50 protein-coding genes (2 of these 50 running past the window's edge) are annotated in these 57225 nt (G+C 64.2%); 21 read left to right on the top strand and 29 right to left on the bottom strand.

Going from position 1 to position 57225, the window contains the following annotated elements; genetic code table 11:
- The 3 genes in view from uvrA to P9A16_RS07465 are tightly spaced (at most 35 nt apart) and all read left to right on the top strand, a layout consistent with a single transcriptional unit that may run on beyond the window.
- On the top strand, positions 1–2559 hold the 3' portion of the coding sequence (uvrA, locus tag P9A16_RS07475) for an excinuclease ABC subunit UvrA (protein WP_023514615.1). The gene continues 360 nt to the left of window position 1, outside the view; only the last 2559 of its 2919 coding nucleotides appear in the window; its start codon lies beyond the left edge, outside the window; it ends in the stop codon at positions 2557–2559.
- 4 nt (positions 2560–2563) lie between these two features.
- A complete protein-coding gene (locus tag P9A16_RS07470) occupies positions 2564–3187 on the top strand; it encodes a glutathione S-transferase family protein (protein ID WP_023514616.1) in 624 nt (207 codons plus the stop codon).
- 35 nt (positions 3188–3222) lie between these two features.
- Positions 3223–4026 (top strand): DUF72 domain-containing protein, encoded by an 804-nt coding sequence (locus P9A16_RS07465; RefSeq protein WP_023514617.1) that lies wholly within the window; start codon positions 3223–3225, stop codon positions 4024–4026.
- Between the two features lie 39 nt (positions 4027–4065).
- On the opposite strand, the gene P9A16_RS07460 is transcribed toward P9A16_RS07465, so the two are convergent.
- Positions 4066–4794 carry a 3-keto-5-aminohexanoate cleavage protein gene (locus P9A16_RS07460; RefSeq protein ID WP_023514618.1) on the bottom strand — a complete coding sequence of 243 codons (729 nt, stop codon included), beginning with the start codon at positions 4792–4794 and terminating at the stop codon, positions 4066–4068.
- A gap of 54 nt (positions 4795–4848) precedes the next feature.
- Positions 4849–6330 carry a bifunctional ADP-dependent NAD(P)H-hydrate dehydratase/NAD(P)H-hydrate epimerase gene (locus tag P9A16_RS07455; RefSeq protein WP_023514619.1) on the bottom strand — a complete coding sequence of 494 codons (1482 nt, stop codon included), beginning with the start codon at positions 6328–6330 and terminating at the stop codon, positions 4849–4851.
- 364 nt (positions 6331–6694) lie between these two features.
- Here P9A16_RS07455 and P9A16_RS07450 point away from each other — a divergent pair, with 364 nt between their 5' ends.
- On the top strand, positions 6695–7033 hold the full coding sequence (locus P9A16_RS07450) for a P-II family nitrogen regulator (RefSeq protein WP_003515720.1): 339 nt from the start codon (positions 6695–6697) through the stop codon (positions 7031–7033).
- Positions 7034–7093: 60 nt separating this feature from the next.
- Positions 7094–8503: a type I glutamate--ammonia ligase gene (glnA, locus tag P9A16_RS07445; RefSeq protein WP_023512422.1), complete on the top strand. Its 1410-nt coding sequence runs from the start codon at positions 7094–7096 to the stop codon at positions 8501–8503.
- Positions 8504–8590: 87 nt separating this feature from the next.
- Here the strand turns inward: glnA and P9A16_RS07440 are convergent, their stop codons facing one another.
- Positions 8591–9622, bottom strand: a complete 1032-nt coding sequence (locus P9A16_RS07440; protein ID WP_023512421.1) for a TAXI family TRAP transporter solute-binding subunit — start codon at positions 9620–9622, stop codon at positions 8591–8593.
- A gap of 38 nt (positions 9623–9660) precedes the next feature.
- The gene (locus tag P9A16_RS07435; protein WP_023512420.1) at positions 9661–10704 is read right to left on the bottom strand and encodes a hypothetical protein; all 1044 of its coding nucleotides are present in this window, start codon (positions 10702–10704) and stop codon (positions 9661–9663) included.
- Between the two features lie 154 nt (positions 10705–10858).
- On the opposite strand from P9A16_RS07435, the gene hspQ reads away from it, so the two are divergent.
- Complete coding sequence (hspQ, locus tag P9A16_RS07430; RefSeq protein WP_023512419.1) at positions 10859–11191, top strand: heat shock protein HspQ; 333 nt, start codon at positions 10859–10861, stop codon at positions 11189–11191.
- A 91-nt stretch (positions 11192–11282) separates the two neighbouring features.
- On the opposite strand, the gene P9A16_RS07425 is transcribed toward hspQ, so the two are convergent.
- Positions 11283–11912 (bottom strand): invasion associated locus B family protein, encoded by a 630-nt coding sequence (locus P9A16_RS07425; RefSeq protein ID WP_023512418.1) that lies wholly within the window; start codon positions 11910–11912, stop codon positions 11283–11285.
- 289 nt (positions 11913–12201) lie between these two features.
- Between P9A16_RS07425 and P9A16_RS07420 the strand changes: the two genes are divergently transcribed.
- Both P9A16_RS07420 and P9A16_RS07415 read left to right on the top strand, forming a co-directional pair.
- The gene (locus tag P9A16_RS07420) at positions 12202–14001 is read left to right on the top strand and encodes an extracellular solute-binding protein (RefSeq protein ID WP_245290418.1); all 1800 of its coding nucleotides are present in this window, start codon (positions 12202–12204) and stop codon (positions 13999–14001) included.
- Between the two features lie 196 nt (positions 14002–14197).
- Complete coding sequence (locus tag P9A16_RS07415; protein WP_023512416.1) at positions 14198–14869, top strand: DsbA family oxidoreductase; 672 nt, start codon at positions 14198–14200, stop codon at positions 14867–14869.
- Positions 14870–14889: 20 nt separating this feature from the next.
- On the opposite strand, the gene P9A16_RS07410 is transcribed toward P9A16_RS07415, so the two are convergent.
- From P9A16_RS07410 to P9A16_RS07395, 4 genes are all read right to left on the bottom strand, one after another.
- Complete coding sequence (locus tag P9A16_RS07410) at positions 14890–15663, bottom strand: class I SAM-dependent methyltransferase (RefSeq protein ID WP_245290415.1); 774 nt, start codon at positions 15661–15663, stop codon at positions 14890–14892.
- A gap of 90 nt (positions 15664–15753) precedes the next feature.
- The gene (locus P9A16_RS07405) at positions 15754–16392 is read right to left on the bottom strand and encodes a glutathione S-transferase family protein (RefSeq protein ID WP_245290416.1); all 639 of its coding nucleotides are present in this window, start codon (positions 16390–16392) and stop codon (positions 15754–15756) included.
- A 22-nt stretch (positions 16393–16414) separates the two neighbouring features.
- On the bottom strand, positions 16415–19921 hold the full coding sequence (gene mfd / locus P9A16_RS07400) for a transcription-repair coupling factor (protein ID WP_024271059.1): 3507 nt from the start codon (positions 19919–19921) through the stop codon (positions 16415–16417).
- On the bottom strand, positions 19918–20226 hold the full coding sequence (locus P9A16_RS07395; protein WP_037408428.1) for an FAD assembly factor SdhE: 309 nt from the start codon (positions 20224–20226) through the stop codon (positions 19918–19920). Before P9A16_RS07395 ends, mfd begins: the two co-directional genes overlap by 4 nt.
- Before the next feature lie 107 nt (positions 20227–20333).
- On the opposite strand from P9A16_RS07395, the gene recG reads away from it, so the two are divergent.
- Both recG and P9A16_RS07385 read left to right on the top strand, forming a co-directional pair.
- Complete coding sequence (gene recG, locus P9A16_RS07390; RefSeq protein ID WP_023512651.1) at positions 20334–22439, top strand: ATP-dependent DNA helicase RecG; 2106 nt, start codon at positions 20334–20336, stop codon at positions 22437–22439.
- Positions 22440–22548: 109 nt separating this feature from the next.
- The gene (locus tag P9A16_RS07385) at positions 22549–22764 is read left to right on the top strand and encodes a hypothetical protein (RefSeq protein ID WP_023512650.1); all 216 of its coding nucleotides are present in this window, start codon (positions 22549–22551) and stop codon (positions 22762–22764) included.
- A 176-nt stretch (positions 22765–22940) separates the two neighbouring features.
- Here the strand turns inward: P9A16_RS07385 and P9A16_RS07380 are convergent, their stop codons facing one another.
- The 5 genes from P9A16_RS07380 to P9A16_RS07360 all read right to left on the bottom strand — a co-directional run bounded on the left by P9A16_RS07380 (position 22941) and on the right by P9A16_RS07360 (position 29272).
- Entirely contained in the window at positions 22941–23642 is a 702-nt protein-coding gene (locus P9A16_RS07380; RefSeq protein WP_023512649.1) for a DUF502 domain-containing protein, read from the bottom strand.
- Positions 23643–23677: 35 nt separating this feature from the next.
- Positions 23678–24172 carry a GNAT family N-acetyltransferase gene (locus P9A16_RS07375; RefSeq protein ID WP_197032935.1) on the bottom strand — a complete coding sequence of 165 codons (495 nt, stop codon included), beginning with the start codon at positions 24170–24172 and terminating at the stop codon, positions 23678–23680.
- Positions 24172–25998, bottom strand: a complete 1827-nt coding sequence (gene glmS / locus P9A16_RS07370) for a glutamine--fructose-6-phosphate transaminase (isomerizing) (RefSeq protein ID WP_023512647.1) — start codon at positions 25996–25998, stop codon at positions 24172–24174. Before glmS ends, P9A16_RS07375 begins: the two co-directional genes overlap by 1 nt.
- Before the next feature lie 113 nt (positions 25999–26111).
- Positions 26112–27485, bottom strand: coding sequence for a bifunctional UDP-N-acetylglucosamine diphosphorylase/glucosamine-1-phosphate N-acetyltransferase GlmU (gene glmU, locus P9A16_RS07365; protein WP_023512646.1), 1374 nt, complete (start codon positions 27483–27485; stop codon positions 26112–26114).
- Positions 27486–27619: 134 nt separating this feature from the next.
- Positions 27620–29272, bottom strand: coding sequence for a Na/Pi cotransporter family protein (locus tag P9A16_RS07360; RefSeq protein ID WP_037408432.1), 1653 nt, complete (start codon positions 29270–29272; stop codon positions 27620–27622).
- Between the two features lie 281 nt (positions 29273–29553).
- Between P9A16_RS07360 and P9A16_RS07355 the strand changes: the two genes are divergently transcribed.
- From P9A16_RS07355 to lexA, 6 genes are all read left to right on the top strand, one after another.
- Entirely contained in the window at positions 29554–31443 is a 1890-nt protein-coding gene (locus P9A16_RS07355) for a peptidylprolyl isomerase (protein ID WP_023512644.1), read from the top strand.
- Positions 31444–31458: 15 nt separating this feature from the next.
- On the top strand, positions 31459–32481 hold the full coding sequence (trpD, locus tag P9A16_RS07350; protein WP_023512643.1) for an anthranilate phosphoribosyltransferase: 1023 nt from the start codon (positions 31459–31461) through the stop codon (positions 32479–32481).
- A gap of 8 nt (positions 32482–32489) precedes the next feature.
- Positions 32490–33305 carry an indole-3-glycerol phosphate synthase TrpC gene (gene trpC / locus P9A16_RS07345; protein ID WP_023512642.1) on the top strand — a complete coding sequence of 272 codons (816 nt, stop codon included), beginning with the start codon at positions 32490–32492 and terminating at the stop codon, positions 33303–33305.
- A 13-nt stretch (positions 33306–33318) separates the two neighbouring features.
- Entirely contained in the window at positions 33319–33816 is a 498-nt protein-coding gene (moaC, locus tag P9A16_RS07340) for a cyclic pyranopterin monophosphate synthase MoaC (RefSeq protein ID WP_023512641.1), read from the top strand.
- On the top strand, positions 33816–35039 hold the full coding sequence (locus P9A16_RS07335; protein WP_023512640.1) for a molybdopterin molybdotransferase MoeA: 1224 nt from the start codon (positions 33816–33818) through the stop codon (positions 35037–35039). The genes moaC and P9A16_RS07335 overlap by 1 nt, the downstream gene beginning before the upstream one ends.
- Positions 35040–35137: 98 nt before the next feature.
- On the top strand, positions 35138–35863 hold the full coding sequence (lexA, locus tag P9A16_RS07330; protein WP_023512639.1) for a transcriptional repressor LexA: 726 nt from the start codon (positions 35138–35140) through the stop codon (positions 35861–35863).
- Here lexA and P9A16_RS07325 read toward each other — a convergent pair.
- Complete coding sequence (locus P9A16_RS07325) at positions 35857–38313, bottom strand: ComEC/Rec2 family competence protein (protein WP_278025615.1); 2457 nt, start codon at positions 38311–38313, stop codon at positions 35857–35859. The two genes, lexA and P9A16_RS07325, sit on opposite strands and share 7 nt — an antisense overlap.
- Before the next feature lie 308 nt (positions 38314–38621).
- Here P9A16_RS07325 and gltA point away from each other — a divergent pair, with 308 nt between their 5' ends.
- A complete protein-coding gene (gltA, locus tag P9A16_RS07320; RefSeq protein WP_023516370.1) occupies positions 38622–39911 on the top strand; it encodes a citrate synthase in 1290 nt (429 codons plus the stop codon).
- 31 nt (positions 39912–39942) lie between these two features.
- On the opposite strand, the gene lpxB is transcribed toward gltA, so the two are convergent.
- The 14 genes from lpxB to P9A16_RS07250 all read right to left on the bottom strand — a co-directional run bounded on the left by lpxB (position 39943) and on the right by P9A16_RS07250 (position 54375).
- Entirely contained in the window at positions 39943–41121 is a 1179-nt protein-coding gene (gene lpxB / locus P9A16_RS07315; protein ID WP_023516369.1) for a lipid-A-disaccharide synthase, read from the bottom strand.
- Positions 41118–41996 (bottom strand): LpxI family protein, encoded by an 879-nt coding sequence (locus P9A16_RS07310; RefSeq protein ID WP_023516368.1) that lies wholly within the window; start codon positions 41994–41996, stop codon positions 41118–41120. Before P9A16_RS07310 ends, lpxB begins: the two co-directional genes overlap by 4 nt.
- A 5-nt stretch (positions 41997–42001) precedes the next feature.
- Positions 42002–42811 carry an acyl-ACP--UDP-N-acetylglucosamine O-acyltransferase gene (lpxA, locus tag P9A16_RS07305; protein WP_023516367.1) on the bottom strand — a complete coding sequence of 270 codons (810 nt, stop codon included), beginning with the start codon at positions 42809–42811 and terminating at the stop codon, positions 42002–42004.
- Between the two features lie 2 nt (positions 42812–42813).
- Positions 42814–43281, bottom strand: a complete 468-nt coding sequence (gene fabZ, locus P9A16_RS07300) for a 3-hydroxyacyl-ACP dehydratase FabZ (protein WP_023516366.1) — start codon at positions 43279–43281, stop codon at positions 42814–42816.
- Positions 43274–44341, bottom strand: coding sequence for a UDP-3-O-(3-hydroxymyristoyl)glucosamine N-acyltransferase (gene lpxD, locus P9A16_RS07295; RefSeq protein WP_023516365.1), 1068 nt, complete (start codon positions 44339–44341; stop codon positions 43274–43276). Before lpxD ends, fabZ begins: the two co-directional genes overlap by 8 nt.
- Positions 44342–44390: 49 nt before the next feature.
- Entirely contained in the window at positions 44391–46721 is a 2331-nt protein-coding gene (bamA, locus tag P9A16_RS07290) for an outer membrane protein assembly factor BamA (protein ID WP_023516364.1), read from the bottom strand.
- 240 nt (positions 46722–46961) lie between these two features.
- The gene (rseP, locus tag P9A16_RS07285; protein WP_371260060.1) at positions 46962–48089 is read right to left on the bottom strand and encodes an RIP metalloprotease RseP; all 1128 of its coding nucleotides are present in this window, start codon (positions 48087–48089) and stop codon (positions 46962–46964) included.
- A 33-nt stretch (positions 48090–48122) separates the two neighbouring features.
- Positions 48123–48956, bottom strand: a complete 834-nt coding sequence (locus P9A16_RS07280; protein WP_023515955.1) for a phosphatidate cytidylyltransferase — start codon at positions 48954–48956, stop codon at positions 48123–48125.
- On the bottom strand, positions 48956–49702 hold the full coding sequence (locus P9A16_RS07275) for an isoprenyl transferase (protein ID WP_023515956.1): 747 nt from the start codon (positions 49700–49702) through the stop codon (positions 48956–48958). Before P9A16_RS07275 ends, P9A16_RS07280 begins: the two co-directional genes overlap by 1 nt.
- Before the next feature lie 42 nt (positions 49703–49744).
- On the bottom strand, positions 49745–50305 hold the full coding sequence (frr, locus tag P9A16_RS07270; protein WP_023515957.1) for a ribosome recycling factor: 561 nt from the start codon (positions 50303–50305) through the stop codon (positions 49745–49747).
- A gap of 57 nt (positions 50306–50362) precedes the next feature.
- Complete coding sequence (pyrH, locus tag P9A16_RS07265; protein ID WP_023515958.1) at positions 50363–51085, bottom strand: UMP kinase; 723 nt, start codon at positions 51083–51085, stop codon at positions 50363–50365.
- A 187-nt stretch (positions 51086–51272) separates the two neighbouring features.
- Positions 51273–52199: a translation elongation factor Ts gene (gene tsf, locus P9A16_RS07260; protein WP_023515959.1), complete on the bottom strand. Its 927-nt coding sequence runs from the start codon at positions 52197–52199 to the stop codon at positions 51273–51275.
- A 243-nt stretch (positions 52200–52442) separates the two neighbouring features.
- Complete coding sequence (gene rpsB / locus P9A16_RS07255; RefSeq protein WP_023515960.1) at positions 52443–53204, bottom strand: 30S ribosomal protein S2; 762 nt, start codon at positions 53202–53204, stop codon at positions 52443–52445.
- A gap of 343 nt (positions 53205–53547) precedes the next feature.
- Positions 53548–54375 carry a cell envelope integrity EipB family protein gene (locus P9A16_RS07250; protein WP_024271062.1) on the bottom strand — a complete coding sequence of 276 codons (828 nt, stop codon included), beginning with the start codon at positions 54373–54375 and terminating at the stop codon, positions 53548–53550.
- Between the two features lie 179 nt (positions 54376–54554).
- Between P9A16_RS07250 and P9A16_RS07245 the strand changes: the two genes are divergently transcribed.
- The 4 genes in view from P9A16_RS07245 to P9A16_RS07230 are tightly spaced (at most 17 nt apart) and all read left to right on the top strand, a layout consistent with a single transcriptional unit that may run on beyond the window.
- Positions 54555–55019, top strand: coding sequence for a RidA family protein (locus P9A16_RS07245; protein ID WP_023515324.1), 465 nt, complete (start codon positions 54555–54557; stop codon positions 55017–55019).
- Positions 55019–55744, top strand: a complete 726-nt coding sequence (locus P9A16_RS07240; RefSeq protein ID WP_023515323.1) for a glycerophosphodiester phosphodiesterase — start codon at positions 55019–55021, stop codon at positions 55742–55744. The genes P9A16_RS07245 and P9A16_RS07240 overlap by 1 nt, the downstream gene beginning before the upstream one ends.
- Before the next feature lies 1 nt (position 55745).
- A complete protein-coding gene (locus P9A16_RS07235; protein WP_023515322.1) occupies positions 55746–56939 on the top strand; it encodes a GNAT family N-acetyltransferase in 1194 nt (397 codons plus the stop codon).
- A 17-nt stretch (positions 56940–56956) separates the two neighbouring features.
- A protein-coding gene (locus P9A16_RS07230; RefSeq protein WP_050744019.1) for an HIT family protein crosses the window boundary here: on the top strand, positions 56957–57225 show its 5' portion. 157 nt of this gene lie beyond the right edge of the window; the window shows 269 of its 426 coding nt (coding positions 1–269); its start codon is at positions 56957–56959; the stop codon falls past the right edge of the window.

The raw sequence follows: 57225 nt of genomic DNA, 5'->3' as shown, positions 1-57225 counted from the left end.
CCCTATTCGCCGGCGACGGGTCTGCCGATCGAAAGCCAGACGGTCAGCCAGATGGTCGACCGTGTCGTGGATTTCGGCGAAGGCACGCGCCTCTACATCCTCGCGCCCGTCGTGCGCGGCCGCAAGGGCGAGTACAAGAAGGAACTCGCCGAGCTGATGAAAAAGGGCTTTCAGCGCGTCAAGGTCGACGGCCAGTTCTACGAGATCGCCGACGTGCCCGCGCTCGACAAGAAGTACAAACACGACATCGACGTGGTGGTCGACCGCGTCGTCGTGCGCGCCGACCTTTCCTCGCGCCTTGCAGACAGTCTCGAGACCAGCCTGAAGCTCGCCGATGGCCTGGCGATCGCAGAATTTGCCGACAAGCCGCTGCCCGTGGAAGAGACGGCTGCCGGCGGCTCGGCCAACAAATCGCTGAACGAAACGCACGAGCGCGTGCTGTTCTCCGAAAAGTTCGCCTGCCCTGTCTCCGGCTTCACCATTCCGGAAATCGAGCCCCGGCTCTTCTCGTTCAACAACCCCTTCGGCGCCTGCCCGACCTGTGACGGCCTCGGCAGCCAGCAGAAGATCGACGCCGACCTCATCGTGCCCGAGGTGGAGCGCACGCTGCGCGACGGCGCCATCGCGCCCTGGGCCAAGTCCTCCTCGCCCTACTACAACCAGACGCTGGAAGCGCTCGGCGCCGTCTACGGCTTCAAGCTGTCGAACCGCTGGTCCGAACTGTCGGCGGCGGCGCAGGGCGCGATCCTCAACGGCACGCAGGAAAAGATCGAGTTCAACTACAAGGACGGCGCGCGTTCCTACAAGACGGTCAAAACCTTCGAGGGCATCGTGCCGAACCTCGAACGCCGCTGGAAGGAAACGGACAGCGCCTGGTCGCGCGAGGAAATCGAACGCTACATGTCGGCGGCCCCCTGCCCGGCCTGCAACGGCTTCCGTCTGAAGCCCGAGGCGCTGGCCGTCAAGATCAACAAGCTGCATATCGGCGAAGCGACGGCCATGTCGATCCGCGTCGCGCGCGACTGGTTCGAGGCGCTGCCGGAGCATCTCAACAGCAAGCAGAACGAGATTGCCGTCCGAATCCTCAAGGAAATCCGCGAGCGCCTGCGCTTCCTCAACGATGTCGGCCTCGAATATCTCTCGCTGTCGCGCAATTCGGGAACGCTTTCAGGCGGCGAGAGCCAGCGCATCCGCCTCGCCTCGCAGATCGGTTCGGGCCTGACGGGCGTGCTCTACGTGCTGGACGAGCCCTCCATCGGTCTGCACCAGCGCGACAATGCGCGCCTGCTCGACACGCTCCGGCACCTGCGCGACATCGGCAACACGGTCATCGTCGTCGAGCATGACGAGGATGCAATCCTGACGGCGGACTATGTGGTCGATATCGGCCCCGCCGCCGGTATCCATGGCGGCGAGGTGATCGCGCAGGGCACGCCCGGCGAGGTGATCGCCAATCCGGCGTCGCTGACCGGAAAATACCTTTCCGGCGAACTTTCCGTGGCTATCCCCGGGGAGCGCCGCAAGCCGAAGAAAAAGAAGGAAATCAAGGTCGTCGGCGCGAAAGCGAACAACCTGAAGAATGTTACCGCATCGATCCCGCTCGGCGTCTTCACCGCAGTGACCGGGGTTTCCGGCGGCGGCAAGTCGACCTTCCTGATCGAAACGCTCTACAAGTCGGCCGCCCGCCGCATCATGGGCGCACGGGAAATCCCTGCCGAACACGAGCGCATCGACGGGTTCGAATATATCGACAAGGTCATCGACATCGACCAGTCGCCGATCGGCCGCACGCCGCGCTCGAACCCGGCGACCTATACCGGCGCCTTCACGCCGATCCGCGACTGGTTCGCCGGCCTGCCGGAAGCGAAGGCGCGCGGCTACCAGCCCGGCCGCTTCTCCTTCAACGTCAAGGGCGGGCGCTGCGAGGCCTGCCAGGGCGACGGCGTCATCAAGATCGAGATGCACTTCCTGCCCGACGTCTACGTCACCTGCGACGTCTGCCACGGCAAGCGCTACAACCGCGAAACCCTCGACGTCACCTTCAAGGGCAAGTCGATCGCCGACGTGCTCGACATGACCGTGGAGGAAGGCGTCGAGTTCTTTGCCGCCGTGCCGGCCGTGCGCGACAAGCTGGTGACGCTGAACCAGGTTGGCCTCGGTTACATCAAGGTCGGCCAGCAGGCGAACACCCTGTCGGGCGGCGAGGCGCAGCGCGTCAAGCTCGCCAAGGAGCTGTCGAAGCGCTCGACCGGCCGCACGCTCTACATCCTCGACGAGCCGACGACGGGCCTGCACTTCCACGACGTGGCAAAGCTGCTCGAAGTGCTGCACGAGCTCGTCAACCAGGGCAATTCGGTCGTCGTCATCGAACACAATCTGGAGGTCATCAAGACCGCGGACTGGATCATCGACTTCGGCCCCGAGGGCGGCGATGGCGGCGGCGAGGTGATCGCCGAGGGAACACCCGAGGATGTCGTGAAGGTGGAACGCTCCTATACCGGCCATTTCCTGAGGGAGCTGCTGGAGCGGCGGCCGATGAAGACGATCGCGGCGGAATAGCGCCATGATCCTGATCGGCCAGTATGATTCGTCCTATGTGCGCCGTGTCGGCATCGCGCTGAAACTCTATGGTCTCCCCTTCGAGCACCGGCCCTGGTCGGTGTTCAGCGAGGGCGACAGGGTGCAGGCGGTCAACCCGCTGATGCGGGTGCCGACGCTCGTGCTCGATGATGGCGACGTGGTGGCCGACAGCCATTCCATCCTCGACTACCTTGATGGCCTTGTCCCGCCGGAGAGCCGCCTTCTTCCGCAGGCCGAACCCGAGCGACGGCAGGCCCTGAAGGTGATGACCTTCGCAACCGGTTTCGCCGACAAGGGCGTCAGCCTGTTCTATGAACTGCACCTGCACGAGGCGCCGTCGACCTATTTCGTCGAACGCTGCCGCGCGCAGATCCTGACCGTGCTGGCGGCGCTGGACGCCGAGCGCGCGGCGCGGCCGGGAGAGCACTGGTTCGGCCGGCTGACCCATGCGGATATTGCCGTCGCCTGCGCCTGGCGGCATGTCAGCGAGGCCCATCCCGGCCTGGTCGATCCGGCGCGCTACCCCGCCCTGGCCGCCCATTGCGCCGGCATGGAAGCCTTGCCGGTGTTTCAGGAGATTTCCCAGCCCTTCATCGCGCCCGCTTGAAAGGCGCCGCCATCTGTCTGTCGAGGAGAACTGACATGAGCACATCCGGCACCATCAGAACCGGCATCGGTGGCTGGACCTTCGATCCCTGGGAAGGCACGTTCTATCCCGAAAAACTGCCGAAGAAGCGCCAGCTCGAATTCGCCAGCCGCGAATTGACCTCGATCGAGGTCAACGGCACCTATTACGGCTCACAGAAGCCGGAAACTTTTGCCAAATGGGCCTCCGAAGTGCCTGACGGCTTCATCTTCTCGCTGAAGGCGAGCCGCTTCACGACGAACCGCAAGGCTCTCGCCGATGGCGGCGAATCCGTCGAAAAGTTCCTGACGCAGGGGCTCACCGAGCTCGGCGACCATCTCGGCCCGATCCTCTGGCAGTTCCCGCCGACGAAAAAGTTCGAGCCGGAGGACTTCGAGGGCTTCCTGAAGCTCCTGCCGGAGAAGCTGGACGGCCTCGCGCTGAAACACGCGCTGGAGGTGCGCAACCAAACGTTCCTCGTGCCCGAATTCGCGGCGCTTGCCCGCAAATACAACGCGGCGATCGTCTACGCCCAGCATATGGACTATCCCGAGATCGCCGACGTCACGGCGGATTTCGTCTATGCCCGCCTGCAGAAGGGCTCCGACGACGTTGAGACCTGCTATCCATCGGAAGCGCTCGACGAATGGGCGGAGCGGCTCAAGGCCTGGTCCGGCGGCGGCGAACCGACCGATCTGCCGAAGATCGACCCGGCGACCAAGCTGGCGAAGAAACCCCGCGACGTTTTCGCCTTCTTCATCACCTCAGGCAAGGTGAACGCACCGAACGGTGCACGCGAACTGCAGCGGCGTACCGGCTGAGACGGCCCGCCGCCGCCCGTGCCCTCTTCGGCACGGGCGTCAGCCCGGAACCGCCGAGCGGAAAAGCCGGACGGCATCGGAAACCATGTCGGCGTTTCCAGCGGCTCTCTCGCCGTCGAGGCGCAGGCAGCCGTCTTCCAGGCCGACCCGCGTGGACCAGCGTTCCCGGTGTGCGCGCCGGACGAAATGCCAGACAGTCAAATCTGCTCCGTGCAGGAGGATCGGCCGGCGGACACCGGCCTTTGCGAGAACCCGGGCGATCCCGTCCACGATGGCGTCCGCGCTTCGAAAATCCTGGTCCTGATCAATCTCGATGAGGACGCGCAGTGCGCGCCGGCACGCCGGCAGGGCGACGAACCGTTCCGCATCCGCGACGCGCGCCAGCCCCGCCTCGACGCCGACGCCTGTCCGGTGCAGCAGGTCGATGACCGCGGGCGCGTCCGGTTCGGAGAGATTGACCGAGGCGTAGTCGGGACGTTCCTGCCATGCCGCAATGAGGCTGCGTGTGCGCGCGGGGTCACCTTCGATCCAGGCGCCCGTCGACACCCCGATGAATGTGCCGGGGCATCGTTCACGCACGGCGCGCACCGTCTCGTCGACCGCCGCCAGGCTCTCGCGCCCGTCCGGGCCGCGCGGATGGATGTGGAGCTCCGCCGCGCCGGCGGCAATGCAGGCCGCGGCATCGATCGCCATCGCCTCCGCCGTCAGCGGCAGGCACGGATGGTAGTCCGCGGGGCGGGCACCGTTGATGCAGGCCTGGACGATCATGCCGGTCTCCCTCATTCCCGGTTCCGTTCAAGACATAGGCAGCCGGCAGGGTCGTTATGCTGGCCAGGGCGGAATGGCGTCCGGCAGATCCTCCGCCGTCAGCCCCTCACCCACCACGCGACCCGCTTCGCCATGGCGCCAGACGGCGCTGGCGGCCGCTTCGAAAGCGGGCATGCCCTGGGCAAGATGCGCACCGACGATGCCGGCAAGCACATCGCCGGAACCGGCCGTCGCCAGCCAGGGCGGCGCGTTTTCGTTGACGAGGACCCGGCCATCCGGCGCGGCGATCACGGTGTCTGCCCCCTTGAGGATCACGATGCCATTGCTGCGCGCGGCGGCTTTGCGCGCACGGTCGATTTTCGAAAGGGCCTCGTCCATCGCAAGGTCCGGAAAGAGGCGCGCGAACTCGCCGTCGTGCGGCGTCAGCACCAGCCGCGGGGCGCCGGTGGAGAAGCGTGAAAAGAGCATCGCCGGATCCTCGCGGAAGGCGCTGATGCCGTCGGCGTCGAGCACCAGGCGCCGGCCGTTGTCGGCGATGAGGCGCACATAGCCCCTCGCCCGCGCGCCGTCGCCGAAGCCGGGACCGAGCACGAAGGTCTGCAGCCGTGCGTCGTCGATGAGGGCTAAGAGGTCGTCGTCGCTATCGACGGGCTTCAGCATCGCCGCGGTCAGCTGTGCGGCATTGACGGAAAGCGCTTCCTGCGAGGAAAGCAGCGTGACAAGGCCGGCGCCGGCGCGAAGGCCGGCCGCAACGGAGAGGCGTGCGGCGCCCGTGGCCAAGGCCGGGCCGGAAAAGACGGCAAGATGGCCACGTTCGTATTTGTGGATACCGCTGCCCTGCAAGGGCAGCGCGAGACGCCAGATTGCCGGCGTATTCACGCGCATATGCTCCGCATGCCGGGCCAAAAAGCGCGCGGGGATGCCGATGTCGAAGACTTCGAGTTCGCCCGCGAGGCTGCGGCCGGGCAAAAGCAGATGGCCCGGCTTGCGGCACATGAAGGTGACTGTCGCGGTCGCCGCGAAGGCCGTGCCCCGCACCCGCCCGGTCCGGCCGTCGACGCCTGACGGAAGATCCACCGCCAGAACCGGAATGGTGCTGCGACAAACGGCGTCGATCGTCTCTGCGACCGCCTGGGGCACATCCCGCGAAAGCCCCGCGCCGAACAGCGCATCGATGACGACGTCGCCTGCGGTGGGCCTGTAGGCTGCCAGGGGCAGGACGGAGCCGGAAAATCGGGCGAAGGCGCTTGCGGCATCCCCTGCCAGGGCCGAGGGCTCCCCGAGCGCATGCACGGCGACGCAGGCCCCCGCCTCCAGCAGGGCGCTGGCCGCGACATATCCGTCGCCGCCATTGTTGCCCGGCCCGCAGAGCACGACAAAGCGCAGCGCGCCCGGAAAGCGGCGCAAGGCGGCGGCGGCAACTGCCTGCCCTGCCCGTTCCATAAGACCGTAGCTAGAGAGGCTGAGGGCTGCGGCCCGGTCGATCCGGCCCATATCCTCGGGCGTGACGATGAGTGTGTCCATGTCCTTGTGCATGTCGCCACCATGCGCGCAAAACCATAATGGAAACAAGCCCGGGGATCGGCCCGACATAAAGCCTGTTTTTTATGCATTTGCATATTCGATATGCTCAAAATTGCAGCTTTACGCGGCAGGTCCGTCGGCTTCGCGCCTCGCTGCAGTCCACGATGGCGGAAAGTGACAATTTTTAGGCAGATTCCGCTGGCCCTTTCGCCCGGAAAGCCGCATCATCCACGGCGTGAGGACGGGCAGGAACACACCGGACACGGATTTCATCCGATCCGGCATAGGTTTTGCTCAAGTTGGCATGATACGTGCATTTGATTGTGCAGCGGGCGCACACCGCGCGCAAACGGGAGAAGCGGAGAGACATTTTCTCATGAAAAAGATCGAAGCGATCATCAAGCCCTTCAAGCTCGATGAGGTGAAGGAAGCCCTTCAGGAAGTTGGCCTGCAGGGTATCACCGTCACCGAGGCGAAGGGCTTTGGACGCCAAAAGGGCCATACGGAACTCTACCGTGGCGCCGAATACGTTGTCGACTTCCTGCCCAAGGTTAAGGTCGAGGTCGTTCTGGCGGACGAAAATGCGGAGGCGGTCATCGAGGCGATCCGCAACGCGGCCCAGACCGGCCGCATCGGCGATGGCAAGATCTTTGTCTCCAACGTCGAAGAAGTCATCCGCATCCGCACCGGCGAAACCGGCGTCGACGCCATCTAATCCCGCCCGGCCATCCGGCTGCGGCTTTCATCTCGTCATCTCACACAGGAACGCGACACAATGACGACTGCCAATGAAATCCTCAAGCAGATCAAGGAAAACGACGTCAAGTTCGTCGATCTGCGCTTCACCGACCCGAAGGGCAAGCTGCATCACGTCACGATGGACGTCGGCTGCGTCGACGAGGACATGTTCGCCGACGGCGTCATGTTCGACGGCTCCTCGATCGGCGGCTGGAAGGCGATCAACGAGTCCGACATGGTGCTGATGCCCGACCCGGCGACCGTGCACATGGATCCGTTCTTCGCGCAGTCCACCATGGTCATCATGTGCGATATCCTCGATCCGGTCTCCGGCGAGAGCTACAACCGCGATCCGCGCGGCACGGCCAAGAAGGCGGAAGCCTATCTCAAGGCCTCGGGCATCGGCGACACCGTCTATGCCGGCCCGGAACCGGAATTCTTCGTCTTCGACGACGTCAAGTACAAGGCCGACCCGTACAACACCGGCTTCAAGCTGGACAGTTCCGAGCTGCCGTCCAACGATGACACCGACTACGAGACCGGCAACCTCGGCCATCGCCCGCGCGTCAAGGGCGGCTACTTCCCGGTTCCGCCGGTCGACAGCTGCCAGGACATGCGCTCCGAAATGCTGACGGTCCTTACCGAGATGGGCGTCACCGTCGAGAAGCAGCACCACGAAGTGGCCGCCGCCCAGCACGAACTCGGCGTCAAGTTCGACACGCTGGTGCGCAGCGCCGACAAGGTGCAGATCTACAAGTACGTCGTGCATCAGGTCGCCAATGCCTATGGCAAGACGGCCACCTTCATGCCGAAGCCGATTTTCGGCGACAACGGCTCGGGCATGCACGTCCACCTGTCGATCTGGAAGGATTCGAAGCCGCAGTTCGCCGGCGACGAATATGCCGGTCTGTCGGAATCGTGCCTCTACTTCATCGGCGGCATCATCAAGCATGCCAAGTCGATCAACGCCTTCACCAACCCGACGACGAACTCCTACAAGCGTCTCGTCCCGGGCTATGAGGCGCCGGTCCTGCTCGCCTATTCGGCCCGCAACCGCTCGGCCTCGTGCCGCATTCCGTTCGGCACCGGTCCGAAGTCCAAGCGCGTCGAAATCCGCTTCCCCGACCCGCTCGGCAACCCCTATCTCGGCTTCGCCGCCATGCTGATGGCCGGCCTCGACGGCATCAAGAACAAGATCCATCCCGGCAAGGCCATGGACAAGGATCTCTACGACCTGCCGCCGAAGGAACTGAAGAAGATCCCGACCGTCTGCGGCTCGCTGCGCGAAGCGCTGGAAAGCCTCGACAAGGACCGCAAGTACCTGACCGCCGGCGGCGTCTTCGACGACGACCAGATCGACAGCTACATCGAGCTGAAGATGGTGGAAGTCATGCGCTTCGAAATGACCCCGCACCCGGTCGAGTTCGACATGTACTACTCCGCCTGATCGGCAGTGACCCACGACGAAAAACCCGGCCTCTGGCCGGGTTTTTTGTTTATCGCGGAGCGTTGTGGCGGCGCGGGAATGCCCTGCCTACGGCTGGAGCCGCTGCTTCAGCAGGTTGAGATATTCCTCGTTGCTGTCGTCCGTCGCGCTGGTGGCAGCCGCAGCGGGCTTGCAGGCGGGCTTGTAGTCGAGCGCCATGCCGGCCTTCACGCAGACGCCGACCTGCCAGCCCGGTGGCAGCGCGGTGAGATCCACCGTCTTCCACTTCGGATGGCCCGTCGCCTTCAGCTTGTCGAGGCCGGTGACGATGAGGTTTGAGAAGTCCGCCACCGTCTTGCAGCTGTCGCGGTGATAGGCGTTGCGCTTCGCGTCGTAGTCGTAGGTCATCATCACCGCCTTGACGGCGATGAGATCCACCGGCTTGTCCTGGAAGGAATAGGTGCCGGGCTCGATGCGCGAGGGCGTATAGGTGGCCAGCAGCGGTGCCTCGGTGATCGGCACGAGGTGGAATTTCGTCTTGTCGATGGCGTTGCCGGTAAAGAGCGAGGCGGGCGCGCCGGCAACGTAGAAGAAGGCGTCGATCTCGCCGGAGACAAGCTTCGGCAGCGCCTCGTCCGGGTTGATGTCCATGCGCTCGCCGGCCTTGACCTGAAGGATGTCCATGATGAGCGTGGCGGTGAGGAAGGTGCCCGAATCCTTCTTGCCGACAGCCACCTTCTTGCCGGCGAGATCCTTCAGGCTGCCAATGTCGGTGCGCGCGAGGACGTGGATCTCCTCGTTGTAGAGCGGGAACATGATGCGCACGCCCTTGACGGCCTTCTGCACCTCCGGATCGTTCTTCTCGAAGGTCTTCAGATATTCGAGCACGTCGCTCTGGACGATGCCGAACTGGGTGTTGCGGCGATTGCGCACGCCGACGAAATTCTCCAGCGATCCCGCACTTTCCAGCACATTGAGCGCCTGGCCGCATTCGGCCCCGAGCGCGGCGATATCGCGGCCGATCTTGATATAGGTGCCCTGCGGGCCGCCGGTCATGATGTTGCGCTCGAAATCCGCGGCGAAAGTGCCCGCGGTGGAAAGCGCCAGTCCGAGCACGGCCAAAAGAACAGATCGCTTCATTCCTGGTCTCCCTTAGAGGATACGTTCAAGGTTACGGCTCAGCAGTCACTGTCGAGGTCGCGCATCAGGTTTCGCAGCGCAAGAACCGGGATGCGGCGGAAGACGCCACCAAGCGCGCTCGTCACGCATTCGCCGGCCGCAAGCGAGCGTTCGAGCTGGTCGCGCTGTACGCTGGTCAGGGCATCGAGACCGGGCGTTTCGCGCATCGCTTCGGCCACGCGTGCGCCGTTGCGCGGGTTGAGGGTCGGGATGACGGCATCCCGGGCGGCCTCGCCGGTCGCCTCCTTCTCCGGCACCGCCTTGCGGCCATTGTCGTTCGGTTCCTTCGGCAGCGCCATGCAGCTCGCTGCCTCGAGTGCTTCGACCTGCCCCGTCAGCGCCCTGGTGCGCTCGCCGAGGGCCGCGATTTCCGCGTCCTTGCGCTTGATCTCGTCTCCCAGCGCCGGGAGGTTCTTCGTGCGCAGCGCCTCTTCGGCCTTGCGAACCTTGTCCAGCTCCTCACGCAGGCTGGCGGTCTCGGCCTTCAGCGTTTCGGCCTCAGCGCCGCGCGCGGCAGCCTGCTGGGTGCAGGTCTTTTCAAGACCGGCGATCTTGTCGGTCTGGAGCGAAAGGCGCCGCTCGCGGTCCTTGACGGCCTCCTCGGCCTTCTTCCGCTGCGCCTCGGCATCCGCGACGCGCTGGCCGAGCAGTTCGATCTCGTTCTCGAGCGCGGGCACGACCTCCTGCGCAAGCTTGGTGCGTTCGGCGGCGATCGTCGCCACATCCGAATCCGATGCATTCGCATCCTTGCGCAGGGCCTCGACCTGGCGTTTGAGCTTGCCGCTCTCCTCGGTCAGCGCCTGTGCCTTCTGGGTACTTTCCTCGACCTGGGCGGCGCGGGCGTCGAGTTCGCGCGCAAGGTCGGCAATGCGCGTGTCGCGCGCGTCGATCTCGCTGCGCGGAATGGCGTCGTCCATCAGCCGGAAGGCGCCGTAGCCGCCGGCAGCCCCAAGCGCCAGACACACCACGGAGGCGAAGAGGATGCCCCCGATGCCGCTGCTTGCCGCCGGTCCGTTACCGCTCCTGCCCCATTGATTGTTCATGCCACCCGATCCACGCGAGACGCCCCCTTTCGAGGTACGCCGAAACCACCGGTGGCGCAAGCGCCCCACCCCCTTGGATAAAGACGTGTCAGACGGCTGAACTATTGATGTTTCGGCGTATTTACCCAAATATAAGTGGAAAGGTAGGTACGCCATGAAGATGCGTAACGCAAAATTTGCCATTGGCGACATCGTCCGCCATCGGGTTTTCCCCTTCCGTGGCGTGATCTTTGACGTCGACCCGGAATTCGCCAACACGGAGGAGTGGTGGAATGCCATTCCCGCCGAAATCCGGCCATCGAAGGATCAACCGTTCTATCATCTCTTCGCGGAGAACGACGACACGGAATATGTCGCCTATGTCTCGGAACAGAATCTCGTGCCCGACGAGAGCGGCAAGCCGATCCGCCATCCGCAGGTCCGCGCCCTGATGGATGTGGACAAGGGGCATTATCGCTGGAAGGAGCAGAGCGGCATCTTTCACTGAAGCCGCGCGCTTCGGCCAACCGCCCCTGCTTCGCCCAACAAAAAACCCGGCCGATGGCCGGGTTTTTCACAAGTCTTGCGAAGCGTCTCGCTTACTGGCTCTTGGCAGCCTTCTGGGCTTCCTCGAGCTTCTTGCGGGCTTCTTCCGCCTTCTTCTGCATTTCTTCCTGCAGCAGACGCTGGCGCTCTTCGAGCTGCGACTGCTCGATCGGCTCGCCGTCGAACACGCCGGTGAAGCCTTCAAGCGAAATCTTGATCGGGTTCGGCGCGCGCTGGAAGTTGACCGAGGTCAGGACGAGTTCGCCGCCCTTCTTGAGGCTGGCGAGCATCTGGTCGGTCAGCGGCACTTCGGCGACGCACTTGTCGGGCATGCAGATGGCGTAGTCGAGCTTCTGGGCCTTGCCACCGTCGATCTGCATCTGAACGCCCGGCGGGATCAGACGGGCGCTCGGCACCGAGACCTGCATGATCTTGCGGTTGGTCTTGCCGGCAACGGTGATGAGGCCGACTGCGGTGATGAGCTGGCCGCTATTGGCCGTCAGCAGGTTCTGCACGATGCAGACGTCGTTGTCTTCCTGCTTGGTGCAGACCTTGAACCAGCCCTTCGGCGGAACAGCTGCCTGCTGCTGTGCCAGCGAAGCGGAAGGAGCAGCCGCCAGGGCAACGGAAGCAGCAAAGGCGGAAAGCACGGTCCGCTTGATGAGGTGCGATGTGAAGATCATAACGATTTCGGTCTCCTGAAAATCCGGTGCCGGAGCGACAGCGCCCCCTTTGGGTCCCTTTCGGGCGATTTGGTCAGCCGTGCGCTCTCCTGTCGGCGAAATGAGGCATTTGCATGACCCGCTTCGGGGAACCCTGTTACAATGGGCCGCGCCGGATATCCAGCCTTTCTTGATGAAATTCCCGCGTGTATTCGATTTCCCTCACCTGCCACGCTGCCGTCCCGTTTCAAGCGCGTATAATGGGAAAGAATCATCCGGACCCCACGAGGAGACACAATTGCGCCCCTTCCTGACGGCCCTTGCCGCCTGCCTTCTCGGCCTGCCCGCGACCTTAGCCCATGCCGCCCCGGTTCACGGCATCGCCATGCACGGCGAGCCGGCCCTGCCGGCGGACTACAAGCATTTCAGCTACGTCGATCCGGACGTGAAGAAGGGCGGGCGCATCTCCTACGGCGTCGTCGGCACTTTCGATAGCCTCAATCCCTTCATTCTCAAGAGCATGCGCACCACGGCGCGCGGCATGTGGGACCCCGAATTCGGCAATCTCGTCTACGAATCGCTGATGGTGCGCTCGCGCGACGAGGCCTTCACCATGTACGGCCTTCTGGCCGAAAGCGTGGAGTGGGACGACGATCGCAGCTTCGTCGAGTTCCACCTCAACCCGAAGGCACGCTGGGCGGACGGCAAGCCGGTGACGCCCGAGGACGTCATCTTCACCTTCGAGCTGATGCGGGACAAGGGCCGCGCGCCCTTCAGCATCCGCCTGAACAGCGTGGAAAAACTCGAAAAGACCGGCGACAACAGCGTCCGCTTCACCTTCAACGACAAGGGTGACCGCGAGGCACCGCTCCTGATCGCACTCTCGCCGATCCTGCCGAAGCACGCCACCGATGTGGAGACGTTCGACCGGTCGTCGCTCGCCCTGCCGCTCGGCTCCGGCCCCTACAAGGTCAAGCTGGTGAAACCCGGCGAGCGCATCGTCTACGAGCGCGATCAGAACTATTGGGGCAAGGACATCCCCTCCAAGGTCGGTTTCGACAATTACGACGAAATCTCGGTGGAGTACTTCCTGCAGGACAACTCGCTGTTCGAGGCCTTCAAGAAGGGCGCGGTCGACATCTACCAGGAAGGCAATCCGACCAAATGGGCGCGCGGCTACGATTTCCCCGCTGTCCAGTCCGGTACGGTCATCAAGGATGCCGTGAAATCGAAGCTGCCGCCCGTCATGTTCGGCTTCGTCTTCAACACAAGGCGTCCGATGTTCCAGAACGCGGAACTGCGCAAGGCGCTGCTCTATGCCTTCGACTTCGAATGGGTCAACCGCAGCCTGTTTGAAAACGCCTATACCCGCACGGAAAGCTTTTGGCAGAACACCGCGCTGTCCGCGCTCAGCGCACCGATCGACGCACGGGAGCGCGAGATCCTCGGCGATGCGGCGAGCCGGATCGATCCGGCCATCCTCGACGGCACCTACCGTCTACCGGTAACCGATGGTTCGGGCCGCGACCGCAAGGTGCTGCGCGAGGCGATGAACCATTTCAAAGCTGCCGGCTATTCCATCAAGGACGGCCGCATGGTCGATGCCTCGGGCAAGCCGCTCGCCTTCGAGATCATGACGCAGAATGCCGATCAGGAAAAACTCGCCCTCGCCTACCAGCGCTTCCTGGGCGCGCTCGGCATTCGCATCACGCTCAGGACCGTCGATGATTCGCAGTACCAGAGCCGGAGCCAGACTTTCGACTACGACGTCATCATGAAGGCCTTCCTCTCCTCCCTGTCGCCGGGCCTCGAACAGGTGCGGCGCTGGGGATCGCAGGCACGCGACACGGAAGGCAGCGAAAGCTTTGCGGGCGTTGCCGATCCCGACCTCGACCGCGTCATGGCTGCCATCCTTTCCGCCCGCACGGCAGAGGATTTTGGCTCGGCCGTGCGGGCCCAGGACAGGATGCTGCTGTCCGGCAACTATGTCGTGCCGCTCTATCATCTCGGCGAGCAATGGATCGCGCGCAACAAGAACATCGGCCGCCCGGACATGACGCCGCTCTGGGGCTTTCAGCTTCCCGTCTGGTGGGATGAACGGGTGCAATAAAAAGAGGCTATCCCCAGAATTGGGGTTACCTCCAGGTAACCTGTTGAAAGCGGCGGCAAGCCGGCCTATCTCGGCAGTAAGAGCACGGCGCGCCCTATCGGGCCGCCGCCGTCGCAGATGTTTGACACTGCCACGCAGACCGAGCATGCGGCTGCGCGGTGGCCGGGATTGTCCGGCGCCTTGAAAGGAAATGCAGATGGAAGCCATTACGATCGATGTCGTCTCCGACGTCGTCTGCCCATGGTGCTATCTCGGCAAGAAGCGTCTCGAACAGGCGATCGAGGCGGTCAAGGACGATCTCGCGGTCGCCGTGACGTTCCGCCCCTACCAGCTCAATCCCGACATGCCGGCCGAAGGGGTCGACCACAAGAAGCACCTGGCTGAAAAACTGGGTGGCGAGGAGGCGGTAGCGCGCGCGCACGAAATGCTGGCGGGGCTCGGCCAGGAAGCCGGCATCGACTTCGACTTTCCTGCCGTGAAGATCAGCCCGAACACGCTCGACGCCCACCGCCTGCTGCGCTGGGCGATGATCGAAGGCCCCGAGGTGCAGAGCCGCGTCGCGGTTGCGCTCTTCAAGGCCTATTTCGAGGAGGGCCGCAATGTCGGCGATCGTGCCGTCTTGCTCGACATAGCCGAGGCCTGCGGCATGGACCGCGCCGTCGTCACTGCGCTCTTTTCGGCCGGCGCGGATGTCGATTCGGTCAAGGAGGAGATCGGTATGGCCCGCGACATGGGCGTGACTGGCGTTCCCTGCTTCATCATCGACAACAAATATGCCGTGATGGGTGCGCAGTCGGTGGACGTGCTGACCAATGCCTTCCGTGAGATCGCGGCCCTGAAGGCGCAGGAGCGCATCGGGAAGAACTGAGCAGGAGGGGCGCGGCACCTCTATCCGCCGCGCCGTGCCTCGAACGTCATGGTTCCGGTGTTCTTTCCAGGTGCCTGGCCGAAGACATAGTCGCTGGACACGATGACATCGGAAAACCCGGTCGCCTCCAGGGCAAGCCTGAGTTCCTGCATGCCCCACCAGCGCAGCGTGAACAGGTCGAGCTCGCTTTCGAGCAGTGCTCCTCTCGACCACCGTTCATAACGCAGGTACGCCGATGTCGTCTGGGACACATAGTCCGGCTCGGCGCGATGATCGAGCAGGGTGAGGAGATCGCCTTCTGCGGTTTTCCAGCTGCGCGCCGGCGCCGCCGAGCCGAAAAGGCCATCGATCCCGCCTATGTCGATGATGAGCCTCCCGCCGGGCAGAAGGTGATCGTGAAGGCGCCGGAGGAAGGCAAGCGCATCGTTCCCATCGGTGATGAGCTGAAAGGATCCGGCGGGAATGATGGCCGCCGCGAACCGCCTGTCGTAATGAAATGTCTCGAAGGTCTGCTGCGAAAGGCTGGCGACGATGCCGCGGGCTTGACACGCCTCCCGGCCATAGGCCAGCATCTCCTCGGAAGCATCGAACCCGTCTATGTCTATGCCCGCCTCGCGAAGCGGTACATAGACGCGCCCATTGCCCACTGCCGGTTCGAGGACGGGCCCACCGCATTCCTGGAGTCGTGCACGGTAATATTCGACATCACCGAACGAGCGGCCCACGGGTTTGTCCAGATTGTAAACAAGTGACGCTAAAGCACTGTATCTATTATTCATATCTATATTCTCCACGAGAAAAATCTCGCATGCTCAAATTTCCAGTCCCGCGAGATCCAGGAACCGGCAAAGCTGCAGGTTTGAAAAGTTTCCCGAGCTTTGGATTCACGCCCCCGTCGCTGCCACGGAAGAGCGCGCCCTGATCCCCTCCCACCAGGCCCGGATTTGCGCAAACTCCGCGAGAAGCGCAGCGCCTTCCGGTGCCTGCTCGAACAGGGCAAACATCGGTACCGCATGAAAATCGGCGAGCGAGGGTTCCGATCCGGCCAGCCAGGGCCCCTCGCCGAGCAGGCCCGAAAGCGCCGCAAGGAAGGTGCGAGCCTTTTCCAGTCCGGCAGCGATGAGCGCCTCATCCGCCGGCTCGGTCTCCATGCGCTGGACATAGACGTCCCAGACCATCGGCCGATAGGCATAGTTGTCCAGCATGGCGACGATCTGGTTCATCCGCGCCCGTTCACGGACATCGCGGGGCTGGAGCGACGGGCCGAAGAAGGCCTCATCCACATAGCGGGTGATGGCGCTCGTCTCGTAGAGGCTGAAACCGTCGTGCTCGAAAGCGGGAATGCGGCCGAAGGGATGGCGCGCCTGGTAGTCCGCCGGCAATCCCTGCTCGGCGAACACGTCGATCGGCACGAGATCATAGGACACGCCCTTTTCGTGAAGGGCGATCCGAACGATGCGGACATAGACGCTGTAGGTGGCGCCGTAGACAGTGGCGGACGTATTGGCGGTCGTCATCTTCATCCTCCATCCAGGCGCAACGCACCTACTGTTTCGCAAGCCCTGCAAGCTGCGTCATCACCTGCGCCGCACCCGTCAGCCGCTTTTCCGGCGTCGGGTAGTCGCGGGCGAGGAACAGGCTCTGGTCGGGCCGGATCTTGGCCATCGTGCCCTGCTTGGCAATGTAGCCGACCAGCGCCGCCGGGTTCGGAAACTCCTTGTGGCGGAACTGCACGACGACGCCCTTCGGCCCGGCATCGAGCTTCTCGACATTGGCCACGCGGCAGAGCGACTTGATGTAGACGATCTTGAGGAGGTGCTGCACCTCGATCGGCAGCGGCCCGAAGCGGTCGATGAGTTCGGCGCCGAAGGCGTCGATATCGCGCAGTTCGGTGATCTCGCCGAGGCGGCGGTAGAGGCCGAGGCGCAGATGCAGGTCCGGCACGTAGTCGTCGGGGATCATCACCGGCGTGCCGACGGAAATCTGCGGCGACCACCCGCTATCGGCGACCTCCTCGTCACCCTTGATTTCGGCAACCGCCTCCTCGAGCATCTGCTGGTAGAGTTCGAAACCGACCTCCTTGATATGGCCGGACTGCTCTTCGCCAAGCAGGTTGCCGGCGCCGCGGATGTCGAGGTCGTGGCTGGCAAGCTGGAAGCCCGCGCCGAGCGTATCGAGCGATTGCAGCACCTTCAGGCGGCGCTCGGCCGTGCCCGTCAACGTGCGGTTGACCGGCAGCGTCAGGAGCGCGAAGGCGCGCACCTTCGACCGGCCGACGCGGCCGCGCAGCTGATAGAGCTGGGCAAGGCCGAACATGTCGGCCCGGTGGATGATCATCGTGTTCGCCGTCGGCACATCAAGGCCGGATTCGACGATGGTCGTCGAAAGCAGCACGTCGTAGCGGCCTTCGTAGAAGGCATTCATGATGTCTTCAAGTTCGGTGGCCGGCATCTGGCCATGCGCGACGGCGACCTTTAGCTCCGGCACGTCCTGGCGCAGGAAATCATGGATTTCCGAGAGGTCGCTGAGCCGCGGGCAGACGTAGAAACTCTGGCCGCCGCGATAGTGCTCGCGCATCAGGGTTTCGCGAATGACGAGCGGATCGAAAGGCGAGATGAAGGTGCGCACGGCCATGCGGTCGACCGGCGGCGTGGTGATCAGCGAGAGTTCGCGCACGCCCGTCATGGCAAGCTGCAGGGTACGCGGGATCGGTGTCGCCGAGAGCGTGAGCACATGCACGTCGCTCTTCAGCTCCTTCAGCCGCTCCTTATGCTTAACGCCGAAATGCTGCTCCTCGTCGATGACCAGCAGGCCGAGATTGGCGAACTTGATCGACGAACCGAGCAGCGCGTGGGTGCCGACGACGATATCCGTCTTGCCTTCGGACAACTCCTTTTTGGTGAGCGCGAGTTCTTTCGCGCCGACGAGGCGGGAAGCCTGTTGCACGCGGATCGGCAGGCCCCGGAACCGGTCGGAAAAGGTCTTGAAATGCTGGCGGGCGAGCAGCGTCGTCGGCACGACGACGGCGACCTGCACACCGTTCATCGCGGCGATGAAGGCCGCCCGCAGCGCCACCTCGGTCTTGCCGAAGCCGACGTCGCCGCAAACAAGGCGGTCCATCGGCCGGCCGGCACCAAGGTCTTCGCGCACGGCATGGATGGCATTCGCCTGGTCGTCGGTCTCGTCATACGGGAAGCGGGCCGCGAACTCGTCGTAGATGCCCTCCGGCGAGGCGAGCACCGGCGCGTGGCGCACCAGCCGCGCGGCGGCGATCTGGATGAGGCCGCCGGCCATGTCGAGCAGGCGTTTCTTCAGCTTGGCCTTGCGCGCCTGCCAGGCGACGCCGCCGAGCTTGTCGAGCAATGCATCCGTGCCCTCGCCGCCGTAGCGCGTGAGCAGGTCGATGTTTTCGACAGGCAGGAAGAGTTTCGCATCGTCCGCATAGACGAGTTCGAGGCAGGCATGCGGCGCGCCGGCCGCCTCGATGGTGCGCAGGCCGACGAAGCGGCCGATGCCGTGCTCGGCATGCACGACGATCGAGCCCTCATCGAGCCCGGCGACCTCGGTAAGGAAATCCGCGCCACGCTTGCGCCGCTTCGAGCGCCGCACCATGCGGTCGCCCAGAATGTCCTGCTCGCCGACGACGACGATGTCGCCAGCCTCGAAACCGCTTTCGAGGCTGAGCACAGCCGACCCGGCCTCACCCGGCTTCAGCTTGCGGATATCGGAGAATTTCTCGACGGGAACGACATTGCCGAGACCATGTTCGGCGAGCACCTGCAACAGACGGTCGAGCGATCCTTCCGACCAGCCCGTCACCAGCACCTTGGCACCGGACGCCCGCTTGTCGGCAATGTGCTTTACCGCCTGGTCGAAGACGTTGATGCGGGCGCTGTCCGCATCTTCGCTGCCGGCAGGCCGGGCCCAGCGCATGCCGGGCCGTGCCGCGATGGTTTCGACATGCCGCGTCTCGCCCTCATGCTCGTTGAAGGGGGAGAGGCGGATGGCAGCACGTTCGTCGAGCTCGCGGCCGAACCGCTCGGCATCGAGATAGATGAGGCCCGGCGGCACCGGTTTGTAGGGCGTCGCCTGTGCCACCTGGCCCTTGCCGGGCGTCGCCGAGGCCACGCGGGCGTCGTAGTAGTCGCGTACGAGACGGGAGCGCTCGACGGCCGCCTCACGCACCGTATGGTCCGTAACGATACGGAAGCCGGCGAGATAGTCGAAGGCGGTTTCCAGGCCGTCGTAGAAAAGCGGCAGCCAGTGCTCCATGCCGGCATAACGCCGACCTTCGGAAACGGCCTGGTAGAGCACGTCGTCACGCGTCGCAGCACCGAAGGAAGAAAGGTAGTGCTTGCGGAAATGCGAGATCGTCTCCGGTGTCAGCGTCACCTCGCTCATCGGATTGAGGTCGAGGGAGCGCGCCTGACCGGTCGTGCGCTGGCTGGCGGGATCGAAGGAACGGATGCTCTCCAGCGTGTCGCCGAAGAAATCGAGGCGCACCGGCTCGCCGCTGCCGGGCACGAAAACGTCAAGGATGCCACCGCGTACCGCGTATTCGCCGACCTCGCGCACCGTCGCCACGCGTTCGAAGCCGTTGCGCTCCAGCCGGGCGGCAATGTCGTCCATGCGCACCTGGTTGCCGGGCTTGGCGGAGAAGGCTAGGCCCTCGATGATGTCGCGCGGTGCCGTCTTCTGCAGCATGGCGTTGACAGTGACGAGCACAATGGCCGCATGCGGCTTCTTCTGGTGGGCGATCAGCGCGGAAAGGGCGGAAAGGCGGCGTGCCGACACTTCCGCGCTCGGCGAGACGCGGTCATAGGGCAAACAGTCCCAGCCCGGCAGCGTCAGCACCGGAATATCCGGCGCGACGAAGCCGAGCATCTGCTCAAGATCGGGGATGCGCTGGCCGTCCGACAGCACGTAGGCAAGCGGGCCGGAAGAGCGGGCAAGCTCGGCGAGAATCAATGGCTCGACACCGGATGGTACGGCGCCGATGGTCATCGGCCGGCCGGCGGCCGCGATATGTTCAGGAGAAAATCCGGGGATCATGCGCGGTCATCTTTGAAGAGCGGCGAGAAATCGGGCCGATAGGCGGCGATGCGCGGGAAGAGGCCGTCGCGGAATGTCTCCGGCACCGGCTTTTCCCCCGTCACCCACTTGATGAGGTCGTTGTCCTCTTCCGCCATGATGCGCTCGAGTTCGTCGAGCTCGATGTCGGAAAGCGTTTCGATCTCCGCATCGGCGAACGCACCGAGCACCAGATCCATCTCGCGGATGCCGCGATGCCAGCAACGGAAGAGGATGCGCTTGCGGCGCGGGTCGATGTCGGCGCTGGAGCGTGTCGTACCCGTCATGATCGTGCTCGCTTTCTGCCAGTTCATGCAATTCCGCGTTTCTATAGACCGGCAAAAGCCGCTTGTCAGCCTTGCCAAAGCGTCCTCGTCCGGCGATTTTGGCCGCCATGAGACCTGCATTGCTCGATCCGCTCTTCGCTCCCCTCTCCTCGCTTCCGGGCATCGGCCCAAAGCTCGGCGATCTCTTCGCGCGCCTGCTCGGTCAGGAGAGCATCGAGGACTGCCGGGTCATCGACCTCGTCTTCCATTTCCCGCATTCGATCGTCGACCGGCGCAACCAGCCGGGTGTTGCCCATGCGCCCCAGGGCGTCATCGTTACCATTACCGGCCGCATCGACCGCCACCAGCCACCGCCACCGGGCAAATCGAGCCAGCCCTACCGCGTTTTCCTGCATGACGAGACCGGGGAGCTGGCGCTCACCTTCTTCCGCGTCAAGGGCAACTGGCTGGAAAAAGCGCTGCCGATCGACGAGACGGTGGTGGTGAGCGGCAAGGTCGACTGGTTCAACGGCCGCCCGTCGATGGTGCACCCCGATTACATGGCGCGGCTCGGCGAGGCCGACAATGTGCCGCTGGTCGAGCCGGTACACGGCCTTACCGCAGGCCTCACGTCACGCGTGCTGCGCAAGTCGGTGGAAGCGGCCGTCGCCCGCGTACCGCAGCTGCCGGAATGGATCGAGCCGACATTGTTGCAGCGGCAAGGCTTTTCCTCCGCCTTCGACGCCATCCACCGCCTGCACGACCCGCGCGACGAGACGGATCTCGACCCGCAGGCACCCGCCCGCCGCCGGCTCGCCTATGACGAATTCCTGGCAGGCCAGATCTCGCTCGCTTTGGTGCGCCAGCGCCTGCGCAAGGTCGCGGGCCGCCCGGTGATGGCGACGGGCGTGCTGAGCCGTCCGGTGATCGATGCCCTGCCCTTCTCGCTGACGAACAGCCAGCAGACGGCCATTGCGGAGGTGCTGAAGGACATGGCAGGCGAGCAGCGCATGCTGCGGCTGTTGCAGGGCGATGTCGGCGCAGGAAAAACCGCGGTGGCGCTGATGGCGATGCTGGCCGCGGTCGAATCGGGCGGCCAGGCGGTGCTGATGGCTCCGACGGAAATCCTGGCGCGCCAGCATTTCGCAACGCTCTCGCGCATGGCGGCGCCTGCCGGTGTCACCATCGACGTCCTGACGGGCCGCACCAAGGGCCGCGAGCGCGACGCCATTCTCAAACGCATCGCCTCCGGCGAGACGCAGGTCGTCATCGGCACCCATGCGCTCTTCCAGGACAATGTCGCCTACAGGGACCTCGTGCTCGCCGTGGTGGACGAACAGCACCGCTTCGGCGTGCACCAGCGCCTGCGGCTGACCGCGAAGGGCATCTCGCCCCACATGCTCGTCATGACCGCGACGCCCATCCCGCGCACGCTCGTGCTGGCCGCCTTCGGCGACATGGACGTGTCCAAGCTCACGGAAAAACCCGCCGGCCGCAAGCCGATCCAGACAGTCGTCATGCCGCTGGAGCGCATCGGCGATATCGTCGACCGCCTGCGCACCGCGCTTTCCGAGGGCAAGAAGGCCTACTGGATCTGCCCGCTGGTGGAGGAGACGGAGGAGAGCGAACTCATGTCCGTCGAGGAGCGGCATGCGACACTCGCCAGCATCTTCGGCGATGCGGCGGGGCTCGTGCACGGACGGATGAGTGGACCGGAGAAAGACGCCGCCATGCTCGCCTTCAAGAACGGCGAGACGCGGTTGCTCGTCGCGACGACCGTGGTGGAGGTTGGCGTCGATGTACCGGATGCCTCCATCATGGTGATCGAGCATGCCGAGCGCTTCGGCCTTGCCCAGCTCCACCAGCTGCGCGGCCGCGTCGGACGGGGCGAGGAGGCGTCGAGCTGCATCCTCCTCTACAAGGGGCCGCTCAGCGAGAACGGCCGGGCACGGCTTTCGATCCTGCGCGAGACGGAGGACGGTTTCCGCATCGCCGAGGAGGATTTGAAGCTGCGCGGCGAAGGCGAGCTTCTGGGCACCCGCCAGTCCGGCACGCCCGGCTTTCTGGTGGCAAGCCTCGAAGCCCATGGCGACCTTCTCGAAATCGCCCGCAAGGACGCCGTCTATGTGCTGGAGCGCGATGCGGACCTGACGAGCGAACGCGGCGAAGCGATCCGCACGCTGCTCTATCTCTACCGCCGCGACGAGGCGATCCGCTTCCTGCGTGCCGGATGAAGCGCAGGAGGGTTTCGCACAGGAGCGCTTTCGCCACAAAAACGTGATTTCGCCGATGTCCGGCGTGAAGGCATACTTTCCATCGCCTCAGCGAAGAAGGAGAAATGCCATGAAGACAGTTCTCGTAGTCGCAGCAACGCTCGGCCTTTCGGCATCCGCCGCCTTTGCGGAATGCGCCTGGCACAACAAGGTCAATGCGGAAGCCAAGGTCGACAAGACCATCACCACCGCAAGCGTCACCACAACCGGAAAGCAGTCCCGCCTGCCCGCCGAGGAGGGCAAGGTCATCCTGGAAGAGCAGACGGACGCAGTGGTTGCCGAATAGCCTTTTCCGGCCGCCCCTTCACGGGGCGGCTCGAAGGCTGAACGCCGACATCACCCGTAAACCTTCCCTCCGTCATCCTCGGGCTTGACCCGAAGATCCATGCCCCAAGCAGGGCCGTGCCGTGACGCATGGATCCTCGGGTCAAGCCCGGGGACGACGTCGAGGGTTCGGTTCCCTCAGCTCTTCTTCTTGCCCTTCGCCTTGCGCTGAGCCTCGCTCTCGACGAGCTGGAGCGGCTTGTCCGGCGGCGTGACGAGGCCGACGGAGATGATGAGCTTGGCGGCGTCCTCCGCGCTCATGTCGAGCGGCACCAGCTTTTCGCGCGGCACATAGACAAGGAAACCGGCGGTCGGAAAGGGCGTCGGCGGCAGGAAGCAGGCAACCATGTCCTTGCCCATCGCACGGAACTTCGTCGCGATCTCGCCGCGCGCATCCGTGGCCACGAAAACGATCGCCCACAGGCCGGGGCTCGGATATTCGATCATCGCCGCCTTGTTGAACGAGGTACCCTTGTCCTTCAGCACCGTCTCGAAGATCTGCTTCAGGCTCTTGTGTACCGTGCGCACCAGCGGCGTACGGTTGAACAGCCCGTCGCCGAACTCGACGATGGTGCGGCCGATGAGGTTCTTGCCCAGAAACCCGACAAGCGTGATCAGCACCAGCGCCGTCAGGAGCCCGAAGCCGGGAATGGCGAACTGCAGATAGTTTTCCGGATTGTACTGTGCCGGAATATAGGGTTTCACCCAGCTGTCGGCCCAGCGGATGAAGGTCCAGGTCAGCCATATGGTGATGGCGATCGGCGCACAGATGACGAGGCCGGTCAGAAAATTGTTGCGCAGCCGCATGGCGAGCGACTGTCTCGGAACGAGGTCGGTCATCGGATATCCAGCATCTGGCGAGCGTGGGAGGTCACTCAGCCGTAGAAACCCGGATGATAGGAAACCGTTCCCCCGCCGTAAACCGGAGAAAACGCCACGCGCATGAAATACTCCGGTGGCACGCCGTCGAGCGTCAGCTTCGGATCGGCCACAAAGCCGAACCGGCTGTAATAGGCGGGATCGCCGAGCAGAACGCAGCCGGTCGCGCCCAGGGCCTTGAGGCGCTGCAGCCCTTCCCCGATCAGCCGGCCGCCGATGCCCTCGCCCTGGCGGGCCGGGTCGACGGAGATCGGGCCGAGGCCATACCAGTCCGTACTTCCATCGGACACCGTGACCGGTGAAAAGGCGACGTGGCCCACAATGGCGCCGTCCGCCTCCATCACCAGCGAAAGCGTCAGGGCACCCGCGGCGCGAAGACGGTCGATGATGATATGCTCCGTACCATCGGCATGGGGCGCGGTCTTGAAGGCCGTTTCCGTCAGCGTGCGGATGGCATCCACGTCCTCGGGTCGTTCCGGGCGCAAGAAGATCATTCGACGGTCACGGACTTGGCGAGGTTGCGCGGCTGATCGACGTCCGTGCCCATGAAGACCGCCGTGTGGTAGGCGAGAAGCTGGATGGGCAGCGAATAGATCATGGGCGCGATGATCTCGTCGACATTCGGCAGCACGATCGTCGCCATGGTCTCAAGCTTCGAGGCCGCAGCGCCCTTCTCGTCGGTGATGAAGATGATCCGGCCGCCACGGGCTGCGACTTCCTGCATGTTGGAAACGGTCTTTTCAAAGAACCGGTCATGCGGGGCGATGACGATGACGGGCATGTTCTCGTCGATCAGCGCGATCGGGCCGTGCTTGAGTTCACCGGCAGCGTAGCCTTCGGCGTGGATGTAGGAGATTTCCTTGAGCTTGAGCGCTCCTTCCATGGCCAGCGGATAGCTGGTGCCACGGCCGAGATAGAGCACGTCCTTGCACTTGGAGAGGTCGCGCGAGAGCTGCTCGATCGACGGCTGGATGGTGTTGAGCACGCCGGCCATGATGCGCGGCATTTCGGCGAGGTTGCGCACCAGCGCCTTTTCTTCCGCCTCGTTGATCGTGCCGCGCGCCCGGCCCGCTCCCACGGCGAGTGCCGCCAGGACGGCGAGCTGGCAGGTAAAGGCTTTGGTGGAGGCGACACCGATTTCCGGGCCGGCAAGGATCGGGAAGACGGCGTCCGATTCGCGGGCGATGGTCGATTCGCGCGTGTTGACGACCGCGCCGATCTTCAGGCCGTTCTCCTTGCAATACCGCAGCGAGGCGAGCGTGTCTGCCGTCTCGCCGGACTGCGAGATGAAGAGCGCGGCGGAGGCCGGATTCAGCGGGATTTCGCGGTAGCGGAATTCCGAGGCGACATCGATCTCGACCGGAAGGCGGGCATACCGCTCGAACCAGTACTTTCCGACGAGGCCGGCGAGATAAGCCGTGCCGCAGGCGGAAATGGCCAGGCTCGGCACCTTGGAAAAATCGATCTCGGACGCGATCGGGCGCACCGTATGGGCGAGAAAATCGACATAGTGGCTGAGCGCATGGGAAATCGCCTCGGGCTGCTCATGGATTTCCTTTTCCATGAAATGCCGGTGATTGCCTTTGTCGACGAGATAGGCGGCAGCGGACGAGAACTGGCGCGGCCGCTCCACACGGTTGCCGTCGATGTCGAAGACGAAGGCGCCGTCGCGGCCGATCACCGCCCAGTCGCCATCGACGAGATAGGTGATCTCGTTGGTGAAGGGGGCGAGCGCAATGGCATCGGAGCCGAGGAACATTTCGCCGCGACCGTGGCCGATCGCAAGCGGCGGGCCGCTGCGCGCGGCCATGATGGTCGACGGATCGTCCTCGAAGACCACCGCGAGCGCATAGGCGCCGGTGACGCGGCGCAGCATGGCATGCATCGCCTCGCGCCGGCCAAGGCCGTCGCGACGGTGCTTTGCGACGAGCTGGGCGACGACCTCGGTGTCGGTCTGCGTCGTGAAGGTGGCGCCACCGGCGATCAGCTCGTCCTTCAGCTCGGAAAAGTTCTCGATGATGCCGTTGTGCACGACGGCAACGCCATCGACGAAATGCGGATGGGCATTGGCCTCGGTCGGCGCGCCATGCGTCGCCCAGCGTGTGTGGGCGATGCCGATCGTGCCGGCGAGCGGTTCTTCGGCGAGGCGCTTTTCGAGATTGAACAGCTTGCCTTCGGCGCGGCGGCGCACCAGCTTGCCGTCGACGATGGTGGCAACGCCGGCGGAATCATAGCCGCGGTATTCAAGGCGCTTCAGGGCATCGACGAGGCGGCCGGCAACAGGCTGGTTTCCGACGATACCGACAATTCCGCACATGGACCGCTCCGCAGGTTCATTTCGTTCTACTGCATTCGTTTCGTAGAGGTTTTTCGCCGCGGCGCAACACGACGACACTCACTTTCGATTGCAAGCGTTAACGCGGGCAGCGGCTATCCGGCAGCCTTCTTCCTGGCATCCTTGATCGCCTGGTTGCGCTCGCGGATCAGAACGGCCCTGCCCTCCTTGTTCTCCTGCCGGGCCCGGCCGAAGGCGACCGCATCGTCGGGCACGTCCTCGGTGATGACGCTGCCGGATGCGATATAGGCGCCATCGCCGATCGAAACGGGGGCGACGAGCGACGTGTTGGAGCCGATGAAGGCGTGGCCGCCGATGCGGGTCAGGTGCTTGTTGATGCCATCATAGTTACACGTGATGGTGCCCGCGCCGATATTCGTCTTTTCGCCGATGATGGCGTCGCCGATATAGGTAAGATGGTTGACCTTGGCGCCCGCACCGATCTCCGCCTTCTTTACCTCGCAGAAATTGCCGACCTTGGAATGCGGGCCGAGATTGGCGCCCGGCCGCAGGCGGGCATAGGGGCCGATCTCCGCATCCTCGGCGATATGCGCCCCCTCGATATGCGAAAAGGAATGGATGAGCGCGCCGCTTTCCACGGTGACACCGGGTCCGAAAAAGACGTTCGGCTCGATGGTCACGTCAGGCGCGATCTTCGTATCATAGGCAAGGAACACGGTCTCCGGTGCAATCATCGAGACGCCGTCCAGCATCATCCGGTGGCGGCGGCGCTGCTGCCAGAGCCGCTCGATGACCGCAAGTTCGGCACGTGTGTTGCAGCCGGTCAGCTCCTCCTCCGGGGCCTCGACGGCAATGGCCCGGCCGCTGGCTCCGCGCACCACCTCGACGATGTCGGTGAGATAGTACTCACCCTTGGCATTGGCGTTGCCAATCCGGCCGATGAGGTCGAGCGCCTTGCGCCCGTCGATCGCCATCAGGCCGCCATTGCAATAGGTGATCGCGCGTTCGGCCTCGCTTGCATCTTTCTGTTCACGGATCGCCAGCAATTCGCCGTTCTCCACGATCAGCCGGCCGTAACCGGTCGGGTCCGCCGTCTCGAAACCGATGACGACGACATCCGCACCTCCGGCAAGGCCCGCGCGGGCGGCCGTCAGCGGCGCATCGGTGACGAGCGGCGTGTCGCCGAAGATGACGAGCACGTCGTCATAGCCCCGGGCGATGGCGTCGCGCGCGGCCAGCACGGCATGGGCGGTGCCCAGCCGCTCGGTCTGGATGTGCACGGAGCTGGTGACCGCCGGGTTCGCCGCCGCCGCCTCCACCTTGTCCGCATCGCGGCCAAGCACCAGCGCGACATCGGAAATGCCGGCACCGACCAGTGCATCGACCACATGGGCGATCATCGGCCGGCCGGCGACGGGATGCAGCACCTTCGAACGGGAGGATTTCATCCGCGTGCTTTCGCCGGCAGCCAGAATGACGGCCAGGCAGGTGCGCTTCGTTGCAGTCATGGGAATCCTCGTTCACCCGAAATCGACGCCGTTCCTTAGCAAAAACGGAACGGAGGAGACAAAGGGATATTTCTCGGGCGGTCCGCGCAAGCCGCCCGATCCTTCTGTTGGCTCAGCCCCGGACCGCGGGCACCTCAGCTCGCGCTGCTGCTGCGCAGGCGGCTCTCCGTCAGAAGCCCGCTCTCGTCGAGGATAGGATAGGCGACCGAGACGAGATGAGCGTTGACGCGCTTCAAGTCGCGCAGCATGTCGAGATGCAGCGAGCTCGTCTGGAGGCTGTCGAGCCGGCCGTCGCGTAGGCGTGCCAGATGACGTTCCGAGGACTGCTTCTCCATCCGTCGCACATCCACCTTCACCTCGACCAGCTGACGGGCAAGCCCGGCGTCCCGCGTGACGAAGATCGTCTGGGCGATGCGCAGATTCTCGATCGTCAGGTTGAAGAGGTTGGCCAGTTCCTTGTAGCCGTCGTCGGAAAATTTCAGGCCATTGGCGATCTTCTTGCGCACCTGCTCCTGCAGGCCCTTCTCGATGATGTCGCCGACATGTTCGAGATTGATCGCATAGTCGATGATGACGATGGAACGCGCAGCGCTCTCGCCGGTGATGCCCTGGCGACCAAGGCGCGACAGGTAGATCTTCACCTCCTGCTGCAAGGCGTCGACCTGCCGTTCCAGTTCGCCGACATCCTTCAGCGGCGCAAGATTGTTGTCGTTGAAGGCCCGCATGGTGCGGATCAGCATCGATTCGATGATGTCCCCGACGCGCAGCACCTCGCGTGTCGCGCCAGACAGCGCGACAACCGGGTTCGAGAGCGCGGAATCGTCGAGATATTTCGGCCCCGTCTCCGGCTGCTTTTCTTCCGGAACGAGCTTTTCCATCAGCTTTGAGAGCGGCCCCGACAGCGGCCAGAGGATCAGCGCGACCACGAGGTTGAACGCCAGATGCACATCGACGGGAAGTTTTGCGGCGGGGATCGGCAGAAGCGCCAGAAGCTCGGCGACCTGCCCGGCAAAGGGTAGCACCGCAAGGCAGCCGACCCCGCGCACGATGAGATTGCCGAGCGTGACGCGCCGGGCCGAAGCCGCCGCCTTCATTGTGGCGATGACAGGCGGCACGGCGCCGCCGAGATTTGCGCCAAGCACGAGGATGACCGTCAGCGCCGGCGACAGGATGCCCATCGCCGTCAGCGAGATGATGAGCACGACGACCGCGAGGCTGGAGGACGAAATGATGGCGAGAACCGTCGAGAAGGCAAGCGCGACCGGCCAGGCCCCGTCGAGCAGCGTCAGGAAGGCGCCGAGCGCGGGCGACTGGCGCATCGGCTCGGTCGCAAGGCTGAGCAGGTGCAGCGACAGGAGCATAAGGCCAATGCCGACCAGAGCAGAGCCGAGACCCTGCCGGGCGGTGGAGCTGCTCGACTTGTAGAAGACGATGCCGATGAGGATGACCAGCGGGGAAACCGATTCGATGCCCGTCGCCACCAGCCAGGCCGTGACGGCCGTGCCGACATTGGCGCCGAGCAGCACGATCTGCGCCATGCGCGCCCTGACGAGGTTGCGCTCGACGAAAGAGGCGATCATCAGCGCCGTCGCCGTCGAACTCTGCAGCGCGACGGTGGCGACGAAACCGGCGAAGAAGGAGCGGAACGGCCCGCGCGTGCCGAGCGCCAGGCCGGAACGCAGGCGGACGCCGAAAGCGCGGGTCATGCCGTCCTTCACCTGCGCGAGGCCGAACAGCAGCAGCGCGACCGCGCCAAAAAGATTGATCATGACAATCGTGGATTCCACGGTTTTGCCCCCTTCCTCCCGGTGAAAACAGGACTCACCGGCCTGATCGCGCATCCGAACACGAAGTTTCGCATCGTGATAGGCCATTTTGGCGGTATTCCGTCAATAATTTCAAAAAACTTTTGTTTGCCGGCAAAATAAATCGACACTGCCTGACACATTTGCGTCAGGCCCTGTTTTCCCGAACATTGCGTAACCCGGGCGGACTTCAATTCCCGCGAACTTTCCGTTAAGAGACGATTTCCGGCCGCACGGCCGCTGAGATTGAGGAAATTTAGACGATGCTCGAAGCCCTGAGACGCGCCTCCCAGACCTGGGTGGCAAAAGCCCTGCTGATCGTTCTGGTCGGTTCCTTCGCTGTCTGGGGCGTTTCGAGCTCTCTCGTGACCGGCACGGCCAATTCCGTGGTCACGGTCGGCGATGTCAGCGTTTCGCCGACAGACTTTCGTCTTGCCTATGAGCGCCAGGTCGCGACCATGTCGCAGCGCTTCGGCATGCGGCTGAATGCCGAGCAGGCCCGTGCCTTCGGCATCGAGAATCAGGTTTTCGCCGAGCTCGTCGCCGGCGCTGCGCTCGACCAGCTTTCGCGCGACATGAATCTCGGCCTTTCCGAAGGCCGCCTCGCCCAGCTGATCGCCGACGACCCGGCCTTCCGCGGTGTCAACGGCCAGTTCGACCGCATGGCCTTCTCCTCCGTCCTGCGCAATGCCGGCCTCCGGGAGAACGACTACATCAACAACCGCAGCCAGGTGGCGATCCGCGCCCAGGTCGTCGAGGCCGTTTCCGACGGCTACAAGGCGCCCGACGTGCTGACCGCGGCCCTGCGCCAGTACCGCAGCGAAGCCCGCACCATCGACTATCTCATCCTGAGCAACGCCAATATCGACCCGGTCAAGGCACCGGGCGACGACGTGCTCGCCCCCTGGTTTGAAGAGAACAAGGCCAAGTACCGCGCGCCGGAATATCGCAAGGTCGTCTATGTCTCGCTCGAGCCGAAGGACATCGTCGATACGGCCGCGATTACCGACGAGGCACTCCAGGCCGACTATGAGAAGAACAAGGACAAGTACCGCACGCCGGCCACCCGCACGATCGAGCAGCTGACGTTTGCCGACCGTGCGAGCGCTGACGCGGCTGTCGCCAAGCTTGCATCCGGCACGACCTTCGACGCCATCGTCGCCGAGCAGGGCAAGACGGCCGCCGACGTGCTGCTCGGTGATTTCACCGAAGCGAACGTGCCGGACCAGAAGTTCGCCGCGCCCGCCTTCGCCGTCGCTGAAAACGGCGGCACGACCCCGGTCATCGACGGCACATTCGGCCCGATCATCCTGCGCGTGACGAACATCCGCCCGGAAAACACCAAGACCTTCGACGAGGTGAAGGAGGATCTGCGCAACGAGCTGGCGCTAAGCGAGGCCGCCGATGGCATTCTCGCCGTACACGACCGGCTGGAAGATGCGCGCGCCGAAGGCCTCAGCCTTGCCGAAGCCGCGGCCAAGAACAACCTGAAGGCCGTGACGATCGACGCCGTCGATGCGCAGGGCAACGACCAGAAGGGTGAAGAGATCACCGGCCTGCCCGAAAAGGCCGCCCTTCTCGGCGAGGTCTTCAAGACGGATGTCGGCACGGAAACGCAGCCGATCAATGTCGGCCGCGAGGGTTATGCCTGGTTCGAGGTGCTCGACGTGATCCCGGACCGCGACCGCACGCTGGACGAGGTGCGCGAGCGCGTGGTCGCCGACTGGACCGCCGAGCAGCAGCGCCAGACACTCGCCAAGAAGGCCGAGGAGCTGGCCGAGCGCGTGCGCAAGGGTGGCGACATCGCCACCATTGCCGGCGAACTCGGCATGGCCGTCGAGAACAAGGCGGGCCTCAATCGCGGCGCCCAGGATCCGGTGCTGAGCCCGGTGGCCGTCGCTGCCGCCTTCGCAGGTCCGCTCGGCCACGTCGCCAATACGCCCGGTGTCGACGGTGAAGGCCAGATCCTCCTGAAGGTGACGGAAGTGAACGCCGAGACCGCCACCGACGCGCTCTCCGGCGACGAGCAGCAGATCGCCGCCGTCGCCCGTGCCAGCGGCGACGACATCCTCGACCAGATGGTGAGCGCCCTGCAGACGTCCTACGGCGTTTCGATCAACCGCACGCTCGCCGAACAGAGCATCGCGCGATAGGGAGACGGCAACCGCATGTCCGACCTGAAACCCTATATCGCCAAGGTTGCCGGGGGCGCGATGCTGGACCGCGAGGACGCCCGCGGCGCCTTCGAGATCATCATGTCCGGCGCCGCCACGCCCTCGCAGATCGGCGGCTTCCTGATGGCGCTGCGCGTGCGCGGTGAGACCGTCGACGAGATCTACGGCGCCGTCGGCTCGATGCGCGCCCGCATGCTGCCGGTCAATGTTCCCGCCGATGCGGTGGACATCGTCGGCACGGGCGGCGACGGCGCCGGCACCTACAACATCTCGACGCTCGCGGCGATCATCGTCGCGGGCGCCGGCGTTCCGGTCGCAAAGCACGGCAACCGGGCGCTCAGCTCGAAGTCGGGCACGGCGGACGCCCTCTCCTGCCTCGGCGTAAAGCTGGACATCGGCCCCGCGGAGATCGCACGCTGCGTGCACGATGCCGGCCTCGGCTTCATGTTCGCGCAGCTGCACCATCCTGCCATGAAGCATGTCGGCCCGTCGCGCGTCGAACTCGGCACGCGCACGATCTTCAACCTGCTCGGCCCGCTTTCGAACCCCGGCAGCGTCAAACGCCAGCTGCTCGGCGTCTTCTCGCCGCACTGGTTGCTGCCGATCGCCGAAGTGATGCGCGATCTCGGCTCGGAGAGCATCTGGGTTGTGCATGGCGAAGGCCTCGACGAGATCACCACGACGGGCACGACGAAGGTCGCCGCGCTCGAAGATGGCAAGATCCGCACCTTCGAACTGACGCCCGCCGATTTCGGCCTTCCCCAGGTGGCACTGGACGACTTGCGCGGTGGAGACGGCGCGCACAATGCCGCCGCCCTCCTGTCCGTGCTCGGGGGCGCGCACATGCCTTACCGGGACATTTCGCTCGCCAATGCCGCGGCCTCGCTGGTCGTCGCCGGCAAGGCGGAAACGCTCAGGGACGGCATGCGCCTCGCCACCGAAGCGCTGGAAAGCGGGCGTGCGCGCACCGTTCTGGAACGCCTTGTCGCAGTTTCCAACGAAGGCCAGGCGGAGTAGGATTGTCCATGACCGATATCCTGAAGAAGATCGAAGCCTACAAGCTGGAGGAAATCGCCGCCGCCAAGGCGCGTGTTTCCCCTGCCGAGCTTCGCGCGCGCATCCGCGACCAGGAGCCGCCGCGGGGCTTCTTTGCGGGCCTCAAGGCGAAAAAGGCGGAAGGCCGCTTCGGCCTCATCGCCGAGATCAAGAAGGCAAGCCCCTCCAAGGGCCTCATCCGGCCGGATTTCGATCCGCCGGCGCTGGCGAAGGCCTATGAGGCCGGCGGAGCCGCCTGCCTTTCCGTTCTCACGGACACACCGAGCTTCCAGGGTGCGCCGGAATTCCTGACAGCGGCGCGGGCGGCCTGCACCCTGCCGGCGCTGCGCAAGGACTTCATGTTCGACGGCTACCAGGTGCTGGAAGCCCGTGCCTGGGGTGCGGACTGCATCCTTCTCATCATGGCCTCGCTCAGCGACGACGATGCGAAGATGCTGGAAGACGCCGCCTTCGCGCTCGGCATGGATGTGCTCATCGAGGTGCATGATGCGCCTGAAATGGAACGCGCGCTGAAGCTCAAGTCCAAGCTCGTCGGCATCAACAACCGCAATCTGCGCACGTTCGACGTAGATCTTGCCGTTTCCGAAAAGCTCGCAAGCATGGTGCCGGATGACCGCCTGCTCGTTGGCGAGAGCGGCATCTTCACCCATGCGGATTGCGAACGCCTCGGCAAGGTCGGCATCTCCACCTTCCTCGTCGGCGAAAGCCTGATGCGCAAGGATGACGTGGCGGCCGCCACTCGCGAGCTCCTTACCGGCTCGGCCGGCATGCTGGCAGCGGAATGATGGCGGTCTCGAAATGACGGGCGAGGCCCGCACGCTCACGCATATCGGCGCGTCCGGCGAAGCCAACATGGTGGATGTCGGCGGCAAGGCCGAGACGGTGCGCATCGCGGTTGCCGAAGGGTTCATCCGCATGGCGCCGGCAACGCTGGACCTCATCCTCAAGGGCGACGCCAAGAAGGGCGACGTGATCGGTACGGCGCGGCTTGCCGGCATCATGGCCGCCAAGCAGACCGCCAGCCTCATCCCGCTCTGCCATCCCCTGATGCTGAGCAAGGTCGCGGTCGACATCCGCGAGGACCGCAGCCTTCCGGGACTGCGGATCGAGGCAATGGCCAAGCTGACCGGCCGCACCGGCGTGGAGATGGAGGCGCTCACCGCCGTCAGCGTCGCCTGCCTCACCATCTACGACATGGCGAAAGCCGCAGACCGCGAGATGGAGATCGGCGGCATCCGCCTCGTCGAAAAATCCGGCGGACGCTCCGGCGACTACCGGCGCGGAGACGCAGGCTGATGTCGCTGCTGCCTGTCGAAGACGCCCTCCATCGCCTGCTTTCGGCCGCCCGGCCGACACAGCAGACAGAGCTGGTCCGGCTGCACGAGGCGGATGGCCGCGTGCTTGCCGAGGATGTCGCTGCCAAGTTGACGCAGCCGCCCTTCGACAATTCCGCGATGGACGGTTATGCCGTGCGCCACGCGGATATAGCCACGCTCGGCTCGATCCTGAGCGTTGCGGGCATGTCGTCCGCTGGCCACGCCTTCCAGGGCACCGCAGGCCCCGGCGAGGCCGTGCGTATCTTCACCGGCGCCCCGCTGCCGGCCTTCGCCGATACCGTGCTCCTGCAGGAAGATGCCGAGGTCCTGGAAGACGGTCGCATCCGCACCACCTTCCTCACACCGAAGGGCCGCCACATCCGCCCGCGCGGCCAGGATTTTTCCGAAGGCGAAATCGTCCTGAGGACCGGCGACGTGCTCGATGCCGGCCGCCTGACGGTCGCGGCAGCCATGAACCATGCGGCGGTGACCGTCTATGCACGCCCGCGCATCGCCGTGCTCGCCACCGGCGACGAGCTTGTGTCGCCGGGCACGCCCCCAGGCGCCAGCCAGATCATTGCATCCAACACCTACGGCGTCGCTGCGCTCGCCCGCGCGGCAGGCGCCGAGGTGATCGACCTCGGTATCGTCGGCGACGACAAGGACGCAATTCTGAACGCCGTGCGCCACGCACTGTCGCTCGGTATCGATGCGCTCGTCACACTCGGCGGCGCATCTGTCGGGGATTTCGACCTTGTGCAGCCCGTGCTCGGCGAAGCCGGCATGGACCTCGATTTCTGGCGCATCGCCATGCGCCCCGGCAAACCCCTGATGGTCGGCCGCCTCGGCGACGTGCACGTCGTGGGCCTGCCCGGCAACCCTGTTTCGAGTCTCGTCTGCTCGCACCTCTTCCTCGTTCCCCTCGTGCGCCGCCTCGCGCGCCTTCCAGCGGAAAACCGCGAACGTCCGGCCATTGCCGCCGTGCCGCTCAAGGAGAACGACCACCGGCAGGACTATGTTCGCGCACGCATTGCCCGCGACCCCGCCGGAGACCTGCTCGTCACGCCCCTCGACAAGCAGGATTCCTCCATGATGAAGGCCTTCTCCGCATCCGAGGCCCTTCTCGTCCGCGCACCCCACGCGCCGGCGGCCCCTGCAGGCGCGCCCTGTACAGTGCTTCTCCTGCGCGAACCATCCGCCTGAACAGTACTATTATTGTTTCAGCAGCCCCTTGCAGAACACATATGGAACAGATAGTGTCTGTTCTGGATTTGTTTCACTCGATTCTCGGTGGAGGGGCCATGCTCACGCGGAAACAACAGGAACTTCTCCTGTTCATTCATGAACGGATGAAGGAGTCCGGTATTCCTCCCTCCTTCGACGAGATGAAGGACGCGCTGGATCTCGCGTCGAAATCGGGCATCCACCGCCTCATCACGGCGCTGGAGGAACGCGGCTTCATCCGGCGCCTGCCGAACCGGGCCCGCGCGCTCGAGGTGATAAAGCTTCCCGAAGCCTATACCCAGAGCCTGCAGCCGCGCCGCGGCTTTTCACCTGCCGTCATCGAGGGCAGTCGCGGCAAGCAGCCCCCCGCTCCCGTCGCCGCCCCGCCGCAGCGCACGCCCGTGGCCGAGGTTTCCTCATCCGTCTCCGTGCCTGTCATGGGCCGCATCGCTGCCGGCGTGCCGATCTCCGCCATCCAGAACAACACCCATGACATCACCGTTCCGGCCGAGATGATCGGCAACGGCGATCACTATGCGCTGGAGGTCAAGGGCGATTCGATGATCGAGGCCGGCATTCTCGATGGCGACACGGTGATCATCCGCACGGCGAGCAGCGCCAATCCCGGCGAAATCATCGTCGCGCTTGTCGACGACGAGGAAGCCACGCTGAAGCGCTTTCGCCGCAAGGGCGCGTCGATCGCGCTCGAAGCGGCAAACCCCGCCTACGAGACCCGTATCTTCGGGCCGGACCGGGTAAAAATCCAGGGCAAGCTGGTCGGCCTCATTCGCCGCTATCACTGATCGGCCGGCTGATCGAAACTGCCCGTGCGCCAGTCGTAGCTGCGGTGGCGGGCCCAGGGCCGGTCGAGACTTTCCACGGCCGGTGTGACCTGCGCAGCTGAAAAGATGTTGGATAGGCCTTCGGCGGCCGGGTGGATTTCGAGGGCGCCGGTTCGCCTCAGGTGACGCACAGTCACCAGGCGCGCACCCGAGCGGCAGGCCTCGAGCCGCAGGGCCAGGGACAAGACGACGAGGTCGGCAGCGTCGCAGGCCGTGCCCAGGAAGGCGACGTCGTCGAGGGTCACGATCCGCCAGCCGCTTGGCGAGACGGCGGCGCAGAAGGCCTTTGCCTCGCAGACGAAGCCATTGCCGGCCCGGGCCGCCGCGAGCGCGGACGCCATGGCGTCCCTCGCCTTCTGCCGGTCGGCCTTGCGCCGGGGCTTGTTTCGGCTTTCTGCGGCACCCGTGGTGCTGACGGCTTCTTCAAGGGTCAAGCCGGCGCTTCTGCGGATCTCGGGTTTTACAAGTTCGCCGAGCCGAAGGGCGCGCCGCCACTGCGCATAGATGAAGTCTGGCGGTCTTGCCCGGTTTGTGGCGACGGTTTCGCCGCGAAGGATGGCAACGAGGCGGCCATCCTCGGACACCAGCGCTTCCGGCGTGGCACCTCCAGCCGGAAAGCAGGCGATGGCGAGGCCGATCCCGACAAGCAGCGTTCCCGCATGGCGCAGCCGCGTGCGCAGGATGCAGACAAGCCCGCCACCAAGACCGATCAGCAGGAACGCAATCGAGGGAATGCGGCCGGTGACGATCTCGCCCTTCCAGCTCGCAACCCATGTCGACAGCGCGATCATCCACTCGATGCCCTTGCCCATGATCGCGAAGGGCACGCCATCGAGGCCGAAAGGCATGAGCAGTACGGCGATGAGGCCGAAGGGCATGACGATCGCGCTGATGACAGGCATAGCGAGCAAGTTGCCGGCAAGTCCATAGGCCGGGATGCGATGGAAATGGCCGATGGAATAGATCAGGGTCGCGAAGCCGCCGATCAGCGAGGACAGGAGCAGCCCGCCGAAGAAGCGCCCCAGCGCACCGCCGAACAGTTTCAGGCGCCCTCCCTCGCCCTCGCGGCGGACGGGACGTTCCCGCCAGGCCGCATAGCCGGCGACGAGCCCGAGCGTTGCGGCATAGGACATCTGGAAGCCCGGATTGGTGACGGCCGACGGTGTCATGGCAAGGATGACGATGGCCGAGAGTGCCACGTTGCGCAGGCTGATCGCCGCACGGCCGAACAGCACCGCCACCAGCATGATGCAGATCATGATCCACGAGCGCACGGCGGAGATCGCACCGCCCGAAACGAGGATATAGAGCGTCACCATGGCGAGCGCACCGGCGGCAGCGATCTTCTTGGCGGGATAGCGTTCGGAAAAGCCCGGGATCAGTGCCATCAGAACGCGGGCGCCGACGAGGAAAGTGCCGGCGGCGAGCACCATGTTGAGCCCGGAAATGGCCAGCACATGGGCAAGCCCCGCCTCTCGCAATGCCTCCACCGTTTCCGGGCTGATCGCCCGCTGCTCCGCCGTCACCAGGGCCGCGGCGATCGCGCCGGCATCGCCGCCAATCCGCCCGCGGATATGCTCGGTGAGGTTGTTGCGCCAGGTCGCGACCGTCTGTCGAATCCGACCCTCGACGCCCGGCTCGGCCACTGCAACCGCACGCGGGGCCTGATAGAAGTAGCCGACCGCGCCGGTGCCGGCGAAATAGGCGTCGAAGGCGAAGTCGTTGAGGCCGGAAAGCGCCGGGCCGGAGGGCGGCCCGAGCCGTGCCCGTCCGGTTATCCCACCGCCGATCGGGATCGGCGCATGCCGACTGCGGGCGAGGAGCGTCACCACGCCGGGCGGGCGTTTGAGCACCGGGTCGCGTGTCGTATCGAGCGCGATGCGGTAGCGGATCGCACCCCGTTCGTCACTCTCGCGCGCCAGCACCCGCCCGCTGACATCGGTGGTAACGGGCGCATCAAGCACGACCGTATCGAGCCGCGCGCTTTCGAGCGCCGCCAGCAGCATGCCGACCGGAACGAAGAGTATCGCCCCGGCGGCGAGCGCAGTCCAGTCCTCCCGATGTCGGAAGCGCCAGGCGGGCCAGAACGCGAAGGCAGCGAAAAGCAGCAGTGCTGGAAGCGATGGATCAGTAACGGCGGAAAACCAAAGGGCCGCTCCAGCACCAAGGAAGACCGGCACGAACAGGAAGAAATGGCCATGTGCCCGTTCCTGCGCGAAGGCGGCGCGCCACGTCTGCGGCGTCTCGGAAGCACTCCTCAGGCGCCCCGCCGCTGTCAGAAGCATCACGACCCTGCCCCTGCGGGCCGGCGGATCGCGTGCCGGGACCGGCAGAGGAGCATCGTCAGGCGCCGCCCGCCAGGCATGCGCCTCGGGCACCTCCCGCCGTTCTGCGACCTTGCCCTTCTCCATGATCCCGGCCCCACCCGTTCACACTGCCATTGTGCAACCGAATGATGGAAACTTCAATCAGCAGTGGCCGTCACAAGTGCTAAGCAAGACAGAAAGGATGCTACCTCCGCATTTCACGAAACACGCGTAAAAGTTGCTTGAAACTTGCTGGAAAGGGTAGATATTGCGTTGCCGGAAAGCCTATTTCCGCAATGCACAATTTGCCTTTCGTCTCGCTTGGCAGGCAGGTGCAAATGGGCTAGCAAAACGAGCATGTTCATGGTTCCGGCACAACTTCGTGCCGCCATTGGAAACAACGGAGGATCGTTATGACAGGAACAAGCGCGGGTGTATCGGTCGGTGGCAAAGCGGTTGAGCTGCCGACGCGATCCGGTACGATCGGCCCCGATGTGATCGACATCGGCACGCTGTACAAGAACACCGGCACCTTCACCTACGATCCCGGCTTCACCTCCACCGCGTCCTGCGAATCGAAGATCACCTATATCGACGGCGACGAAGGCGTTCTGCTGCATCGCGGCTATCCGATCGAACAGTTGGCCGAACACGGCGATTTCCTCGAAGTCTGCTACCTTCTGCTGTACGGCGAACTGCCGACCAAGTCCCAGAAGGACGATTTCGATTACCGCGTCACGCACCACACCATGGTGCACGAGCAGATGAGCCGATTCTTCACCGGCTTCCGTCGCGACGCCCACCCGATGGCCGTCATGTGCGGCTGTGTCGGCGCGCTCTCGGCCTTCTATCACGACTCGACCGACATCACCGATCCGCACCAGCGCATGGTCGCCTCGCTGCGCATGATCGCCAAGATGCCGACGATCGCCGCGATGGCCTACAAGTACCACATCGGCCAGCCCTTCGTTTACCCGAAGAACGACCTCGACTACGCCTCGAACTTCCTGCGCATGTGTTTTGCCGTGCCCTGCGAAGACTATGTGGTCAACCCGGTGCTCTCGCGCGCCATGGACCGCATTTTCATCCTGCATGCCGACCACGAGCAGAACGCCTCCACCTCGACGGTTCGTCTCGCCGGTTCCTCCGGCGCCAACCCGTTCGCCTGCATCGCGGCCGGCATCGCCTGCCTCTGGGGCCCGGCCCATGGCGGCGCCAACGAAGCCGCGCTCAACATGCTCGCGGAAATCGGCTCGGTCGAGCGTATCCCGGAATATGTCGCCAAGGCCAAGGACAAGAACGACCCGTTCCGCCTGATGGGCTTTGGCCACCGCGTCTACAAGAACTACGACCCGCGCGCCCGCATCATGCAGAAGACGACGCACGAGGTTCTCGGCGAACTCGGCATCAAGGACGATCCGATGCTGGAAGTCGCCATGGAGCTGGAGCGCATCGCGCTGACGGACGACTACTTCATCGAGAAGAAGCTCTACCCGAACATCGACTTCTACTCCGGCATCACGCTGAAGGCGCTCGGCTTCCCCACCACCATGTTCACGGTGCTGTTCGCGCTCGCCCGCACGGTCGGCTGGATCGCCCAGTGGAACGAGATGATCGAGGATCCGGAGCAGCGTATCGGCCGCCCGCGCCAGCTCTATATCGGTGCCCCGAAGCGGGACTACGTACCGGTCTCCAAGCGCTGATTTCAGCGGAGCCATCCATGAAAAAGCCCGGTCAGTTTCGACCGGGCTTTTTTGTTGCAAGAAGGTCCAGGATGACCGCCGCGCCAGTTTCGCCGGGCGGGCGCTGTGTCCGCATGCGCGTGTGTACGAGGTCATAGCCTTCCAGCATGGCGCTGCGCTGGGCCGTATCGGTCGAAAGCCGCTCGACCCAGCGGGTCAGACTGCCGGGGCGCACCATGTCGTTCAGATATTCCGGCACGACGGTGTAGTCGGCAATGATGTTGGGGATCGCCGCCGTCCAGATCTTCACCTTGCCGAGGAAGAGGTTGGCGAGCCAGTCGAAACGATAGGTCGAGACGACAGGCACGCGCGCGAGCGCCAGTTCGAGGATGACGGTGCCGGAGGCCGCGATCGCCGCATCGGCTTCGATGAAGGCCTGCCACTTCTCCGCGGTCGAAACGGTGATCTGCGGCTGCACCGGCCAGTCCGCCGTCAGTTTCCGCACCAGCGCCTCCTGCCGCGGCACGGTCGGCAGAAGGAAGCGCGTGCCGGGGTTGCGCCCGATAATTTCCTGCACCGCTTCGCCAAAGACCGGCAGCAGACGGGTGATTTCCGTGCCGCGTGAACCGGGAAGCAGCAGGCACGCGCACTCGCCCGGCGCGCGTTCGCCACGGGCAAGCCGTGCGGCACGAACCTGCTGGATGTTGGGATCGCTGACCAACCGGTGGCCGACATAGGTGGTCGCAGGGCCGCCGAGCCGCTCCATCACGGCAGGCTCGAACGGCAGAAGCGCGAGGACATGGTCGACATAGGCGCGCATGCGCGGTGCGCGCTCTTGCTTCCAGGCCCAGACACTCGGGCAGACATAATTCACGACCGGCAGGTCCGGCAGCGCCTTGCGCACGCGGCGCGCCACGCGATGGGTGAAGTCCGGGCTGTCGATGATGAGAAGCACATCCGGCCGTGCGGCGACCAACGCATCGGCCGTCTGGCGAATGCGGCGGATAAGCGACGGCAGCCGCTTCAACACCTGCGAAATGCCCATGATGGAGAGTTCGGAGAAATCGAACAGGGATTTGAGACCTTGCCGCTCCAGCGCTTCGCCACCGACCCCGACCAGCGTCACCGGACCGGCATACATGGCCCGTAGCGCCGCGATCAGATCGCCACCGAGAAGATCACCGGAAACCTCGCCGGCAATGACGCCGATTTTCAGAGGGCTTTCCGTCATCGCCGTGCCTCCGCCCTCTCGGGTATGATGCCCGTCACGAACAGACCGTGCGCATCTGCTTCCGCAACAAGCGCCGCACGTTCCAGCACAAGCGAGCGCCCAGCCTCCACGGCGATCCCGGCAAGGCCGGCGGCGCGGGCGCGGTGCAACGTTTCCATGCCTATGGACGGCAGGTCGGCGCGCAGGTCCTGCTCGGGCTTGCACAGTTTGACGAGAACGCCCTTGCGGCGCGTGGAGATGCGTCCGGCGGCACGCAGGCTTGCCACACGCTCCAGCATCGCATCCGTACCCTCCGCGCCCTCAAGCGCCACCACGCGCCCTCCAAGCGCGACGGCGCCCTGCCCCACATCGAGGCGACCGAGCGCCAGCGCCGCGGCGGCCGCGGCGGCAATGTCGGCTTCGGCGGCCGCATCCGGCGTGACGGTGCCGAGCGGGCCTTCGCTGCCGAGCAGATCAGGCACGATTTCGTGCGCGCCGACGACCCGCACCCCCTCCGCTTCGATCAACCGGATGACCATCTTCAGCACCGCATCATCCCCGCCCTTCAGCAGGGTTCGGATGATGGACGGGACGGCGGCGAGCGCTTTCAACGGCGCATGGATGTCACGCCATTCCGGTCGACGGCGGACGGAACCCGACAGCACGGCGCGGCCGATGCCCTTCGCCCGAAAGGCAGCGCCGATACCGGCATAGTTGCCAATGGAAATGACCTGATGGTCGAAGCCGGACCAGTCCGGGCTGGATTCGTCGCGAAGCGCCAGGACAAAGGGATCCTCGCCACGGGCGCGGGCCGCATCCGCGACATAGCGCGGCAGCAGGCCGCCGCCGGCGATGATGGCCAGCCGGTCGCGCACGAGGGGCCGGCTGTCCGCCACGCCGCTCAGCCCTTGCCGCGGTTCGGGGAAGACAGCGCGCGGTCGCTTTCGACAGCGATGAAATCGAGGATGTGCATGACAGGCACGCTATCGGCATAGTCCGCACGGATCGCCGCCGCATTGGCGCGGATCGACCCCTCGCCCTCGAAAATCTGCTTGAAGGCGCGGCGAACCTCGTGGATCGTCGCTTTCTCCATACCGGAGCGGCTCATGCCGACGACGTTGAGGCCGCCGAGGATGCCCGGGTTGCCGTTCAGCATGCCATAGGGGATCACGTCATAGGCAACCGCCGAAAGCCCCCCGATGAAGGCCTGCCGGCCGATGCGGGTGAACTGGTGCACCGCCGAACCGCCGCCCAGGATCACCCGGTCCTCAACGGTCACGTGGCCGGCGAGCATGACATTGTTCGACAGGATGATGTGATCGCCGAGCTGACAATCATGCGCGACATGCGAATTGGCAAGGAACAGGTTGTGGTTGCCGACGACGGTCTTGCCACCGCCTTCCGTCGTGCCGGTGTTCATCGTCACGCCTTCACGGATGACGCACATCTCGCCGACCGAGAGGGTCGTCTCGGCGCCGTCGTGATTCACGCTCTGCGGATCGCCGCCGATGACGGCATTGGCGAAGATGCGCGTGCCGCGGCCGATATGCGTGCGCCCCGTCACCACCACATGCGTCAGAAGTTCGACACCGTCGCCGAGAACGACCTTGGGCCCCACATGGCAAAAGGGTCCCACGACGACGTTCTCACCGATGACCGCTCCGTCCTCGATGACGGAGAGCGGGTGGATCTTCGCGCTGGCGGCAATCATGATCAGGCGTCTTCCTTCTTGACGATCATCGCGCCGATATCAGCTTCCGCGACGAGTTGCCCATCAACTTTTGCATCGCAGTGAAACTTCCAGATATTGCCGCGCTGCTTCTGCTTGACGACATGGAACTCGACGCGATCGCCGGGCACGACCGGCTTGCGGAAGCGGGCATTGTCGATCGTCATGAAGTAGACGAGGTTGGAGCCCGAGCGCGTCTTGCGGGCGCAGATCGCACCGGCGGTCTGTGCCATGCCCTCGATGAGCAGCACGCCCGGCATGATCGGGTGGTCGGGAAAATGGCCCATGAACTGCGGCTCGTTGACCGTGACGTTCTTGATGCCGACAGCAGAATCGTCGCCATCGATGTCGACGATCTTGTCGACGAGCAGGAACGGATAACGATGAGGAAGCAGCGTCAGGATCTCACGCAAATCAGCCACGCCGAGCGTTGCCTTGGTTTCTTCACTCATCGTTGCCCCCCTTTTTCTGGACTCGAGTGCTGGAACGCATGGCGATCTCCGCCATGTCGCGCAGGAAATCGCGCATCGGGCGCGCGGGAATGCCGCCGTATTTCTCGCCGGCTGGAATATCGGCGACGACACCGCTCATGGCAGCAATCTGCACGCCGTCGCCAATGGTAATATGACCGTTGATGCCGGCTGCGCCGCCGATCATCACGCCGTCACCGATGCGCGTGCTGCCGGCGATGCCCACGCCACTGACGATGCCGCAATGCCGGCCGATGCGCACGTTGTGGCCAACCTGGACCTGGTTGTCGATCTTGGTCCCCTCGCCGATGACGGTATCGTCCATCGTGCCGCGGTCGATCGTCGTGTTCGCGCCGATCTCCACATGGTCCTGGATGATCACGCGGCCGATCTGGACGATCTTGATCATGCCGGGCTTGAGACCGGGAGCATAACCGAAACCGTCCTGGCCAATGCGCGCGCCGGGATGAATGATGACATTGTTGCCGATCAGCGCACACTGGATCGTAACGCCCGCGGCGATCGTGCAGTCGCGGCCGATGCGCACGCCTGCACCGATGACCGCCCCCGGCCCGATGCGGCTGCCCTCGCCGATCTCCGCGTCCCTGCCGATCACGGCCATCGGTTCCACGGACACATTGTCCTCAAGCCGCGCTTGCGGATCGACATAGGCGCCCTGTGCAACGCCGACGGGCGCCGAGGTCATCGCTTCCGGGCGCATGGCCGAAGGGTGCAGGATTTCGCCGGCGCGGGCAAAGGCGGTGTGCGGACGGGCTGAAATCAGCACCGCGGTCTTTGGGGGAACGAGCGATACGAGAGCGCGGTCGCACAGGATCGCGCTCGCCTCGCAGGTCTCGAGCTCGGCGCGGAACTTGCGGGAAAGAATGTAACAGAGATCGCCTTCTTTCGCCCGATTGACGGGCGAAACGTTGCGCACGACGCGATCGGCCTGCGCAGGATCGGCGAGTTCCGCCCCAAGCCTTGTGGCAAGGTCACCCAGACGAATGCCGTCATGGGGCGGAAAGAACCAGTTATGCTCCATAGGCATGACTCCAGAACGTCCGTCTTCTCGCAGTTCTGGACTGCTTACCTCAGAACTGGGTCGCGATGCCGAACTTGAAGCGCTGCACCTCGTCGAAGGATTCCTTCTTGACCGGAACCGCGTAGTCGACACGCAGCGGGCCGAACGGCGACGCCCAGATGATCGAGGCACCGACGGAAGCGCGCAGGCTCATGTCGTCACCACGGACCCTGTCGGCCGCAACGGTCTTGACGTCATTGCCGTAAAGCGTGCCGGCATCAACGAAGACAGCGCCGCGGAAGCCCGAGTCACGGGAGATGAACGGCAGCGGGAAGGAGGCTTCTGCGGACGCCGTGAAGTAGGTCGTTCCGCCGAGCGCATCGCCCGTCGAGGTTGCACGCGGGCCAATGCCGCTCGATTCGAAGCCGCGCAGGTCGTTCGCCGACAGCGTGAACTGGTCGAAGACCTTCACGTCGTTGCGGCCCCACATATGGCCACCGCTGACCGCGATGGAGCCGATGACATCGGCGTCTTCGAGCAGCGTGTGGAAGTAACGAGCCTTACCCGAGATCTTGTAGAAATCCGAATCGCCACCGAGACCGGCAAATTCCTGCGTGATCTGGGCGAAGATACCGTCGCGCGGCAGTGTACGATCGTCGATCGTGTCGTAGGTCAGGCTGTGCGAGACCGAAGAACGAACCCACGGACCGTTGACCACGACATGCTGATACGGCGACGACAGCTCGTCGAGGTCACCCGACTTGTAGTCGAGCTTGGTGTAGTTGTAGCGCAGCGACGTCGACAGGTCTTCCGTGATCGGAGCCGTCACACGCAGGGTAAAGCCCTGCGTATCGACGCTGTAGTAATCTTCGCTGTCGTCCTCGTTCTTGAAGACGTCGAAGCCGGCCGCAAGGCGATAACCGAGGAAGTAGGGTTCGGTGAACGACAGGTTGTAGTCACGCGAATTCTCGCCGCCACCGGCAGCCACGCGGATATACTGGCCGCGGCCGAGGAAGTTCTTTTCCTCGATCGAAGCTTCCAGCTTGAAGCCGCCCTTGTTGCCCGTCTCGTAACCGGCGCCGATACCGAACGAGCCGGTCGACTGGTCCTGAACGTCGACGACGAGCACAACGCGGTCGGCCGAGCTGCCCGGCGCCGTGGTGATGTTGACGGTCGAGAAGTATCCGAGCGCCTCAAGACGGCGCTTGGCGCGCGTAATGACTTCCTGGTTAAAGGCATCGCCTTCACCGATATCGAACTCGCGGCGGATGACGTAGTCACGCGTGCGGGTGTTGCCGCGGATCTCGATACGCTCGACATAGGCGCGCTCGCCCTGGTCGACGAGGTAGTCGACGGCGATCGTGCCATTGCCGAGATCGCGGTTGCCGCGCGGGGTCACGCGGGCAAACGGATAACCGTTGGCCGCGACGCGCTTGGAAATCTCGGACATCGTGTCCTGCACGTCGCGGGCGCGATAGGTCTTGCCCGGGCGCGATTCGACGAGGCCCTTCAGCTCTTCGCCATCGATGCCGTCAACGGTCGATTCAACGTTGATTTCTCCGAAGTCGTAGCGCTGGCCTTCCTCGACCGTGAAGGTCACGACATATTCGTTGGAGGCTTCATCGAGAACGGCTTCCGACGAAACGACGCGGAAGTCGGCATAACCGTTGTTGAAGTAGAACTGGCGCAGCGCCTCTTCGTCGGCGCGCAGCTTGTCTTCGCTGTAAACGTCCTTGCGGGTCAGGAACGACAGGAAGTTCGACTTCTTGGTGACGACGACGGCCTGCAGGCGGCTGTTGCTGTAGGCCTGGTTGCCGACGAAATTGATCTGCGAGATCTTCGTGCGGTCACCTTCATCGACGACGAAAGCAACGTTCACGCGGCCATTGCCGAGCGGATAGACCTGCGTCGTGACGGTGGCGTCGGAACGGCCGATCGAAGCATAGGCATCACGGATGGCCTGCTTGTCGGCCTCGATGGCGGTTTCGCTGTACGGGCCGAGCGACTGCGAACGCAGAACCGGCGCGAGCTTCTCGTCCTTGATCTTGCGGTTGCCGTTGATGACGACCTGGTTGATCAGCTGGTTTTCATCGACGGTGACGACGAGCGTGCTGCCGGAAACCGAAACCTTCACATCCGAGAAATAGCCGGTCGCAAAAAGGCGGCGCACGGAGGCGTCGATATCGGCATTGGAGAAATTCTTGCCGGGCGTGATGGTGATGTTCGCCTTGACCGTATCGGCGCTCACGCGGCTGGCGCCACGCACCTGGATGCTGCGGATAACGGCCGCTTCCGCGACGGAGGCGGAGACAAGCGTGGCAAAAGAGCCGCCCGTGACAACCATACTGGCCGACAATGCAACGGCCGACACGGCGTTCAAAAAGTTTGAACCAGCTTTCATCTTCACTACTTACCTTCGTTTCAACGTCCCGGCAGGCGCGTACGCCCGATTCCGGTCACGTTTGCCGTTTTAACCGCTTTTGCCATACAAGCAAGCGCACGCGTTAATTTCTGTTTACTTCAATTCCAACCGTGGCCCGAAGGTCACTACATCCGTTTCATTACGGTAAACAGAGCGTTAGCACGACTGCCTCAGCGAAAGCGGCTCCCCTTTTGATTCCTGCCGGAAGACCGGCAAACCTTAGCCGAGAAGCATGGAAATATCGTTCCAGGTCGCAAAGACCATCAGCATCAACACCAGCGCCATGCCGATGCGAAATGCGATCTCCTGCGCCCCGGGCCCGACTGGCCTGCCCCGGATAGCCTCCACCGCATAGAACATCAGATGGCCGCCATCAAGTACCGGAACCGGCATCAGGTTCAAAAGTCCAATGGAAACAGACAGAACCGCGGCAAGCTGAAGCAGGGCGGCAACACCGAGCGTCGCCATCTGGCCTGAAGCCTGCGCCACGCGGATAGGTCCACCGAGCTGATCGGCCTTCATGCGCCCCATGACGAGATTGGAGAGATAGTCGAACGTGCCCGTCACGATGTGCCAGCTTTGCAGCACGCCCTGCCCCACGGCCTCGACCGGGCCGTATTCGACGACACGGAAATTGCCGCTTTCCTGGTTGGTCACGATGCCGATCAGGCCAAGCTCGATCTTGTTGCCGAACTGGTCGGTGATCTCGGTACGCTTGGGCACCATGGGCAGGTCGAGATCCTGGCCATCGCGGCGTACCGTCACCTTGATCGTCAGTTCCGGACGCACGCTGACATAGCGGCGCACGTCGTCGAAGGTCGCCACCGGATTGCCGTCGAGCGCGACAAGCAGGTCGCCCGGGCGCACGCCGGCCTCCTGGGCGGCGCTGTCCGGCCGGACTTCGGCCACGATCGGATCGGCGATCTGCCGGCCATAGATGGAGAACATCACGGCGAAAATGGCGATGGCGAGAATGAAATTGGCGATGGGGCCGGCGGCGACCGTGACGGCCCTCTTCCAGAGCGCAGCGCCGAGGAAGGTGCGCTTGCGCACATCATCCGGCAGTGCGGCGACGGCATTGTAATCCGGAATGGACGCCGGGTCGTCATCGCCGAGGAATTTTACATAGCCGCCGAGCGGAATGGCGGAGAGCTTCCAGCGTGTGCCGTGACGATCGGTGAAACCGAGAAGTTCCGGGCCGAACCCGACGGAAAAGGCGGTAATGCCGATTCCGGACCAGCGGCCGGCGAGATAATGACCCATCTCGTGCACAAAAACGATGAGGGTCAGTACGATCAGAAAGGGAAGGATATAGCCCGTCACGAATCCAACGGAGCCAGCCAGCATGTCCATGGTCCCAATCCCCAGTCTGTGTCGCCGCTACGGGCCGAAAAGGAACACGCCGGCCGGCGTGTTGACGGTGCCCGAAACGATCGCATCGCCAAGCGCAATGAGGAACGCGGCGAAGCAGGCAAAAACAAGGCCGTCCACCCGGTCCATGACGCCGCCATGTCCCGGAATGAGGCGGCTGGAATCCTTCACGCCGAAGCGGCGCTTGATGAAGGATTCGAAAAGGTCGCCGATCTGGCTGAACACCGAGAGCACGAGCGCAATGGCCGGTACCCACAGGCCATTCAGCGGGAAAAAGACCATATGCACGAGCGTGCCGGCAACAACCGCCGAAATCGCCCCGCCGATCGCCCCCGACCAGGTCTTCCCGGGCGAGATGGGCGGAGCGAGCTTTGGCCCGCCGATCGCCCGGCCGACGAAGTAAGCGAGGATGTCCGTCGCCCAGACGACGGCGAAAATGAACAGCATGGCGGCAAAGCCATGGGCGGTGTCGCCGCGAATGGCAGCGAGCGAGATCACCGTCAGGCCGGAATAGACAATGCCGCCGGCAAGCCAGCCGCTGCCCTTCAGCGCAACCGCATAGACGATGCCGACCAGTGTGGCGGCAATCAGCACGGGCAGCGCAAGCTCGTCAAAGCCGAAGAGCACCAGCGCCGCGACGAGAACGGTCGACAGCCAGCCGAAGGCATTGGCGCGGAAATCCGTTTCCGACATGCGGGTGATCGTCGACCATTCATAGTAGACGAGCAGCGCGATGGCCGAAGCGAGCAGACGGAAGGCAAGGCCGCCAAGCCAGGTCGCAGCCAGCACGACGACTGCCAGAACAATGCCGGAGAGAATGCGCAGGCGCAGTTCACTGTGCATCACGAACCCACCGCAAGCGTCTTTGCCGCCTGCAGACCGCCGAAGCGGCGCTCGCGCATGGCATAACGCGACAGCGCGGCGACAAAGGTGTCGCGCGAAAAATCGGGCCAGAATTCGGGAATGAACATCAGTTCCGCATAAGCCGCCTGCCAAAGCAGGAAATTGGAAAGCCGCTCCTCGCCGCTGGTGCGGATGATAAGGTCGGGGTCGGGAATGCCGGCAGTATCAAGCGATGCGCCGATGCGCTCCTGCGTGATCGCAGCCGGATCGAGCCGGCCCGCGGCAACCTCTTCGGAAAGTCTTCTGACGGCGCGCGCAATCTCGTCACGCGAACCGTAGTTGAAGGCGATGACCAGCGTGATGCCGGAATTTTCCCGAGTCGTCTCCTCTGCCTCCAGCAGCAGCGGCAGAATATCGCTCGACAGGTTCGACTTATCGCCGATGACGCGAATGCGCACGTTCTCGCGGTGGAGAATCGCAAGGTCACGCCGGATGAAGGTTTTCAGCAACCCCATCAGATCGGTGATCTCGCTCTCCGGCCGGCTCCAGTTTTCCGAGGAGAAGGCAAAGAGCGTGAGATAGCGCACGCCGCATTCGGCGGCCGTGCGCACGGCCTCGCGCACCGCTTCGACACCCTTGCGGTGCCCCATGGCGCGCGGCAGGCCGCGTGCATTCGCCCAGCGTCCGTTGCCATCCATGATGATGGCGACGTGTGCCGGCGCAGTGCTGGGCGAAAGTTGGTTCATGGGCAATCCGGAAAAGGAAAACAAATGCAGGTGGCGAACGCCTTAAACCTGCATGATTTCCTTTTCCTTCTCGGCAAGCAAGCGATCGACGTCCAAAATCGTGTCGTCCGTCATCTTCTGCACCTTTTCGGACTGGCTGCGGGACAGGTCCTGCCCGATATCGCCATCCTTTTCGGCTTTCTTGAGATCGTCCATGCCGTCGCGGCGCACATGGCGGACCGCCACCTTGGCCTTTTCGGCATAGTCATGCGCAACCTTGACGAGCGACTTGCGGCGCTCCTCGTTGAGCTCCGGCAGCGGAATACGCAGATTCTGGCCGTCGATGATCGGGTTAAGGCCGAGATTCGATTCGCGGATGCCGCGCTCGACGGCGCCGACCATGCCCTTGTCCCAGACGGAAACCGACAGCATGCGCGGCTCCGGAACGGAGATGTTGGCGACCTGGTTCAGCGGAACGCGCGAACCGTAGGCCTCGACCTGCACCGGGTCGAGCACGTTGGCCGAGGCGCGGCCGGTGCGCAGCGACGCGATGTCGTTCTTGAAGGCCGAAATCGCGCCATCCATGCGGCGCTTCAGTTCCTTCAGGTCAATACCTTCACTCATCGGATACTCCCGTTTTCATAGAGCGGCTGCACGCGGTTCGCGTGCGCGCCTCAAGAATCAGTTGTCGGTTACGATGGTCCCGCGTCCGCCGCCGGTCAATATTTCGGCAAAACCGCCCTTCTCATGGATGGAGAAGACGATGATCGGGATGGAGTTTTCACGCGCCAGGGCAACCGCGGCGACGTCCATGACGGCAAGGCCCTTTTCGAGCACTTCGCTGTGGGTCAGGCGGTCGAAGCGCGTGGCGGTCGGGTCCTTCTTCGGGTCCGCAGAATAGATGCCGTCGACCTGCGTGCCCTTGAAGATCGCTTCGGCACCCATTTCGGCAGCACGCAGTGCCGCGGCCGAATCAGTCGTGAAGAACGGGTTGCCCGTGCCGCCGGCAAAAATCACCACGCGGCCGAGCGAGAGATGATGGAGCGTCGCGCGCTGGGAGAAGCTTTCACAGATCTCCGGCATCGCGATGGCCGAGAGGACGACGGTGTCGATGTCGAGTTTGCGCAGCGAAGTGGCCAGCGCCAGCGCGTTGATCACGGTCGCCAGCATGCCCATGTGGTCGCCGGTAACGCGGTCGCCCCCCTTGGAGGCAACGGCAACGCCGCGGAAGATGTTGCCGCCGCCGACCACGACGCCGACCTCGACGCCGAGCGCCCGCGCCTCGGCAATATCCGAGGCGATGCGATCGGCCACCGCGACATCGATGCCGAAGCCCTGCGAGCCCATCAGCGCCTCGCCGGAGGCTTTCAACAGAACACGTTTGTAGATTGGCTTGGCCGTCATGGTCGCTCCTGAACTCGTGCGCCTGCTCTCCCGAACCGGCAGCCGGGCAGAACCGAGGGCGGTCCCGCTTGAGGGCAGCCATCGCCGCTTGAGAATTTCGGGGCAGGCATTTCGGCAAGCCGGATACACGAAGGGCGCCGCGTTGTCACGCGGCGCCCTGTTCTTTTCCCTAACGGGATTAAGAAAATCAGCCCTTGGCGACGGCTGCGACTTCTGCGGCGAAGTCGGTTTCTTCCTTTTCGACGCCTTCGCCGAGCAGCAGGCGGGCCATGCCGACGACTTCGATCGGCGCTCCGACGGTCTTTTCAGCTTCCTTGACGGCAGCGCCGACCGTGAGGTCGGGGTTCATGACGAAGGCCTGCGACAAGAGGGCGACTTCTTCGAAGAACTTGCGCATGCGGCCTTCGACCATCTTCTCGATGATCGCGTCCGGCTTGCCGGAAGCGCGCGACTGCTCGATGAAGACGTTGCGTTCGCGCTCGGCGACAGCGGCGTCGACTTCTTCGGCGCGGATGGCGAGCGGCGCCGTTGCAGCGACGTGCATGGCGACCTGGCGGCCGATGGCGTTCAGGGCTTCCTTGTCGCCGGTCGACTTCAGCGCCACGAGAACGCCGAGCTTGCCGAGACGGTCGGCAGCAGCGTTGTGGATGTAGGTCGCGACGACGCCGTCTTCGACCGACAGCAGGACCGAGCGGCGCAGGTTCATGTTTTCGCCGATGGTGGCGACAGCGTCCTTGATCGTGTCGGTGACCGACTTGCCGGTTGCCGGATAGGTGGCGGCGCCAACGGCTTCAACGGTGCCGTCGGTCGTCAGGGCTACGTCGGCAACGCCGCGAACCATGGACTGGAAGGCATCGTTGCGGGCAACGAAGTCGGTTTCGGAGTTGATTTCGACGACAACAGCCTTCGTGCCGGCGCTGGCGATACCGACCAGGCCTTCAGCCGCGGTGCGGCCGGACTTCTTGTCGGCCTTGGCGATGCCCTTGGCGCGCAGCCAGTCGATTGCTGCTTCGATGTCGCCGTTGTTTTCAGCCAGCGCCTTCTTGCAGTCCATCATGCCTGCGCCGGACTTTTCGCGCAGTTCCTTCACCAGTGCAGCGGTGATTTCAGCCATTGTGAGCCTCTTGTCGGTTCTTGTTGCGTGTCGCCGGAAAACCTCGGCGAACTCAAGGTTTTGGGAACGAATGTACCCGGAAGTGTGACAGGGTGATGAAGATCACCTCTGGCCTGTCGCCGCAAAACGATCCTTGGGGATCGTGGCAGACGGGGTCTTCAAACAAGCCGAGGCCAGGGATCGTCTCTCTGGCCTCGGTCATCTAGAAAAGCGGGAGCGAAAGACACCGCTCCGGCCTTTGCCTTATGCTTCGGCTTCGAGAGCCGGCTCGACCGGAACTTCAGCGGAAGCACCGAGGTCGCGGCCCGAAGCGCCCTGCTGGCGTGCGATGCCGTCGATGGCGGCGCGCGCGATCAGGTCGCAGTAGAGGGCGATGGCGCGCGAGGCGTCGTCGTTGCCGGGGATCGGGAAATCGATCGGGTCCGGATCGCAGTTCGAGTCGATGATGGCGACGACCGGGATGCCGAGACGCTTGGCTTCCTGGATCGCGATCGACTCCTTGTTGGTGTCGATGATGAACATCAGGTCCGGCGTGCCGCCCATGTCGCGGATACCGCCGAGGGCCTTTTCAAGCTTCTCGCGTTCGCGCTCGAGGGTCAGGCGCTCCTTCTTGGAATAGCCGGAGCCTTCCGAGGACAGGATCTCGTCGAGCTTGCGCAGGCGCTGGATCGAATTGGAGATCGTCTTCCAGTTCGTCAGCATGCCGCCGAGCCAGCGGGCGTTGACGTAGTACTGGGCCGAACGCTTGGCTGCATCGGCGATGATGTCCGAAGCCTGGCGCTTGGTGCCGACGAACAGAACGCGGCCACCACCGGCAACGGTGTCGGACACGACCTGAAGGGCGCGCGACAGCAGCGGAACGGTCTGTGCCAGGTCGATGATGTGAACGTTGTTACGGTCGCCGAAGATGTACGGCTTCATCTTCGGGTTCCAGCGGTGCGTCTGGTGGCCGAAGTGAATACCAGCTTCCAGAAGCTGGCGCATAGAAAAATCGGGCAATGCCATGCCTAGTTATCCTTTTCCGGTTGAACCTCCGCAAGGCGAACAGCACTTCCTTGGGAAGCGCCACCGGGCGGAACGGTCCGGATTTCTCCCGGACGATCCCATGCCTTACGTGTGGAATGAGCGGCCCTTTAACCGCAGTTTGCCGGCAAATCAAGGGCCGCAGGGTAAAAAAGGCATCTCCTGTGCAGTTTCGCCCCTCATCCGGCCTGCCAGCCACCCTCTCCCCGCAAGCGGGGCGAAAGGATAGGCCGCGCCGGTTTTCCCAATCAATACCGTTTGTTTGGCACATCCCCTCTCCCTGCCTGCGGGGAGAGGGTAAGGGTGACCGGTAAGCCAAAACCGCCTACTTGCATTCCTGCTGTTTGAACATCTCCAGCTTGGCAAGCTTCCCGCTCAACACGAATTCGCCATAGTCCATGGTGAGATCGCGGGTGATTCCATTCTCGTAGAGCTTGAAGGACATGCGGTAGACCGGCAACGCATCGCCTTCGCTCGTGTCGTTGTAGTAGGCGATCGAGACCGGCCAGAAGGCCTCCTTGGAGAAGGAACCGGCCTTGTCGGCGTCCGGATCACCCGCCTTGGGCTTTTCTTTCTTGCCGACGACGGCGGTCGTCATCAGCGTCTTGTCGCCCGCATCCGAGCCATCGAAGAGGCGCGCTTCGAAGAAACGCTCGCCCTTCTTGGCCCGATCGATGACGTCGAGCATGTGCTCGGTCGGGAAGCGGCTTGCGGCAAGCTCCACCTGTCTCGTGTCCGGCGCAGTCAGATCGACGCTGACGCCCTTCTTGTCCTCGCGCGCCGTGCCGCGCACCTCCTTGTCCAGCTTCTCGTCGGTGAAGGAGCGGGTGAGGAAGCGGAAGCTACCGGTCTTCAGGTCCTCGTAGGTCGTCGTCTGCTGGTCCGTGAGGCGCGTCTCCTCGCCGGTATTGACCTGCGTGACGAAGCGGAAGCTGACCGTATAGCCGTCGCACGGACTGCCGTTGAACTCATAGACCATGCGGCCATACATGCCGGCGATGCCGGAGCGCTCGGTCGCATCCTTCAGTTTGAGGTCATAGACGGCGCGGTGCGGCGCAAGCCCGGTCGCCGGCGTGGCAAAGGCGCTCGAGACGCCGCTGCCGGCGAAGCATGCCCCGGCCGTCAGGGCCGCGACAAAGGCTGAACGAAACATCCGTTTCCTCCTGTTGAAGTCGGTCGCGATGTTATATGAACTCTTCCGGCAAAAGCGAGGCAATATCCACCTCTTGCCAACTTCATTTCCTCCATTGCGACGATCTGCGCCGCAATGCCCCTCACAGCCGCCACCAGCCGATCCTATCTATGGACCGGCAACAAGAAACGGAGACCGGAATGTCCGCTGAAATCGAAAACCGCGTCAAGGAACTGGGCTACGACATTCCCGTGGCGGCAGCACCGGCCGCCAACTACGTGCCCTTCGTCATCAGCGGCAACGTGCTCCACATTTCCGGCCAGCTGCCGATGCTGGACGGCAAGCTCGCCGTCACCGGACATCTCGGCCGGAACGTTGATGTCGCCGGCGGCCAGAAGGCAGCGGAACTGTGCGCACTCGGCCTTCTCGCCCAGGCCAAGGCCGCCCTCGGGGACCTCTCGCGGATCAAGCGCATCATCAAGATCAACGGCTTCGTCGCCTCCGCGCCGGATTTCGTCGAGCAGCACCTCGTCATCAACGGCGCATCGAACTTCCTCGTCGCAGCTCTTGGCGATGCCGGCAAACATGCCCGCGCCGCCGTCGGCATGGCAGCGCTTCCCCTCAATGCGGCCGTCGAGATCGACGCCATCATGGAAATCGCCTGATGCAGAAATTCCCCTGGCTGACCGAGCGGCCGATCGCCCATCGCGGCTATCACGATCTCAACCGCAAGGTCTGGGAAAACACGCTTTCTGCCTTCGCGCGCGCGGCCGATGCCGGCTTCGCCATCGAATGCGACCTGCAATATGCCGCCGATGCCGTACCCGTCGTCTTCCATGACGACGACCTGAAGCGGCTGTGCGGCATCGAAGGGGACGTGCGCCAGCGCACCGCCGCCGAACTCGGCCTGCTGAAGGTCGGCGGCACGGAAGACGGCGTGCCGACGCTGCGCCGGCTGCTCGACCTCGTGAAGGGCCGTGTGCCGCTCGTCCTGGAGCTGAAGGGGCGCGAAGGTGACGATGACGGTTTCGCAATGGCCGTGCTCGACACGATCGAAGACTATGACGGGCCCGTCGCGCTGATGAGCTTCGATCACTGGCTTTTGAAGGATTTGACGGCGATCGGCACCAGCCGCCCCGTCGGCCTGACGGCGGAAGGCGCCCGGCCGGAGAATTTCGCCGTGCATGAGGAAGCCATGCAGCTCGGGCTCGATTTCATCTCCTACCACTACGGCCACCTGCCGAACGCCTTCATCAGCCGGCAGCGCGACCTCGGCCGGCAGGTCATCACCTGGACGGTGCGCGACGACGAAGCGCGCACGATTACGGCACTCAACGCGGACCAGATGACCTTCGAGGGTTTCGATCCGCGCGAGGCCTTGACGGCATAGGATGAGCGGGACGGTGCGGATCCGCGTCGAAACGAGCTTCGCCGACATTGCGGCGGACGACTGGGGGCGCCTTTCCGGCGCCTCCAGGGGCGACGCTTCGGCGCCGTACAACCCCTTTGTCAGCCACGCCTTCCTCTCCGCGCTCGAGAATTCGGGCTGCGCCACCGCCGAGACGGGCTGGCTCGGCCAGCATCTCCTGCTGGAAGACGACGACGGCGGCCTCCTCGGCGCCCTGCCCGTCTATCTGAAGAACCACAGCCAGGGAGAATATGTCTTCGACCATGGCTGGGCCGATGCGCTGGAGCGCGCCGGCGGGCGCTATTATCCGAAACTGCAGGCCGCCATTCCCTTCACGCCCGCGACCGGCCCGCGGCTGCTGCACCGGACCGACCAGCCGGTCATCGCCAGCCAGGCCGCCCTTGCCGAAGGGTTGAAGGAACTGTCGAAACGCCACGGTGTCTCCTCCGCCCATGTCACCTTTGTCCCGGAAGGGGAAATGCCGGTTTTCGAGGCCGCGGGCTACCTCCACCGTACCGACCAGCAGTTCCATTTTCTCAACGAAGGTTACGGCTCGCATGCCGACTTCCTGGAAACGCTCGCCTCCCGCAAGCGCAAGGCGCTGAAGAAGGAGCGACGGGCGGCGGTGGAAAACGGCATCGAGATCGACTGGCTGACCGGAAGGGACCTGACCGAAAAAATCTGGGACCAGTTCTTCGCCTTCTACATGGACACCGGCGGCCGCAAATGGGGCCGGCCCTATCTCAACCGCCAGTTCTATAGCCTGATCGGCGAACGCATGGCAGACGATATCCTGCTCGTCATGGCCAGGCGCAACGGCCGCTACATCGCCGGCGCGATCAATTTCATCGGTGGCGATACGCTTTTCGGCCGGCACTGGGGCTGCGTCGAGGACCACCCTTTCCTGCATTTCGAGGTCTGCTACCATCAGGCCATCGATTTCGCGATCGAGAAGGGTCTGGCGCGGGTCGAGGCCGGCGCGCAGGGCGAGCACAAGCTGGCGCGCGGCTATCTGCCCGTCACCACCCATTCGGCTCACTACATCACTCATCCCGGCCTTCGGCGCGCCGTCGCCGATTATCTCGAGCGCGAGCGCCGCGACGTCGAGGCGACGGGCGAATACCTTGCCGAACACGGCCCCTTCCGCCGCAGCGGCGGCCAAGACGACAACGACTGAGCACATCGGAGACGAGCATGACCGCCTACGACACGAACAACATCTTCGCAAAGATCCTGCGCGGCGAGATCCCCTCGCATCGCGTCTACGAGGATGACGACGCCGTCGCCTTCATGGATGTGATGCCGCAGGCAAACGGGCATACGCTCGTCATCCCCAAGACGCCGTCGCGCAACATCCTCGACGCTGCCCCCCAGACGCTGTCGCGCCTGCTGCCGGTGGTGCAGAAGGTGGCGGCCGCCGCCAAGGAGGCTTTCGAGGCCGATGGCGTCACTGTCATGCAGTT

Source organism: Shinella sp. 838 (assembly GCF_029623935.1).
Classification (GTDB): domain Bacteria; phylum Pseudomonadota; class Alphaproteobacteria; order Rhizobiales; family Rhizobiaceae; genus Shinella.
The sequence above is the reverse complement of the archived record's forward strand: the minus strand, read 5'-3'. Positions and strand labels throughout refer to the sequence as shown.

What these genes read in the sequence shown, in the direction of transcription:
- P9A16_RS07415 (WP_023512416.1), top strand. Translation starts at nt 14,198, where the DNA reads ATGGAAGCCATTACGATCGATGTCGTCTCCGACGTCGTCTGCCCATGG.
- rseP (WP_371260060.1), bottom strand. Translation starts at nt 48,089, where the DNA reads ATGCTGGCTGGCTCCGTTGGATTCGTGACGGGCTATATCCTTCCCTTT.
- lpxD (WP_023516365.1), bottom strand. Translation starts at nt 44,341, where the DNA reads ATGGAGCATAACTGGTTCTTTCCGCCCCATGACGGCATTCGTCTGGGT.
- P9A16_RS07470 (WP_023514616.1), top strand. Translation starts at nt 2,564, where the DNA reads ATGATCCTGATCGGCCAGTATGATTCGTCCTATGTGCGCCGTGTCGGC.
- P9A16_RS07460 (WP_023514618.1), bottom strand. Translation starts at nt 4,794, where the DNA reads ATGATCGTCCAGGCCTGCATCAACGGTGCCCGCCCCGCGGACTACCAT.
- lpxB (WP_023516369.1), bottom strand. Translation starts at nt 41,121, where the DNA reads ATGACGGAAAGCCCTCTGAAAATCGGCGTCATTGCCGGCGAGGTTTCC.
- P9A16_RS07325 (WP_278025615.1), bottom strand. Translation starts at nt 38,313, where the DNA reads ATGGAGAAGGGCAAGGTCGCAGAACGGCGGGAGGTGCCCGAGGCGCAT.
- P9A16_RS07405 (WP_245290416.1), bottom strand. Translation starts at nt 16,392, where the DNA reads ATGAAGATGACGACCGCCAATACGTCCGCCACTGTCTACGGCGCCACC.
- P9A16_RS07355 (WP_023512644.1), top strand. Translation starts at nt 29,554, where the DNA reads ATGCTCGAAGCCCTGAGACGCGCCTCCCAGACCTGGGTGGCAAAAGCC.
- P9A16_RS07280 (WP_023515955.1), bottom strand. Translation starts at nt 48,956, where the DNA reads ATGCACAGTGAACTGCGCCTGCGCATTCTCTCCGGCATTGTTCTGGCA.
- P9A16_RS07250 (WP_024271062.1), bottom strand. Translation starts at nt 54,375, where the DNA reads ATGTTTCGTTCAGCCTTTGTCGCGGCCCTGACGGCCGGGGCATGCTTC.
- P9A16_RS07245 (WP_023515324.1), top strand. Translation starts at nt 54,555, where the DNA reads ATGTCCGCTGAAATCGAAAACCGCGTCAAGGAACTGGGCTACGACATT.
- P9A16_RS07455 (WP_023514619.1), bottom strand. Translation starts at nt 6,330, where the DNA reads ATGCACAAGGACATGGACACACTCATCGTCACGCCCGAGGATATGGGC.
- P9A16_RS07380 (WP_023512649.1), bottom strand. Translation starts at nt 23,642, where the DNA reads ATGACCGACCTCGTTCCGAGACAGTCGCTCGCCATGCGGCTGCGCAAC.
- P9A16_RS07240 (WP_023515323.1), top strand. Translation starts at nt 55,019, where the DNA reads ATGCAGAAATTCCCCTGGCTGACCGAGCGGCCGATCGCCCATCGCGGC.
- moaC (WP_023512641.1), top strand. Translation starts at nt 33,319, where the DNA reads ATGACGGGCGAGGCCCGCACGCTCACGCATATCGGCGCGTCCGGCGAA.
- P9A16_RS07275 (WP_023515956.1), bottom strand. Translation starts at nt 49,702, where the DNA reads ATGAACCAACTTTCGCCCAGCACTGCGCCGGCACACGTCGCCATCATC.
- glmS (WP_023512647.1), bottom strand. Translation starts at nt 25,998, where the DNA reads ATGTGCGGAATTGTCGGTATCGTCGGAAACCAGCCTGTTGCCGGCCGC.
- mfd (WP_024271059.1), bottom strand. Translation starts at nt 19,921, where the DNA reads ATGATCCCCGGATTTTCTCCTGAACATATCGCGGCCGCCGGCCGGCCG.
- P9A16_RS07440 (WP_023512421.1), bottom strand. Translation starts at nt 9,622, where the DNA reads ATGAAGCGATCTGTTCTTTTGGCCGTGCTCGGACTGGCGCTTTCCACC.
- bamA (WP_023516364.1), bottom strand. Translation starts at nt 46,721, where the DNA reads ATGAAAGCTGGTTCAAACTTTTTGAACGCCGTGTCGGCCGTTGCATTG.
- recG (WP_023512651.1), top strand. Translation starts at nt 20,334, where the DNA reads ATGAGACCTGCATTGCTCGATCCGCTCTTCGCTCCCCTCTCCTCGCTT.
- pyrH (WP_023515958.1), bottom strand. Translation starts at nt 51,085, where the DNA reads ATGACGGCCAAGCCAATCTACAAACGTGTTCTGTTGAAAGCCTCCGGC.
- glnA (WP_023512422.1), top strand. Translation starts at nt 7,094, where the DNA reads ATGACGACTGCCAATGAAATCCTCAAGCAGATCAAGGAAAACGACGTC.
- P9A16_RS07235 (WP_023515322.1), top strand. Translation starts at nt 55,746, where the DNA reads ATGAGCGGGACGGTGCGGATCCGCGTCGAAACGAGCTTCGCCGACATT.
- P9A16_RS07450 (WP_003515720.1), top strand. Translation starts at nt 6,695, where the DNA reads ATGAAAAAGATCGAAGCGATCATCAAGCCCTTCAAGCTCGATGAGGTG.
- lpxA (WP_023516367.1), bottom strand. Translation starts at nt 42,811, where the DNA reads ATGATTGCCGCCAGCGCGAAGATCCACCCGCTCTCCGTCATCGAGGAC.
- P9A16_RS07395 (WP_037408428.1), bottom strand. Translation starts at nt 20,226, where the DNA reads ATGACGGGTACGACACGCTCCAGCGCCGACATCGACCCGCGCCGCAAG.
- P9A16_RS07385 (WP_023512650.1), top strand. Translation starts at nt 22,549, where the DNA reads ATGAAGACAGTTCTCGTAGTCGCAGCAACGCTCGGCCTTTCGGCATCC.
- lexA (WP_023512639.1), top strand. Translation starts at nt 35,138, where the DNA reads ATGCTCACGCGGAAACAACAGGAACTTCTCCTGTTCATTCATGAACGG.
- fabZ (WP_023516366.1), bottom strand. Translation starts at nt 43,281, where the DNA reads ATGAGTGAAGAAACCAAGGCAACGCTCGGCGTGGCTGATTTGCGTGAG.
- gltA (WP_023516370.1), top strand. Translation starts at nt 38,622, where the DNA reads ATGACAGGAACAAGCGCGGGTGTATCGGTCGGTGGCAAAGCGGTTGAG.
- P9A16_RS07335 (WP_023512640.1), top strand. Translation starts at nt 33,816, where the DNA reads ATGTCGCTGCTGCCTGTCGAAGACGCCCTCCATCGCCTGCTTTCGGCC.
- P9A16_RS07425 (WP_023512418.1), bottom strand. Translation starts at nt 11,912, where the DNA reads ATGATCTTCACATCGCACCTCATCAAGCGGACCGTGCTTTCCGCCTTT.
- glmU (WP_023512646.1), bottom strand. Translation starts at nt 27,485, where the DNA reads ATGACTGCAACGAAGCGCACCTGCCTGGCCGTCATTCTGGCTGCCGGC.
- trpC (WP_023512642.1), top strand. Translation starts at nt 32,490, where the DNA reads ATGACCGATATCCTGAAGAAGATCGAAGCCTACAAGCTGGAGGAAATC.
- rpsB (WP_023515960.1), bottom strand. Translation starts at nt 53,204, where the DNA reads ATGGCATTGCCCGATTTTTCTATGCGCCAGCTTCTGGAAGCTGGTATT.
- P9A16_RS07465 (WP_023514617.1), top strand. Translation starts at nt 3,223, where the DNA reads ATGAGCACATCCGGCACCATCAGAACCGGCATCGGTGGCTGGACCTTC.
- P9A16_RS07435 (WP_023512420.1), bottom strand. Translation starts at nt 10,704, where the DNA reads ATGAACAATCAATGGGGCAGGAGCGGTAACGGACCGGCGGCAAGCAGC.
- hspQ (WP_023512419.1), top strand. Translation starts at nt 10,859, where the DNA reads ATGAAGATGCGTAACGCAAAATTTGCCATTGGCGACATCGTCCGCCAT.
- trpD (WP_023512643.1), top strand. Translation starts at nt 31,459, where the DNA reads ATGTCCGACCTGAAACCCTATATCGCCAAGGTTGCCGGGGGCGCGATG.
- tsf (WP_023515959.1), bottom strand. Translation starts at nt 52,199, where the DNA reads ATGGCTGAAATCACCGCTGCACTGGTGAAGGAACTGCGCGAAAAGTCC.
- frr (WP_023515957.1), bottom strand. Translation starts at nt 50,305, where the DNA reads ATGAGTGAAGGTATTGACCTGAAGGAACTGAAGCGCCGCATGGATGGC.